The organism is Pseudomonas cedrina subsp. cedrina (assembly GCF_001983175.1).
Taxonomy (GTDB): domain Bacteria; phylum Pseudomonadota; class Gammaproteobacteria; order Pseudomonadales; family Pseudomonadaceae; genus Aquipseudomonas; species Aquipseudomonas cedrina.
The window spans coordinates 1-57,162 of sequence record NZ_MNPW01000001.1; the positions used below are offsets into that span (position 1 = coordinate 1).

At 61.7% G+C, this 57,162-nt stretch carries 50 protein-coding genes and 1 other RNA gene (1 of these 51 only partly in view); 26 read left to right on the forward strand and 25 right to left on the reverse strand.

Annotated features, from left to right (window positions below):
* Positions 1–171 precede the first annotated feature (171 nt).
* A complete protein-coding gene (locus BLL36_RS00005) occupies positions 172–864 on the reverse strand; it encodes an alpha/beta family hydrolase (RefSeq protein WP_076949451.1) in 693 nt (230 codons plus the stop codon).
* A gap of 79 nt (positions 865–943) precedes the next feature.
* Here BLL36_RS00005 and ccoN (BLL36_RS00010) point away from each other — a divergent pair, with 79 nt between their 5' ends.
* From ccoN (BLL36_RS00010) to hemN, 16 genes are all read left to right on the forward strand, one after another.
* Complete coding sequence (gene ccoN / locus BLL36_RS00010) at positions 944–2,368, forward strand: cytochrome-c oxidase, cbb3-type subunit I (RefSeq protein ID WP_076949452.1); 1,425 nt, start codon at positions 944–946, stop codon at positions 2,366–2,368.
* A 10-nt stretch (positions 2,369–2,378) separates the two neighbouring features.
* Positions 2,379–2,987 (forward strand): cytochrome-c oxidase, cbb3-type subunit II, encoded by a 609-nt coding sequence (ccoO, locus tag BLL36_RS00015; protein WP_076949453.1) that lies wholly within the window; start codon positions 2,379–2,381, stop codon positions 2,985–2,987.
* A gap of 3 nt (positions 2,988–2,990) precedes the next feature.
* The gene (locus BLL36_RS00020; protein WP_076949454.1) at positions 2,991–3,191 is read left to right on the forward strand and encodes a cbb3-type cytochrome oxidase subunit 3; all 201 of its coding nucleotides are present in this window, start codon (positions 2,991–2,993) and stop codon (positions 3,189–3,191) included.
* Positions 3,188–4,135, forward strand: a complete 948-nt coding sequence (gene ccoP / locus BLL36_RS00025; protein WP_076949455.1) for a cytochrome-c oxidase, cbb3-type subunit III — start codon at positions 3,188–3,190, stop codon at positions 4,133–4,135. The genes BLL36_RS00020 and ccoP (BLL36_RS00025) overlap by 4 nt, the downstream gene beginning before the upstream one ends.
* Before the next feature lie 459 nt (positions 4,136–4,594).
* Positions 4,595–6,037 (forward strand): cytochrome-c oxidase, cbb3-type subunit I, encoded by a 1,443-nt coding sequence (ccoN, locus tag BLL36_RS00030; protein WP_076949456.1) that lies wholly within the window; start codon positions 4,595–4,597, stop codon positions 6,035–6,037.
* Complete coding sequence (gene ccoO / locus BLL36_RS00035) at positions 6,037–6,645, forward strand: cytochrome-c oxidase, cbb3-type subunit II (protein ID WP_065881226.1); 609 nt, start codon at positions 6,037–6,039, stop codon at positions 6,643–6,645. The genes ccoN (BLL36_RS00030) and ccoO (BLL36_RS00035) overlap by 1 nt, the downstream gene beginning before the upstream one ends.
* A 3-nt stretch (positions 6,646–6,648) precedes the next feature.
* A complete protein-coding gene (locus BLL36_RS00040) occupies positions 6,649–6,834 on the forward strand; it encodes a CcoQ/FixQ family Cbb3-type cytochrome c oxidase assembly chaperone (RefSeq protein ID WP_003175465.1) in 186 nt (61 codons plus the stop codon).
* A complete protein-coding gene (gene ccoP / locus BLL36_RS00045) occupies positions 6,831–7,808 on the forward strand; it encodes a cytochrome-c oxidase, cbb3-type subunit III (RefSeq protein ID WP_076949457.1) in 978 nt (325 codons plus the stop codon). The genes BLL36_RS00040 and ccoP (BLL36_RS00045) overlap by 4 nt, the downstream gene beginning before the upstream one ends.
* 160 nt (positions 7,809–7,968) lie before the next feature.
* Complete coding sequence (locus BLL36_RS00050) at positions 7,969–8,223, forward strand: type II toxin-antitoxin system Phd/YefM family antitoxin (protein WP_076949458.1); 255 nt, start codon at positions 7,969–7,971, stop codon at positions 8,221–8,223.
* Positions 8,223–8,633 (forward strand): type II toxin-antitoxin system VapC family toxin, encoded by a 411-nt coding sequence (locus BLL36_RS00055; RefSeq protein WP_076949459.1) that lies wholly within the window; start codon positions 8,223–8,225, stop codon positions 8,631–8,633. Before BLL36_RS00050 ends, BLL36_RS00055 begins: the two co-directional genes overlap by 1 nt.
* Before the next feature lie 207 nt (positions 8,634–8,840).
* Entirely contained in the window at positions 8,841–10,244 is a 1,404-nt protein-coding gene (gene ccoG, locus BLL36_RS00060) for a cytochrome c oxidase accessory protein CcoG (protein ID WP_076949460.1), read from the forward strand.
* A 14-nt stretch (positions 10,245–10,258) separates the two neighbouring features.
* A complete protein-coding gene (locus tag BLL36_RS00065; RefSeq protein ID WP_076949461.1) occupies positions 10,259–10,798 on the forward strand; it encodes a FixH family protein in 540 nt (179 codons plus the stop codon).
* Between the two features lie 124 nt (positions 10,799–10,922).
* The gene (locus BLL36_RS00075; protein ID WP_076949462.1) at positions 10,923–13,373 is read left to right on the forward strand and encodes a heavy metal translocating P-type ATPase; all 2,451 of its coding nucleotides are present in this window, start codon (positions 10,923–10,925) and stop codon (positions 13,371–13,373) included.
* 22 nt (positions 13,374–13,395) lie between these two features.
* Positions 13,396–13,614: a cbb3-type cytochrome oxidase assembly protein CcoS gene (gene ccoS, locus BLL36_RS00080; RefSeq protein ID WP_076949463.1), complete on the forward strand. Its 219-nt coding sequence runs from the start codon at positions 13,396–13,398 to the stop codon at positions 13,612–13,614.
* Positions 13,607–14,290, forward strand: a complete 684-nt coding sequence (locus BLL36_RS00085) for a sulfite exporter TauE/SafE family protein (protein WP_076949464.1) — start codon at positions 13,607–13,609, stop codon at positions 14,288–14,290. Before ccoS ends, BLL36_RS00085 begins: the two co-directional genes overlap by 8 nt.
* Before the next feature lie 103 nt (positions 14,291–14,393).
* Positions 14,394–15,776, forward strand: coding sequence for an oxygen-independent coproporphyrinogen III oxidase (gene hemN, locus BLL36_RS00090; RefSeq protein WP_076949465.1), 1,383 nt, complete (start codon positions 14,394–14,396; stop codon positions 15,774–15,776).
* A 2-nt stretch (positions 15,777–15,778) separates the two neighbouring features.
* Here the strand turns inward: hemN and BLL36_RS00095 are convergent, their stop codons facing one another.
* Positions 15,779–16,246 carry a hypothetical protein gene (locus BLL36_RS00095; RefSeq protein WP_076949466.1) on the reverse strand — a complete coding sequence of 156 codons (468 nt, stop codon included), beginning with the start codon at positions 16,244–16,246 and terminating at the stop codon, positions 15,779–15,781.
* Positions 16,247–16,397: 151 nt separating this feature from the next.
* On the opposite strand from BLL36_RS00095, the gene fnr reads away from it, so the two are divergent.
* Together fnr and BLL36_RS00105 are read left to right on the forward strand one after the other, a co-directional pair.
* Positions 16,398–17,132: a fumarate/nitrate reduction transcriptional regulator Fnr gene (fnr, locus tag BLL36_RS00100; protein WP_076949467.1), complete on the forward strand. Its 735-nt coding sequence runs from the start codon at positions 16,398–16,400 to the stop codon at positions 17,130–17,132.
* Positions 17,133–17,211: 79 nt separating this feature from the next.
* The gene (locus BLL36_RS00105; RefSeq protein WP_076949468.1) at positions 17,212–17,760 is read left to right on the forward strand and encodes an adenine phosphoribosyltransferase; all 549 of its coding nucleotides are present in this window, start codon (positions 17,212–17,214) and stop codon (positions 17,758–17,760) included.
* 80 nt (positions 17,761–17,840) lie between these two features.
* Here BLL36_RS00105 and recR read toward each other — a convergent pair whose 3' ends face one another.
* From recR to BLL36_RS00130, 5 genes are all read right to left on the reverse strand, one after another.
* Positions 17,841–18,443 (reverse strand): recombination mediator RecR, encoded by a 603-nt coding sequence (recR, locus tag BLL36_RS00110; RefSeq protein ID WP_010208540.1) that lies wholly within the window; start codon positions 18,441–18,443, stop codon positions 17,841–17,843.
* A 66-nt stretch (positions 18,444–18,509) separates the two neighbouring features.
* The gene (locus BLL36_RS00115; protein WP_076949469.1) at positions 18,510–19,544 is read right to left on the reverse strand and encodes an NADP-dependent oxidoreductase; all 1,035 of its coding nucleotides are present in this window, start codon (positions 19,542–19,544) and stop codon (positions 18,510–18,512) included.
* 190 nt (positions 19,545–19,734) lie between these two features.
* Positions 19,735–20,073, reverse strand: a complete 339-nt coding sequence (locus BLL36_RS00120) for a YbaB/EbfC family nucleoid-associated protein (RefSeq protein ID WP_076949470.1) — start codon at positions 20,071–20,073, stop codon at positions 19,735–19,737.
* A 44-nt stretch (positions 20,074–20,117) separates the two neighbouring features.
* Complete coding sequence (dnaX, locus tag BLL36_RS00125) at positions 20,118–22,178, reverse strand: DNA polymerase III subunit gamma/tau (RefSeq protein ID WP_076949471.1); 2,061 nt, start codon at positions 22,176–22,178, stop codon at positions 20,118–20,120.
* Between the two features lie 133 nt (positions 22,179–22,311).
* Entirely contained in the window at positions 22,312–23,181 is an 870-nt protein-coding gene (locus BLL36_RS00130; protein WP_076949472.1) for a DMT family transporter, read from the reverse strand.
* Between the two features lie 102 nt (positions 23,182–23,283).
* Between BLL36_RS00130 and BLL36_RS00135 the strand changes: the two genes are divergently transcribed.
* Complete coding sequence (locus BLL36_RS00135) at positions 23,284–24,147, forward strand: LysR family transcriptional regulator (RefSeq protein ID WP_076949473.1); 864 nt, start codon at positions 23,284–23,286, stop codon at positions 24,145–24,147.
* A gap of 44 nt (positions 24,148–24,191) precedes the next feature.
* Here the strand turns inward: BLL36_RS00135 and BLL36_RS00140 are convergent, their stop codons facing one another.
* From BLL36_RS00140 to BLL36_RS00185, 10 genes are all read right to left on the reverse strand, one after another.
* Positions 24,192–24,782 carry a hypothetical protein gene (locus tag BLL36_RS00140; RefSeq protein ID WP_076949474.1) on the reverse strand — a complete coding sequence of 197 codons (591 nt, stop codon included), beginning with the start codon at positions 24,780–24,782 and terminating at the stop codon, positions 24,192–24,194.
* 1 nt (position 24,783) lies between these two features.
* Positions 24,784–25,830: an N-acetylmuramidase family protein gene (locus BLL36_RS00145; RefSeq protein WP_076949475.1), complete on the reverse strand. Its 1,047-nt coding sequence runs from the start codon at positions 25,828–25,830 to the stop codon at positions 24,784–24,786.
* Between the two features lie 156 nt (positions 25,831–25,986).
* Positions 25,987–27,948: an AAA family ATPase gene (locus tag BLL36_RS00150; RefSeq protein WP_076949476.1), complete on the reverse strand. Its 1,962-nt coding sequence runs from the start codon at positions 27,946–27,948 to the stop codon at positions 25,987–25,989.
* A 38-nt stretch (positions 27,949–27,986) separates the two neighbouring features.
* On the reverse strand, positions 27,987–28,454 hold the full coding sequence (locus BLL36_RS00155) for a hypothetical protein (RefSeq protein WP_231998923.1): 468 nt from the start codon (positions 28,452–28,454) through the stop codon (positions 27,987–27,989).
* Positions 28,455–28,538: 84 nt separating this feature from the next.
* An RNA gene (gene ffs / locus BLL36_RS00160) (signal recognition particle sRNA small type) lies at positions 28,539–28,635 on the reverse strand.
* Between the two features lie 273 nt (positions 28,636–28,908).
* On the reverse strand, positions 28,909–30,075 hold the full coding sequence (locus tag BLL36_RS00165; RefSeq protein WP_076949478.1) for a zinc-binding metallopeptidase family protein: 1,167 nt from the start codon (positions 30,073–30,075) through the stop codon (positions 28,909–28,911).
* A gap of 161 nt (positions 30,076–30,236) precedes the next feature.
* A complete protein-coding gene (gene ligA, locus BLL36_RS00170) occupies positions 30,237–32,603 on the reverse strand; it encodes an NAD-dependent DNA ligase LigA (RefSeq protein WP_076949479.1) in 2,367 nt (788 codons plus the stop codon).
* Between the two features lie 86 nt (positions 32,604–32,689).
* A complete protein-coding gene (gene zipA, locus BLL36_RS00175; RefSeq protein ID WP_076949480.1) occupies positions 32,690–33,553 on the reverse strand; it encodes a cell division protein ZipA in 864 nt (287 codons plus the stop codon).
* A 259-nt stretch (positions 33,554–33,812) separates the two neighbouring features.
* Positions 33,813–37,301 carry a chromosome segregation protein SMC gene (gene smc / locus BLL36_RS00180; protein WP_076949481.1) on the reverse strand — a complete coding sequence of 1,163 codons (3,489 nt, stop codon included), beginning with the start codon at positions 37,299–37,301 and terminating at the stop codon, positions 33,813–33,815.
* A gap of 2 nt (positions 37,302–37,303) precedes the next feature.
* Positions 37,304–37,963, reverse strand: coding sequence for a GntR family transcriptional regulator (locus tag BLL36_RS00185; protein ID WP_076949482.1), 660 nt, complete (start codon positions 37,961–37,963; stop codon positions 37,304–37,306).
* Positions 37,964–38,243: 280 nt separating this feature from the next.
* Here BLL36_RS00185 and xdhA point away from each other — a divergent pair, with 280 nt between their 5' ends.
* The 4 genes from xdhA to guaD all read left to right on the forward strand — a co-directional run bounded on the left by xdhA (position 38,244) and on the right by guaD (position 44,366).
* Positions 38,244–39,692, forward strand: coding sequence for a xanthine dehydrogenase small subunit (gene xdhA / locus BLL36_RS00190; protein ID WP_076949483.1), 1,449 nt, complete (start codon positions 38,244–38,246; stop codon positions 39,690–39,692).
* Entirely contained in the window at positions 39,685–42,078 is a 2,394-nt protein-coding gene (gene xdhB / locus BLL36_RS00195; RefSeq protein ID WP_076949484.1) for a xanthine dehydrogenase molybdopterin binding subunit, read from the forward strand. Before xdhA ends, xdhB begins: the two co-directional genes overlap by 8 nt.
* Positions 42,079–42,193: 115 nt before the next feature.
* Positions 42,194–43,051 (forward strand): xanthine dehydrogenase accessory protein XdhC, encoded by an 858-nt coding sequence (gene xdhC, locus BLL36_RS00200; RefSeq protein WP_076949485.1) that lies wholly within the window; start codon positions 42,194–42,196, stop codon positions 43,049–43,051.
* 7 nt (positions 43,052–43,058) lie between these two features.
* Entirely contained in the window at positions 43,059–44,366 is a 1,308-nt protein-coding gene (gene guaD / locus BLL36_RS00205) for a guanine deaminase (RefSeq protein WP_076949486.1), read from the forward strand.
* 157 nt (positions 44,367–44,523) lie between these two features.
* Here the strand turns inward: guaD and BLL36_RS00210 are convergent, their stop codons facing one another.
* Complete coding sequence (locus tag BLL36_RS00210) at positions 44,524–45,288, reverse strand: GntR family transcriptional regulator (protein ID WP_076949487.1); 765 nt, start codon at positions 45,286–45,288, stop codon at positions 44,524–44,526.
* A gap of 246 nt (positions 45,289–45,534) precedes the next feature.
* On the opposite strand from BLL36_RS00210, the gene BLL36_RS00215 reads away from it, so the two are divergent.
* Complete coding sequence (locus BLL36_RS00215) at positions 45,535–46,725, forward strand: benzoate/H(+) symporter BenE family transporter (protein WP_076949488.1); 1,191 nt, start codon at positions 45,535–45,537, stop codon at positions 46,723–46,725.
* Positions 46,726–46,765: 40 nt separating this feature from the next.
* Here BLL36_RS00215 and BLL36_RS00220 read toward each other — a convergent pair whose 3' ends face one another.
* On the reverse strand, positions 46,766–47,110 hold the full coding sequence (locus BLL36_RS00220; protein WP_010208515.1) for a YggL family protein: 345 nt from the start codon (positions 47,108–47,110) through the stop codon (positions 46,766–46,768).
* A 238-nt stretch (positions 47,111–47,348) separates the two neighbouring features.
* Between BLL36_RS00220 and dacB the strand changes: the two genes are divergently transcribed.
* Positions 47,349–48,809 (forward strand): D-alanyl-D-alanine carboxypeptidase/D-alanyl-D-alanine endopeptidase, encoded by a 1,461-nt coding sequence (gene dacB / locus BLL36_RS00225; protein WP_076949489.1) that lies wholly within the window; start codon positions 47,349–47,351, stop codon positions 48,807–48,809.
* Positions 48,810–49,154: 345 nt separating this feature from the next.
* Here dacB and BLL36_RS00230 read toward each other — a convergent pair whose 3' ends face one another.
* Both BLL36_RS00230 and rlmKL read right to left on the reverse strand, forming a co-directional pair.
* On the reverse strand, positions 49,155–51,581 hold the full coding sequence (locus BLL36_RS00230) for a sensor domain-containing diguanylate cyclase (protein ID WP_076949490.1): 2,427 nt from the start codon (positions 51,579–51,581) through the stop codon (positions 49,155–49,157).
* Between the two features lie 203 nt (positions 51,582–51,784).
* On the reverse strand, positions 51,785–54,049 hold the full coding sequence (rlmKL, locus tag BLL36_RS00235) for a bifunctional 23S rRNA (guanine(2069)-N(7))-methyltransferase RlmK/23S rRNA (guanine(2445)-N(2))-methyltransferase RlmL (protein WP_076949491.1): 2,265 nt from the start codon (positions 54,047–54,049) through the stop codon (positions 51,785–51,787).
* 542 nt (positions 54,050–54,591) lie between these two features.
* Between rlmKL and rmf the strand changes: the two genes are divergently transcribed.
* Positions 54,592–54,807, forward strand: a complete 216-nt coding sequence (gene rmf, locus BLL36_RS00245; protein ID WP_074702867.1) for a ribosome modulation factor — start codon at positions 54,592–54,594, stop codon at positions 54,805–54,807.
* Positions 54,808–54,953: 146 nt separating this feature from the next.
* On the opposite strand, the gene BLL36_RS00250 is transcribed toward rmf, so the two are convergent.
* The 4 genes from BLL36_RS00250 to BLL36_RS00265 form a co-directional block, all read right to left on the reverse strand.
* A complete protein-coding gene (locus tag BLL36_RS00250) occupies positions 54,954–55,973 on the reverse strand; it encodes a quinone-dependent dihydroorotate dehydrogenase (RefSeq protein ID WP_076949492.1) in 1,020 nt (339 codons plus the stop codon).
* 86 nt (positions 55,974–56,059) lie between these two features.
* Positions 56,060–56,491, reverse strand: a complete 432-nt coding sequence (locus BLL36_RS00255) for a transglycosylase SLT domain-containing protein (RefSeq protein ID WP_165448119.1) — start codon at positions 56,489–56,491, stop codon at positions 56,060–56,062.
* A 22-nt stretch (positions 56,492–56,513) separates the two neighbouring features.
* Positions 56,514–56,918: a winged helix-turn-helix domain-containing protein gene (locus BLL36_RS00260; protein WP_083735250.1), complete on the reverse strand. Its 405-nt coding sequence runs from the start codon at positions 56,916–56,918 to the stop codon at positions 56,514–56,516.
* Between the two features lie 155 nt (positions 56,919–57,073).
* Positions 57,074–57,162: the end of a FliM/FliN family flagellar motor switch protein gene (locus BLL36_RS00265; RefSeq protein WP_076949495.1), read on the reverse strand. The gene runs 136 nt beyond the window's last position; the window shows 89 of its 225 coding nt (coding positions 137–225); the start codon falls outside the window, past its right edge; it ends in the stop codon at positions 57,074–57,076.

Genomic DNA, 57,162 nt, shown 5'->3' on the forward strand with positions numbered 1-57,162 from the left:
CTGGATAGCAAAAGGTGGGCTGACCATACATTTGGTTACTTTCGCGCTTTTCGAAAGTGACCCGCCGTAAGGGCGGAACCCTAAGCCGCCGTTACCGCAGCAACGGATATGTACTCGGTCAAACCCACACACCGTCGAAAGTTGTGTAGATACCTATGCTGCGATGGGGCCCTAAAGGCTTTCAATAAACCCAGCCACTTTCACCGCCGCCGCCTCAAGATGCTGCTCATGACTGAACCCCGAAGCCTTCAACGGCTTCAAGTCATGATCCCCCGCCACCAGCCACATCACCTCGATGCTCGGCGACAACGCATACGCCTGCACCGTCGCGCGGTTGCCCAGCGCATCACGCTCGCCTTGCACAATCAACGTCGGCGTCTTCAGCCCGGCCAGGTGCTCGACCCGTGGTTTTTCCGGCTTGCCCACGGCATAGAACGGATACCCCAGGCACACCAGCCCATCGGCGTGTAATTCATCGGCCAGCAAACTGGCCATGCGCCCGCCCATGGACTTGCCGCCAACGGCCAATTTTCCCGCGACATGAGGTCGCACCTCGGCATACACCTCGCGCCACGCCTCCAACAGTTTTGGCGCCGGGTTGGGCGGGCGTTTACCCCCGTCCGTACGGCGTTGGGCCATGTAGGGAAACTCGAAGCGCAACACGTTCACGCCATGCCCGGCAAGGCGTGCAGCCATGTCATTCATGAACCCGGAGTCCATCGGTGCGCCGGCGCCGTGGGCCAGGATCAGCGTGACCGCTTCGCCCGCGCCCGTGCCCGACGCGACATCCCACAGCCAGCCGTGTTCCCGCGCACGTTGCGCCCATTGATCCCCGTCAATACTGGCCTTGTGCTCTTTGCCCATGCTTGCCTCGCTTTTTAGTCTGCCTATAACTCCAGCCCAAGTGCCGCATCTGCTTGGGTTGAACCGTGGATGGGGAACCATGAACACTACTTTAAGTACCGCCTATAACTACAAGGTGGTCCGCCAATTCGCCATTATGACGGTGGTGTGGGGCATCGTCGGCATGGGGCTCGGGGTTTTTCTCGCAGCCCAATTGGTCTGGCCTGCACTCAATTTCGATTTGCCCTGGACCAGCTTCGGGCGCCTGCGCCCGCTGCACACCAACGCGGTGATCTTCGCCTTCGGTGGCTGCGCGCTGTTCGCCAGCTCATTCTACTCGGTGCAACGCACCTGCCAGACCCAGCTGTTCGCGCCCAAACTGGCGGCGTTCTGCTTCTGGGGCTGGCAGCTGGTGATCCTGCTGGCGGCGATCAGCCTGCCGCTGGGCTACACCAGTTCCAAGGAATACGCGGAACTGGAATGGCCGATCGACATCCTGATCACCATCGTCTGGGTGGCCTATGCCATCGTGTTCTTCGGCACCGTGGCCAAGCGCAACACCAAGCACATCTATGTCGGCAACTGGTTCTTCGGCGGGTTCATCCTTACCGTGGCCATCCTGCATATCGTCAACAACCTGGAAATCCCGGTCAGCCTGACCAAGTCCTACTCCCTCTACGGCGGTGCGACGGATGCCATGGTGCAGTGGTGGTATGGGCACAACGCAGTGGGCTTTTTCCTCACCGCCGGTTTCCTCGGCATGATGTATTACTTCGTACCGAAACAGGCCGAGCGTCCGGTGTATTCCTATCGCTTGTCCATCGTGCATTTCTGGGCGCTGATCACCCTGTACATCTGGGCGGGCCCGCACCACCTGCATTACACCGCGCTGCCGGACTGGGCGCAGTCCCTGGGCATGGTGATGTCGCTGGTGCTGCTGGCACCGAGCTGGGGCGGCATGATCAACGGCATGATGACGCTGTCGGGCGCCTGGCATAAATTGCGCAGCGACCCGATCCTGCGCTTTCTGGTGGTATCGCTGGCGTTCTACGGCATGTCGACCTTCGAAGGCCCGATGATGGCGATCAAGACCGTCAACTCGCTGTCCCACTACACCGACTGGACCATCGGCCACGTACACGCCGGCGCCCTCGGTTGGGTGGCGATGATCTCCATCGGCGCCCTGTACCACATGATCCCCAAAGTCTTCGGCCGCGAGCAGATGCACAGCATCGGCCTGATCAACGCGCACTTCTGGCTGGCCACTATCGGCACCGTGCTCTACATCGCCTCGATGTGGGTCAACGGCATCGCCCAGGGCCTCATGTGGCGTGCAATCAACGAAGACGGCACCCTCACCTACTCGTTCGTCGAAACCCTGGTGGCCAGCCACCCAGGCTTCATCGTGCGGCTGGTGGGCGGTGCGATCTTCCTCAGCGGCATGTTCCTGATGGCTTACAACACCTGGCGTACCGTGCGTTCGGCGCAGCCTGTCGAAGCCGTCCCTGTCGCGCAGCTGGCCTGAGGAGTCTGTGATGAAACACGAAACGATTGAAAAAAACGTCGGCCTGCTGATGCTGCTGATGGTGCTCGCCGTGAGCATCGGCGGCCTGACCCAGATCGTCCCGCTGTTCTTCCAGGACGTGACCAACAAGCCGGTGGAAGGCATGAAGCCCTACACCGCGCTGCAACTGGAAGGCCGTGATATCTACATCCGCGAAGGCTGCGTGCAGTGCCACTCGCAGATGATCCGTCCGTTCCGCGCCGAAACCGAGCGCTATGGCCATTACTCGGTGGCCGGTGAAAGCGTGTGGGACCATCCCTTCCTGTGGGGCTCCAAGCGTACCGGGCCGGACCTGGCGCGCGTCGGCGCGCGTTATTCGGACGACTGGCACCGCGCGCACTTGTACAACCCGCGCAACGTGGTGCCCGAGTCGAAGATGCCGGCCTACCCCTGGCTGGTCACCGCCGCCGTCGACAGCAGCCACACCGAGACCAAGTTGAAAGTGATGCGCACCCTCGGCGTGCCCTACACCGACAACGACATCACGGCCGCCGTCGCCAGCCTCAAGGGCAAGACCGAGATGGACGCGCTGGTTGCGTACCTGCAAGTACTCGGCACTGCCATCAAGAGCAAGAGGTGAGCCATGGGATTTGAATTCGATGCGGGCACCATCCGCGGCCTCGGCACGCTGGTGGTCGCCATCGCCTTTATCGGCCTGTCGCTGTGGGTATTCAACAACCGGCGCAATGCGGAATTCGAGGAAGCGCGCCTGCTGCCCTTCGCCGACGAACCTGCGCCATCCGACGCTCACCAAGAGCCTGCAACAAGGAGCAATCGGCCATGACCACTTTCTGGAGTACATGGATCTGCGTACTGACCCTCGGCAGCCTGATCGGCCTGACCTGGCTTTTGATCGGCACCCGCAAGGGCGAGACCAAGGGCAGCGTCGACCAGACCATGGGCCACGCCTTCGACGGGATCGAGGAATACGACAACCCGCTGCCACAGTGGTGGTTCATGCTGTTCGCCGGCACCCTGGTGTTTGCGGTCGGCTACCTGATCCTCTACCCGGGCCTAGGCAACTGGAAGGGCGTGTTGCCGGGCTATGAAGACGGCTGGACCTCGGCCAAGGAGTGGGACAAGGAGATGGCCAAGGCCGACACCAGGTTCGGGCCGATCTTCGCCAAGTTCTCGGCCATGCCCGTGGAAGAAGTCGCCAAGGACCCACAAGCCTTGAAGATGGGCGGCCGCCTGTTTGCCTCCAACTGCTCGGTGTGCCACGGCTCGGACGCCAAGGGCGCGTTTGGCTTCCCGAACCTGGCGGACAACATCTGGCGCTGGGGCGGTTCGGCCGAAGCGATCAAGACCACCATCCTCAACGGCCGTCACGCGGCAATGCCGGCCTGGGGTGACATGCTCGGCGACGAGGGTGTGAAAAACGTTGCCGCCTATGTGCGTCACGACCTGGCCAAGCTGCCATTGCCGGCCGACAGCAGCGCCGACCTCGCGGCAGGCCAAGCGGCATTCAACACCACCTGCGTCGCGTGCCACGGCCCTGAAGGCCACGGCATGCAAGCCATGGGTGCGCCCGACTTGACCAAACCGGGCGGTTACATCTACGGCACCAGCCTGGCGCAGTTGCAGCAGACCATCCGGCACGGCCGCCAAGGCCAGATGCCCGCGCAGGAAGTGTTGCAAGGCAATGACAAGGTGCACCTGCTGGCGGCCTACGTTTACAGCCTCTCCCACAACGCTGATGGCGCAACGCCGGAAAGCCAAGCCCAATAACCTCCGACTGCCTCGCCTGATCAGGCGCGGCAACCGGCCTTTGCGTAGGAGCGAGCTTGCTCGCGAAGAACCTGAGGATGCCGCGCTCATCCAGAATGAACGCGGCGCTCTTGAGTTCTTCGCGAGCAAGCTCGCTCCTACAGTGGGTTGATACTGCGCGACCAAGTGTCGCACCCTTCCAAAGCACACCTTTCCCCCCGCGCTATTCGGGTCTACGCTTTCGTGCAAGCGCAGCGGTTGCGGCGTGCGCAACGAGCGCCGTTGCGACCCGAAAAAATTCCTGTCCACTCGATCAGCTTTCGATTTGGAAATTTGTCCTTACATCAAACATGGAAAGGGCGCAGAATCTGGCGTGGAACGCCTTGACGCAGGTCAGCGTTGCGTTGCATTGGCCTCTCGCTTTCTACATACTTGCGGCCGATTTTTACCTATAAAAAAACTAAACCGTGGAACCTTAGAATGAGCACAGCAATCAGTCCGACTGCTTATAACTATAAGGTAGTCCGCCAGTTCGCCATCATGACGGTGGTCTGGGGGATCCTTGGCATGGGGCTCGGGGTGTTCATCGCCTCGCAGCTGGTTTGGCCGGAATTGAATTTCGGCTTGCCATGGACGACCTTTGGCCGCCTGCGCCCGCTGCACACCAACCTGGTGATCTTCGCCTTCGGCGGATGTGCATTGTTTGCCACCTCCTACTATGTCGTGCAGCGAACCTGCCAGACGCGACTGATCTCCGACGGCCTTGCGGCCTTCACCTTCTGGGGCTGGCAAGCCGTCATCCTCGGCGCCATCGTCACCCTGCCGCTGGGTTACACCACCACCAAGGAATACGCCGAGCTCGAATGGCCCATCGCCATTTTGCTCGCCATTGTCTGGGTGACCTACGCCGTGGTGTTCTTCGGCACCATCGTCAAGCGCAAGACCAAGCACATCTATGTGGGCAACTGGTTCTACGGCGCGTTTATCCTGGTCACGGCGATGCTGCACATCGTCAACCACGCCTCGTTGCCGGTCAGCCTGTTCAAGTCCTACTCGGCCTACGCCGGGGCGACGGACGCGATGATCCAGTGGTGGTACGGGCATAACGCTGTAGGGTTTTTCCTGACCACCGGTTTCCTGGGGATGATGTACTACTTCGTGCCCAAACAGGCCGAACGTCCTATTTACTCGTATCGCCTGTCCATCGTGCACTTCTGGGCGCTGATCACCCTGTACATCTGGGCAGGCCCGCACCACTTGCACTACACCGCGCTGCCGGATTGGGCACAGTCCCTGGGCATGGCGATGTCGATCATCCTGCTGGCGCCAAGCTGGGGCGGCATGATCAACGGCATGATGACGCTGTCGGGCGCCTGGCATAAGCTGCGCACCGACCCGATCCTGCGCTTCCTCGTGGTCTCGCTGGCGTTCTACGGGATGTCGACCTTCGAAGGCCCGATGATGGCGATCAAGACCGTCAACTCGCTGTCCCACTACACCGACTGGACCATCGGCCACGTACACGCCGGCGCGCTCGGCTGGGTCGCCATGATCTCCATCGGCGCGCTGTACCACATGATCCCCAAGCTGTTCGGCCGCGCGCAGATGCACAGCGTCGGGCTGATCAACACGCACTTCTGGCTGGCCACCATCGGCACCGTGCTCTACATCGCTTCGATGTGGGTCAACGGCATCACCCAAGGCCTGATGTGGCGTGCGATCAACGATGACGGCACCCTCACCTACTCCTTCGTAGAAGCACTGCAAGCCAGCCACCCGGGCTTTATCGTCCGCGCCCTGGGCGGTGCGTTCTTTGCCACCGGCATGCTGTTCATGGCCTACAACGTCTGGCGCACCGTGCGTGCGTCCGACCCTGCGCAAGCTGAAGCCGCCGCCAAGATCGCCGTTGTGGGAGCCCACTGATGAAGCATGAAGTCGTCGAGAAGAATATCGGCCTGCTGGCCTTCTTCATGGTCATTGCCGTGAGTATCGGTGGCTTGACCCAGATCGTGCCGCTGTTTTTCCAGGACGTGACCAACAAGCCGGTCGAAGGCATGAAGCCGCGCAGCGCCCTGGAATTGGAAGGGCGCGACGTTTACATCGCCAACGGTTGCGTCGGCTGCCACTCGCAGATGATCCGCCCGTTCCGTGCCGAAACCGAACGCTACGGCCACTATTCGGTCGCCGGTGAAAGCGTCTGGGACCATCCGTTCCTGTGGGGCTCCAAACGCACCGGCCCGGACCTGGCCCGTGTCGGCGGTCGTTACTCCGATGACTGGCAGCGCGCGCATTTGTATAACCCGCGCAACGTGGTGCCTGAATCGAAAATGCCGGCGTACCCGTTCCTCGTGGAAAACAAGCTCGACGGCAAGGACACCGCCAAGAAGATGGAAGTGCTGCGCACCCTGGGCGTGCCCTATACCGACGAAGACATCGCCGGCGCGGCTGCCGCCGTGAAGGGCAAGACCGAAATGGACGCATTGGTGGCCTACCTGCAAGGCCTGGGCACCATCATCAAAAGCAAACGGTGATTCATGGATATCGGAATGATTCGTGGGCTGGGCACCGTTGTGGTGATGGTGGCCTTTATCGGCCTGGCGCTGTGGGTGTTCAGCCCCAAGCGCAAGTCGGAGTTTGAAGACGCGACCTTGCTGCCCTTTGCGGATGACCCCGAAGCCATCAAGCACGTCGAGCAAGCGTCTAGGAGTAACAAAGAATGACTACGTTCTGGAGTCTGTACGTCACAGTCCTCAGCCTGGGCACCATCTTCGCCCTGACCTGGCTGCTGCTGTCGACCCGCAAGGGCCAGCGCGCCGAGCAAACCGACGAGACTGTCGGCCACTCGTTCGACGGCATCGAGGAGTACGACAACCCACTGCCCAAGTGGTGGTTCATGCTGTTTGTCGGCACCATCATTTTCGCCCTCGGTTACCTGGTGCTGTACCCGGGCCTGGGCAACTGGAAGGGCCTGCTGCCAGGCTACAACTACCTCGACAACGATAAGCAAACCCCTTTCGCCAACGGCCAGACCGGCTGGACCGGCGTGCACGAATGGGAGAAGGAAATGGCCAGGTCGGAGGCCAAGTTCGGGCCGATCTTCGCCAAGTTCGCCTCGATGCCGATTGAAGAAGTCGCCAAGGACCCGCAAGCCCTGAAGATGGGGGGCCGCCTGTTCGCCTCCAACTGCTCGGTGTGCCATGGTTCCGACGCCAAGGGCGCCTATGGCTTCCCCAACCTGACCGACGCCGACTGGCGCTGGGGTGGCGAGCCGGCCACTATCAAGGAAACCATCATGAAGGGCCGCCATGCGGTGATGCCGGGCTGGCTGGATATCCTGAAGGAACAGGGCGTCAGCGACGTCGCCGCCTTCGTGTTGACCAACCTCGACGGCCGCAAACTGCCGGAAGGCGCAAAGGCTGACGTCGCCAATGGCGAAAAACTCTTCGCCGCCAACTGCGTGGCCTGCCACGGCCCGCAAGGCAAAGGCACCCCGGCCATGGGCGCGCCCGATCTGACTCACCCGGCGGCCTTCATCTACGGCTCGAGTTTCGCCCAACTGCAACAGACCATCCGCTGGGGCCGCCAGGGCCAGATGCCGGCCCAGGAACAGCTGCAGGGCAATGACAAGGTGCACTTGCTCGCGGCGTATGTGTACAGCTTGTCCCATGGGGAGAAGAAGGCTGAGGAAAAATAAGGCCTTGAGAACACCAAAGCCCCGCGCAGCATAACTGGCGGGGCTTTGTTGTTTCTGGCGTCGGACGTCGTAATGCGCTACCACTTGTAGCCTCGGACTTGCCGTGCGCAACCATCAAGTAGTAACGTAACTACATGCATTCCACGAAGGGGATCGCCCCATGACCATCACTACCATTTCCAGCCGCGAATTCAACCAAGACACAAGTGGTGCCAAAAAAGCCGCGCGCCAGGGCCCGGTTTTCATCACCGATCGCGGCAAGCCTGCCCATGTACTGCTAAGCATTGAGGACTACCAGAAATTGACAGGTCTTAATGCTGACATCGTTGACCTGCTGGTGATGCCAGAAGCGGCCGAAATCGACTTCGAAACCGAACGCGCCGTGATCACTCATCGACCCGTGGACTTCTCTTGATGTATCTACTCGACACCAACGTTATTTCCGAACTTCGTAAACCCCAGGCTGATGCAAATGTGGTCGCTTGGGCCAAAAGTGTCATGGCGCCGCGCATGTTCATATCAGCGATTACGCTCAAGGAATTGGAGACCGGAGTGTTGCGCATTGAACGCCGTGACCCGGCCCAGGGGAAAGTGTTGCGAACCTGGCTCAAGCGCCATGTGATGCCTGCCTTTGATGCCAGAATCCTGCCCGTGGATGCTGCGGTCGCATTGCGATGCGCACACCTGCATGTACCGGATCGAGTCAATGAAAGTGATTCGCTGATCGCTGCGACTGCTCTGGTTCATGGGCTCACCGTTGTTACGCGCAACGTCAGCGATTTCAGATCCAGCGGCGTTCCATTGATTAATCCATGGGACGAATGACCGGCCTGCCAGCAAAAACCGTCCATACTTGCAAAGTCAATTGATCCAGATCACTTACACCATCAATTGATTTCACCCAACGCGACTAAAGGTCGCACCCCTTGCGTACCTTCGGGGGCGTATCATTGGGCCACTGCAACACCCTTAATTTGACCCCGGTTGGCACGTACTGGCCGAGGCAAATCTCCACCGCCGTGGGATGCAATGATGAGCGACCAGATACCGGTACATAACGTTACCCCGCCTGCCAAAACCGTCGACCTCTACGCTTCGCGAGAGAAGATCTACACCCGCGCCTTTACCGGCCTGTTCCGCAATTTGCGCATGCTCGGTGGCGCCGCACTGTTCCTGCTCTACTTCGGCACCGTGTGGCTGAACTGGGGTGGCCACCAGGCCGTGTGGTGGAACCTGCCGGAGCGTAAGTTCTTCATTTTCGGCGCGACCTTCTGGCCCCAGGACTTCATCCTGCTCTCCGGCATTCTTATCGTCGCGGCCTTTGGCCTGTTCTTTATCACCGTATACGCCGGGCGCGTGTGGTGCGGCTATACCTGCCCGCAAAGCGTGTGGACGTGGATCTTCATGTGGTGCGAAAAAGTCACCGAGGGTGACCGCAACCAGCGTATCAAACTCGACAAGGCGCCGATGAGCGCCAACAAATTCCTGCGCAAATCCAGCAAGCACACGCTGTGGCTGTTGATCGGGTTTGTCACCGGGCTGACCTTTGTCGGCTACTTCTCGCCGATCCGTGAACTGGTGTTCGACTTCTTCACCGGCCAGGCCGATGGCTGGTCGTATTTCTGGGTCGGGTTCTTTACCCTCGCCACCTATGGCAACGCCGGCTGGCTGCGCGAGCAAGTGTGCATCTACATGTGCCCGTACGCGCGGTTCCAGAGCGTGATGTTCGACAAAGACACCCTGATCGTCTCCTACGACCCTCGCCGTGGCGAAGTGCGTGGCCCACGTAAAAAAGGCGTCGACTACCAGGCCCAGGGCCTGGGCGATTGCATCGATTGCACGATGTGCGTGCAGGTGTGCCCGACCGGTATCGACATCCGCGACGGCCTGCAAATCGAGTGCATCGGCTGCGCCGCCTGTATCGATGCCTGCGACACCATCATGGACAAGATGGACTACCCGCGCGGCCTGATCAGCTACACCACCGAACACAACCTCTCCGGGCAGAAAACCCATAAGCTGCGCCCGCGCCTGATCGGCTATGCCTTGGTGTTGCTGGCAATGATCGGCCTGTTGGTGGCGGCATTTTTCATGCGCTCGCTGGTGGGTTTCGACGTGAGCAAGGACCGTGTGCTGTACCGCGAAAACGCCGAAGGCCGTATCGAAAACGTCTACAGCCTGAAGATCATGAACAAGGACCAGCGCGACCACACCTATGTGCTCGATGCCGCTGGCCTGCCGGACCTCAAGCTGCAGGGCCGGCGCGAAATCAAAGTGGCCGCCGGCGACATCGTCAGCCTGCCGGTGGAACTCTCGAGTGCGCCGGAGCAATTGCCGTCGAGCACCAACGAGGTGACATTCATCCTCAAGGATGCCGATGACACCAGCGTCCAGATTGAAGCCAAGAGCCGATTCATCGGCCCACACGTTCGTTGAACAGGAACCCGAGCATGTCCGCACCCACCGCCGCAAGCCCTTGGTACAAGCACCTCTGGCCCTGGATCATCATCGGCATCCTGGCCTGCTCGGTGACCTTGACCTTGTCCATGGTGACCATCGCGGTGAATAACCCGGACAACCTGGTCAACGACAACTACTACGAGGCCGGCAAAGGCATCAACCGCGCCCTGGACCGCGAGCGCCTGGCCCAGACCCTGCAACTGCGCGCCAGGCTGCACCTGGATGAGCTGACCGGCGAAGTCGAGCTGAACCTCACCGGCTACAGCAACCCGAACACCCTGGAATTGAATCTGATCTCCCCGACCCAGCCGGAGAAGGACCGCAAGATCAACCTGGCGCGCAGCGACAGTGAACCGGGCCGCTACATCGGCCAGGTCACCGACAAGGTCGAGGGCCGCCGCTTCGTGGAGCTATTGGGCGTGGAAGGCGACAAGACCTGGCGCCTGTTCGAGGAGGAAGAGGTCAGCCACGACAAGGACCTGCTGCTGGGCGATGAGCCGTTGCAGGGCGCCGAAGATCTGAAGAAGTAATTTGATCGTTCCCACGCTCCGCGTGGGAATGCAGCCCGTGACGCTGCGCGTCACAAAAGCGGACGCGGAGCGTCCAGCGAGGCGTTCCCACGCAGAGCGTGGGAACGATCTGCGGAACTAAGCCATGACCAGCCCAACCCCCTGCTACCACTGCGCCCTGCCCGTCCCGCCGGGCAGCCGCTTCACCGCGGTGATCCTCGGCGAACGCCGGGAACTCTGCTGCCCAGGTTGCCAGGCGGTGGCCGAAGCAATTGTGGCCGGCGGCCTGGAGAGCTACTACCAGCACCGCAGCGAAGCCTCGGCCAACCCTGAAGCGCTGCCGGTGCAACTGGTGGATGAGCTGGCGCTGTACGACCGCGCCGATGTGCAAAAACCCTTTGTGCGCCACGACGGCGAACTCGCCGAAGCCACCTTGCTGATGGAAGGCATCAGTTGCGCCGCCTGTGGCTGGCTGATCGAGAAGCACCTGCGCAGCCTGCCCGCCGTGGCCGAGGCGCGGCTCAACCTGTCCAACCATCGTTTGCATGTGCGCTGGGCTGACGGGCAACTGCCGTTGAGCCAAGTGTTGAGCGAACTGCGGCATATCGGTTACTCCGCCCACCCTTACCAGGCTGACCGCGCCGCCGAGCAACTGGCCAGCGAAAATCGCCTGGCCCTGCGTCAATTGGGCGTGGCCGGGCTGCTGTGGTTCCAGGCCATGATGGCAACCATGGCGACCTGGCCGGAATTCAATGTCGACCTGAGCCCGGAACTGCATGTGATCCTGCGCTGGGTGGCGATGTTTCTGACAACACCCATCGTGTTCTACAGCTGCGCACCGTTTTTCAAGGGTGCCCTGCGCGACCTGCGCACACGCCACCTGACCATGGATGTATCGGTTTCACTGGCCATCGGCGGCGCGTATCTGGCGGGGATCTGGACCGCGATCACCGGCACCGGTGAGTTGTACTTCGACGCGGTGGGCATGTTTGCGCTGTTCCTGCTGGCCGGGCGTTACCTCGAGCGCCGTGCCCGCGAGCGTACGGCTGCGGCGACCGCGCAACTGGTCAACCTGCTGCCCGCCTCGTGCCTGCGGCTCAAGGCCGATGGCCAGAGCGAACGCATCCTGCTCCCGGAGCTGGCCTTGGGCGATCGCGTGCTGGTGCACCCTGGCGCCGTGCTGCCGGCGGATGGCCTGATCCTCGACGGCCAGTCCAGTATCGATGAGTCGCTGCTTACCGGTGAGTACCTGCCGCAACCCCGGCAAGTCGGGGATGCGGTCACGGCGGGCACGCTCAATGTCGAGGGAGCATTGATTGTGGAAGTACGCGCCTTGGGCCATGACACCCGCCTGTCCGCCATCGTGCGCCTGCTGGAAAGGGCCCAGGCCGAGAAACCGCGCCTGGCCCGGATCGCCGATCACGCCGCACAGTGGTTCCTGCTGTGCTCGCTGATCGCAGCCGTCCTGATCGGGTTGTTATGGTGGCAGCTGGATTCGTCGCGAGCATTCTGGATTGTGCTGGCGATGCTGGTGGCAACCTGCCCCTGCGCGTTGTCCCTGGCCACGCCCACCGCCCTCACCGCCGCCACCGGCACCTTGCACACACTCGGCCTGCTGCTGACCCGCGGCCATGTGCTGGAAGGACTGAACCAGATCGATACGGTGATTTTCGACAAGACCGGCACCCTGACCGAAGGACGCCTGGTATTGAGTGCCATCCGGCCACTGGGCAACTTGAGCACGGACCTGTGCCTGAGCCTCGCCGCCGCCCTGGAAGACCGTTCCGAACACCCGATTGCCCGCGCCTTCGGACGCGCGACGCTGGCCGCCGACGAAGTCGTCAGTTCGCCCGGGCTTGGCCTTGAAGGCCGCGTGGGCGCGCGCCAACTGCGCATCGGCCAACCGGGCTTTGTCTGTGAACTCAGTGGTTGCCCGATCCCGGCCGCGCCGCAGGATGGCGGCCAATGGCTGCTGCTGGGCGACCGCGAAGGCGCACTGGCCTGGTTCGTGCTCGACGATCGCCTGCGCAGTGACGCGCCTGCGCTGCTGGCGGCCTGCAAGGCGCGCGGCTGGCGCACGTTGCTGCTGTCCGGAGACAGCTCACCAATGGTCGCAAGCGTCGCGTTGGAGCTGGGTATCGACGAAGCCCATGGCGGCCTGCGCCCCGATGACAAGCTGCACGTGCTGCAACGGCTGCACCAGGAAGGCCGCAAGGTGCTGATGCTCGGCGACGGCGTCAACGATGTGCCGGTGCTCGCCGCTGCGGATATCAGCGTGGCCATGGGCACTGCCACCGACCTGGCCAAGACCAGCGCCGACGCCGTGTTGCTCTCCAACCGCCTGGACGCTCTGGTACACGCCTTTACCCTGGCACGGCGCACCCGTCGGGTGATTGTTGAAAACCTGCTGTGGGCAGGCCTATACAATGGCCTCATGCTGCCGTTTGCCGCCCTGGGTTGGATCACACCCATCTGGGCCGCGGTCGGCATGTCCCTCAGTTCGTTGACCGTGGTGCTCAATGCCCTGCGCCTGACTCGCCTGCCGAGCGCGCCGGTGGCACGAGCCCCCTCAGTAACCCGTCCGCTGCCGGCTTGAGCCGCGCGGGCATGGAGTGCAGATGCCAGCTTTATACGTCATGATTCCGGCGGCGCTGCTGTTAGTGGGCGTGGCCATCTACATCTTCTTCTGGGCGGTGGACAGCGGCCAGTACGACGACCTCGACGGCCCGGCCCACAGCGTCTTGTTCGACGACCAGGACCCGAACCACCTCGCCGCCGTCGACGAAGCCAACGGCCCCGAGCAACCGTCCGCGCCCAAAGACCCGCCCCATGCTTGAATTGGCGCCGCTGCTGGTTTCCGCGCTGATCCTCGGCCTGCTGGGCGGCGGCCATTGCCTGGGCATGTGCGGCGGGTTGATGGGCGCGCTGACCCTGGCGATCCCCAGGGAGCAGCGCGGCCGCAGGTTTCGACTGTTGCTGGCATACAATTTGGGCAGGGTGCTCAGCTATGCCGTCGCCGGCGTATTGATTGGCCTGGCCGGTTGGGCAGTGGCGAACAGCCCGGCGGCGATGTTCATGCGTGTGCTTGCCGGGCTGTTGTTGATCAGCATGGGCCTGTACCTGGCTGGCTGGTGGAGCGGCCTCACCCGCATCGAAAGCCTCGGTCGCGGCCTGTGGCGCTTTATCCAGCCCGTCGCCAACCGCCTGCTGCCGGTGTCGAGCCTGCCGCGCGCGTTGCTGCTGGGCGCGCTGTGGGGCTGGTTGCCGTGCGGGTTGGTCTATAGCACCCTGCTATGGGCCGCGAGCCAGGGGAATGCGCTGGACAGCGGGTTGCTGATGCTGGCGTTCGGCCTGGGTACCTGGCCGGTGCTGTTGGCCACCGGGCTTGCGGCCGAGCGTGTCACCGCGCTGCTGCGCAAACGCAGCGTGCGCAGGGCGGGTGGCGTGCTGGTGATCCTGTTTGGCCTATGGACATTGCCTGGGCCCCACCAGCACTGGCTGATGGGACACTGATTGACGATGTGGCATAGCGCCGCTCCCTGTTGATGCAAATCAAGGTGGCCGCGCCAGCCAGCCCCTAGACTCGGCCCACCAGCCAATCCGGGGGACCGCCCGCATGCTCGACGCCATTCGTTGGGACGTCAATCTGATTCACCGCTACGACCTGGCGGGACCGCGCTACACGTCCTACCCCACCGCCGTACAATTCGACAGCCAGGTCGGTACATTCGACCTGCTCCACGCCCTGCGCGACAGCCGCAAGGCCGCGCGCCCCTTGTCGCTGTACCTGCATGTGCCGTTCTGCGCGAACATCTGCTACTACTGCGCCTGCAACAAGGTCATCACTAAGGACCGTGGTCGCGCCCAGGCCTACCTGCAACGCCTGGAGCAGGAAATCCAGCTGGTGGCCTGCCACCTCGATCCCAAACAACCGGTGGAGCAACTGCATTTCGGCGGCGGCACCCCGACGTTTCTCAGTCACGATGAACTGCGCCAGGTCATGACGTGCCTGCGCCGGCACTTCAACCTGCTGGACGATGATTCCGGCGACTACGGCATCGAGATCGACCCTCGCGAAGCCGACTGGGCCACCATGGGCCTGCTGCGTGAACTGGGCTTCAACCGCGTCAGCATCGGCCTGCAGGACCTCGACCCCGAGGTGCAACGCGCGGTCAATCGCCTGCAAAGCCTGGAAGAAACCCGTGCGGTGATCGAGGCAGCGCGCACCCTGCAATTTCGCTCGATCAATATCGACCTGATCTACGGCTTGCCCAAGCAAACGCCGATCAACTTCGCGCGCACCGTGGAAGAAGTGATCAAGCTGCAACCCGATCGTCTGTCGGTGTTCAACTACGCCCACCTGCCGGAACGTTTCATGCCGCAGCGGCGCATCAATACCGACGACCTGCCCTCCCCGGCGGAAAAACTGCTGATGCTGCAAACCACCATCGAGCAACTGACCCAGGCCGGCTACCGCTACATCGGCATGGACCACTTCGCCCTGCCCGACGATGAGCTGGCCATCGCCCAGGAAGAAGGCACCTTGCAACGCAACTTCCAAGGCTACACCACCCACGGCCATTGCGACTTGATCGGGCTCGGGGTGTCGGCGATCAGCCAGATCGGCGACCTGTACTGCCAGAACAGCAGTGACCTCAACGGTTACCAGAACACCTTGGCCGGCGCGCAACTGGCCACCAGCCGTGGGCTGGTGTGCACCACGGATGATCGGTTGCGGCGGGAGGTGATCCAGCAGTTGATCTGTAATTTCAGCCTGGCGTTCGAGGGGATCGAACAGGCCTTCAATCTGGATTTTCGCGGGTACTTCGACGACATCTGGCCGCAACTTGAGGCCATGGCCGCAGATGGCCTGATCGAACTCGACGCCCAGGGCATTCGTGTATTGCCTGCCGGGCGCCTGCTGGTGCGCTCGGTGTGCATGGTGTTCGATGCCTATCTGGAACACCAGAACAGGCAACGATTTTCACGGGTGATCTGAGCTTACATCGACAGTGAGGCGGCCTTCATCGAGTCCTCGGCACTCATGCCTTTCATCGACTTGGCCAGTGAAGTCTGGGCCGACATCAGGCCAGCCTGCAGGGAACTGATCTCGCTCTGCAAGGCGCTGGTCCTGGCACGTGCCTCCTCAGGTGACAGGTTATTGGCCGCCGCCACCGCCGCCAGTTCGGCCTGCTTTTCGGCGATCTGCTGTTTCAACTGGCGAATCATTTTCAGCACCTGCTTGACGTTGTCATCCAGGCCGCTGTCATCAATATCCGCATTGGAACTCTTGGCCGCACCCGCGGCCTTGAAGGCTTCGCCGGAAATAGTCACCTTCACTCCCTCAACCACCTTGGGCGCCGCAGTGGTTTCATCGGTGGGTGCCTGTTCCTTGAGCTCGGTAATCGGGTTTGCGTTCGGTACCGTCGGAATACGGATGGAAGGGTTGTAGGCCGCGATAACAGACATGATCCAGCTCCGACTAATAGATGTGCCTGCTGTATCGGCCCCGATACAAAAATCTTTATACCGACGTGGTTTTTTTGTACACGCTGGCCTCAGCGCCCCCCAGTAAGTTACCCTTACGTCTTATGTGTGTTTTCCCACAAGGATTTAAGAAATGTCCGAGCCAGTCAAACTGCGCGCTCACGGCCAGGCCCACTGCAAGGATTGCAGCCTGGCTCCCCTCTGCTTGCCACTTTCGTTGAATTTGGAAGACATGGATGCGTTGGACGAGATCGTTAAACGCGGTCGCCCGCTGAAAAAAGGCGAGTTTCTGTTTCGCCAGGGCGACAAGTTCGACTCCGTCTATGCAGTGCGTTCGGGCGCATTGAAGACCTTCAGCCTGAGCGACGGCGGCGAAGAGCAGATCACCGGTTTCCACCTGCCCAGCGAGCTGGTGGGGTTGTCGGGCATGGACACCGAGATGCACCCCGTGTCGGCCCAGGCGCTGGAGACGACGTCGGTGTGCGAAATCCCCTTCGAGCGCCTGGACGAACTGGCCCTGCAGTTGCCGCAACTGCGCCGTCAATTGATGCGCGTGATGAGCCGCGAGATTCGTGACGACCAGCAAATGATGCTGCTGTTGTCGAAGAAGACCGCCGACGAGCGCATCGCTACTTTCCTGGTCAACCTGTCGGCACGCTTCCGTGCCCGTGGCTTCTCGGCCAACCAGTTCCGCCTGAGCATGTCGCGCAATGAAATCGGCAACTACCTGGGCCTGGCGGTGGAGACCGTGTCCCGTGTATTCACCCGTTTCCAGCAGAACGAACTGCTTGCCGCCGAGGGCAAGGAAGTGCATATCCTCGACCCGATCCAACTGTGCGCACTGGCGGGTGGCTCGCTGGAGGGCTGACGCAGACACGCGCGGCCGCGCCAATCGGCGAGGCCGCAGGTATACTCGGCGTCCGTTTCCAGCCCAGGACTCTTCGACGATGACCTTTGATTCGTTCGACATCAAATCCCTGATCCGCCCCGTCATCGACTTCCCCAAGCCTGGGGTGATCTTTCGTGACATTACCCCCCTGTTCCAATCGCCCCGCGCCCTGCGCCTGGTGGCGGACAGTTTTGCCCACCGTTATGTCGAAGCCGAGTTCACCCATATCGGCGCGATGGATGCGCGCGGTTTCCTGATCGGTTCGATCATTGCCTATCAACTGAACAAGCCGCTGGTGCTGTTCCGCAAGCAAGGCAAGCTGCCAGCGGACGTGCTGGCCGAGGGTTACCAGACCGAGTACGGCGAGGCCTTTTTGGAGGTGCACGCGGACAGCCTGTGCGAGGGCGACTCGGTGTTGATATTCGATGACTTGATCGCCACGGGCGGTACATTGATTGCGGCGGCGAACCTGGTACGGCGCATGGGCGCGAAGATTTTCGAAGCGGCGGCGATTATCGATTTGCCGGAGCTGGGTGGGTCGCAGCGCTTGGAAGATATGGGGATTCCCACTTTTTGCCTGACGCAGTTTGCGTTGACCGAGCGTTAACGGCTAACCGAACCGACGTCATCGCGGGCAAGCCCGGCTCCCACAGGGGAATGCATTCCACTGTGGGATTGTTCAGTTCTTTAGAGCGCGATCGGCTTGCGGCCGGCAAACGAATGCGCCAACGTCCCGCCATCCACCAACTCCAGCTCGCCGCCCAACGGCACGCCATGGGCGATACGCGAGGTGATCAGGCCTTTGTTGGTCAGCAATTGGGCGATGTAGTGCGCGGTCGCCTCGCCTTCCACCGTCGGGTTGGTGGCCAGGATCACTTCAGTAAAGGTGCCCTGCGCTTCGATGCGCGCCACCAGTTGCGGGATACCGATGGCTTCCGGGCCCAGGCCGTCCAACGGCGACAGATGGCCCTTGAGCACGAAGTAACGCCCGCGATAGCCGGTCTGTTCCACCGCGTACACATCCATCGGCCCTTCCACGACGCACAGCAGCGTATCGTCGCGGCGCGGGTCGGCGCATTGCGGGCAGAGTTCTTCTTCGGTAAGCGTGCGGCACTGGCGGCAGTGGCCTACTCCGGTCATGGCCTGGCTCAGGGCCTGGGCCAACCGGGTGCCGCCGCTGCGATCGCGCTCAAGCAGTTGCAGCGCCATGCGCTGGGCGGTTTTCTGGCCCACGCCCGGCAAAGTGCGCAGGGCGTCGATCAGTTGGCGAATCAGGGGGCTGAAGCTCATGGGCGAAGGGTCCGACAAAACAACGAGACGCGGTTTATACCCGCGCCTCGGATTAGCGTCAAATGCTCAATCCTGAGCGACCCGCACCACCAGCTTGCCGAAGTTGCGCCCTTCCAGCAAACCGATGAAGGCTTCGGGCGCCTGTTCCAAGCCGTCGACCACATCCTCGCGGAACTTGATCTTGCCGTCGCGCACCCACGGCGCCATGGCGCTGAGGAACTCAGGCTGGCGATCACCGTAGTCATCGAACACGATAAAGCCCTGGATACGCACGCGCTTGGTCAGCAAGGTCCGCTGCAGCGCCGGCAGGCGGTCAGGACCAGTGGGTGCTTCATGGGCGTTGTAGCCGGCGATCAGTCCGCACAGCGGGATGCGCGCCTTGGGGTTGAGCAAGGGCACCACGGCGTCGAACACCTTGCCGCCGACGTTTTCGAAATAGATGTCTATACCGCTGAAGCACGCCTGGGCCAACTCATCGGCAAACTCGGCGCTCTTGTGGTCGATACAGGCATCAAAACCCAATTCGTCCACCACGTAGCGGCACTTGTCGGCGCCACCCGCGATACCGACCACCCGCAGGCCCTTGAGCTTGGCCACTTGCCCCACCACCGAGCCCACTGCACCCGACGCAGCCGCCACCACCAGGGTTTCGCCGGCCTTGGGCTGGCCGATGTCCATCAGGCCCATGTAGGCGGTCATGCCCGGCATGCCCAGCACGCCCAAGGCCATCGACGGACTGGCCAAGCCCTTGGGCACCGGCATCAAGTTGCGCCCGTCGGAAATGCTGTGGCTCTGCCACCCTGTGGAGCCGACCACCAGGTCGCCCACTTCGAATTTCGGATTACGCGACTGCTCGATACGGCTGACAGCGCCACCGGTCATCACTTCATCGATTTCCACCGGAGCTGCGTAGGACGGTGCGTCGCTCATGCGTCCGCGCATATAGGGGTCGAGGGACAGGTAGAGCGTCTTGAGCAGGACCTGGCCGTCGGCCAACTCCGGCAGATTCACACGCTCCAGGCGGAAGTTTTCCGGGGTCGGTGCGCCTTGGGGGCGTGAGACCAGGACGATGCGCTGGTTCAGTGTGGGTTCTTGAGACATGAGGAACTCCTTTAGCGAATGCAGCGGTATAGGGTGCAGACCCTCAGCATGCGGTTGGGGTTCAGATCGATAGCGTGGGAACGATCAACACCGAGTTGTCCGCATCGCAGGCAAGCCAGCTCCCAGAGTTGCTCTGCCACGCAAAAAAAATGCCAGGCATCGAGCCTGGCATTTGAGTTCAGCTAGCCGATCAGAACGGCAGCTTCATGCCTGGCGGCAGTTGCATGCCGGCGGTCACGCCGCCCATTTTTTCCTGGCTGCTGGCTTCGATCTTGCGCACGGCGTCGTTGACCGCGGCGGCGAACAAGTCTTCCAGCACTTCGCGGTCGTCATCGCTGACGCCTTCGAGCAGGCTTGGATCGATGCTCACACGCTTGATGTCGTGACGACCGGTCATCACTACACTGACCATATCGCCACCGGCTTTACCGGTGACTTCGGCGTTGGCCAGTTCTTCCTGCATCTTGGCCATCTTTTCCTGCATCTGCTGCGCCTGCTTCATCAGGCCGGCCATGCCACCTTTCATCATGGGAATCACCTCAAAAGTACGTGGATCAGTTTAGTAGCCCGGTTTCATGATGCTTGGGGCACCGGGACGTCGACAGGTTCAATAGTATCGTGACGGACGACCGCACCGAACTGTTGCATCATTTGCTGGATGAGCGGATCACCCTGGATCGAATCCTCGGCCTCGCGCTGGCGATTGATACGCCGGCGCGTCGCGGCCTGGGCCGGGGTTTCCTGTTCGGGCTTGATCAGCTCGATGGTGATGGTCAGCGTGCGCCCATGGTACTGGTTCAGCGCATCGTTCAAGCGGCGTTGCTGGGTGGCGTTGAACAGCGCACTGTGGGCCGGGTCCAGGTGCAGCAGCCAGTGATCGCCCTCGATGGAGATCAAGGTGCAGTTGGCGGCGATGCTGCCGGTCATGCCGGAAATCGGCAGTTTCGGGAACAATTCCAACCATTGCAGGGCCAGGCCGGTGGCCGGGGCCGCCGCCGGTTCCGCCTCGGGCTCGGGGGCCGGCTCGGCGGTGTGTTCGCTGGCCAGTTCGTCCAGGTAACTGTAGGCCGAGTCCATGTCCGGCTCGATGTAGTCTTCGTCCAGCGGCGGTTCGTCGTCGAGGTCGATGCCCGGGGTGGCGGCCTCCACCTGGGCCACGGTGGGCTCCGGGATAGGCGCAGAGGTCCACTCGGGGGCATCGGGCACCACGCTGTCCGGAGTCGGCGTAGGCATCGGCGTCAGCTCGGGCTGCTCGCCGCTGGTTTCCAGCACCGGCTCCACGGCAGGCGCCTGCTCGACGTCGGCCTGGGTGTCTTGCGGAGCATTCCACGGCAGGTCAACGACCGGCTCAGGTTCCTTGACCGGTTCGGGCTCGACCACGGGCGCTGCGACCACGGGCTCCGGCACCGGTGCGGGCGGCTCAGGCTCACGAGACGGCGCAGCGACCACTGGCGCAGTCACCGCCGCGCCAGCCACTGGTTTGGCGGAATCAACTGTGGCCTGGCTGATCCCCACTGGCTTTAGCGGCTGTCTCGGCGCGTCGGCCGAATCGGCGGGCCGGAAGGCCAGCATCCGCAGCAGCACCATTTCAAAACCGCCGCGCGGGTCCGGGGCCAGGGGCAGGTCGCGGCGACCGATCAGGCCCATCTGGTAGTAGAACTGCACATCTTCGGCCGGCAACGCCTGGGCCAGCGCCAACACACGGTCACGGTCGCCATGGCCATTGTCGACACCCTCGGGCAAGGCCTGGGCGATGGCGACGCGGTGCAGCACATTGAGGATTTCCGAGAGCACGCCGTTCCAGTCCGGGCCCTGCTCCGACAGGTGGCGCACCGCTTCGAGCAACGCCCTGGCGTCACCTTCGATCAGCGCATGCAGCACGTCGAACACCTGGCCGTGGTCCAGGGTACCGAGCATGGCGCGCACGTCGGCAGCCATGACCTTGCCTTCACCAAAGGCAATGGCCTGGTCGGTAAGGCTCATGGCGTCACGCATCGAACCATCGGCGGCGCGGCCGAGCAGCCAGAGTGCATCGTCTTCGAACGGTACGTTCTCGACGCCCAACACGTGGGTCAAATGCTCGACCACCCGCTCGGGGGTCATGTTTTTCAAGGAGAACTGCAGGCACCGCGACAGAATCGTTGCAGGGAGTTTCTGCGGGTCGGTAGTGGCCAGGATGAATTTGACGTAGGGCGGCGGCTCTTCCAGGGTTTTCAACAGCGCGTTGAAGGAATGGCTGGACAGCATGTGCACTTCGTCGATCAGGTAGACCTTGAAGCGACCACGGCTGGGCGCGTATTGCACGTTGTCGAGCAGCTCGCGGGTGTCTTCGACCTTGGTGCGGCTCGCGGCGTCGATCTCGATCAGGTCGACGAAACGCCCTTCGTCAATTTCCTTGCACACCGAGCAGGTACCGCACGGCGTTGACGTGATGCCGGTTTCACAGTTCAGGCATTTGGCGATGATGCGTGCAATGGTGGTCTTGCCCACCCCCCGCGTACCGGTAAACAGGTAGGCGTGGTGCAGCCGTTGGCTGTCCAAGGCATTGATCAGAGCCTTGAGCACATGGGTCTGGCCGACCATTTCGCGGAACGAGCGCGGGCGCCATTTACGTGCAAGAACCTGATAACTCATCGAAAACCGTCGCAACTGGGAAGCGGAAGCCGGTAATGCTAGCGGAGCAAGGGGGAAATTGCATCCGGCACGCTCGCCTAATCTGATCAAGCGCTGCTGATTGGCGCTGAAAAGCCGGGCAAGATCAGCCAGATCAACGCCTCTCCAGGCTGATCGCCGCCACGCTGGCCAGCACAATCCCACCGCCCAGCACCACCTGCAGAGCGATATGCTCACCCAGCAGCCTCGCCGCCAGGGCCATGGCCACCGGCGGGATCAGGTACATCGCCACCGACGCGCGGCTGACCTCGACATGCTTCAACACATAGCCCCACGCCAGGTACGCCAAGGCACTGGGGAAAATGCCGAGCACCAGCATCGCCAGGTTGTCCGCCCACGGTGCCTGCGCCACCGCAGCGGGCAAGCCTGGCAGGTTCACGCAGAGCATCAAGGTGCCCGCCCACACCATGTAGCAGGCCATCGTCAGCGGGCTATAACGATGGGCATAGTGTTTCTGGATGGCGAAGTAAAGGCTCCACGACACCGCCGCCAGCAGGATCAGCAAGCCACGCGGGTCGATATCGCCCACGCCCTGGTCGCCCCAGATCACCACCATCACGCCAAGCAAACCGAGCAGCACGCAGCTCCAGCGCCAGAAGCTGACCCGCTCCTTCAAGCAGAAAAACGCGATCAACACACTGAACAACGGCGCCGATTGTGCCAGTACGCTGGACGCCGCCGCCGTCACGAACTGTTGCCCGTAGTTAAGGCTGGTGTGGTGCAGGAAAACCCCGAAAAAACTCAACACCATTAGCCATGGGATATCCCCAAGGCGCGGCCGGCCAATGCCCGTCACCAGCGCCACAGCGGCCATGAACAGCGAGGCAATCAGGAACCGCAGCAGCGCGAGGTGGCCGGGGCTGTAGCTGCGCAGCCCCATGTGCACGCCAATCGGCGAATAGGCCCAGCAGAGGATGACGCTGGCGATGACTAGCGTAAGCTTCAGGGGTGACGGAGTATTCATCGAAGGCATCCGGATACTGAGAAAGGATGCCGTCAGTCTTGGCCGGCCCGAGGCGTAGGACAATTAAGCGTTTCTGACTTCTGAAATCATTGGAACTGAGCAATGGAACTGGCCCAACTGAACATGGTGCGAGCCGTGGCGCAAACCGGCAGCGTGGCCCAGGCCGCCCTGCGGTTGCACTGTGTGCCGTCCAACATCACCACGCGGATCAAGCAACTGGAAGCCGAGTTGGGCACGCCCTTGTTTATCCGCGCCGGGCGTGGGCTGGCGATCAGCGCGGCGGGCGAGATATTCCTGGAGTATTGCGAACGCATCCTGGCCCTGGTGGAAGAGTCCAAACGCGCCGTCGACGCTGACGCCATTCCCCGGGGCACCCTGCGCATCGGAGCGGTGGAGTCCAGCGCCAGCGGCCGTCTGCCGCCACTGTTGGCGGAATATCACCGGCGTTACCCGGATGTCAGCCTGGAACTGGTGACCGGCGCCTGGAGCGAACTGCTCGACGACCTGCAACACCACCGCCTGGATGTGGCGCTGGTGGCCGCCGGCAACAAACGCGCAAAGCTCGAACACAGCGTGGTCTACAGCGAACGCCTGGTGCTGATCGCAAGTGCAAGCAGCGAGCCAATCCGCAGCGCTGCCGACCTCGCCGGCCGCACGTTGCTGGTATGGCCACCCGGTTGTCCTTACCGTGCGGCGCTGGAGAACTGGCTCAAGCCCCATGCTTTCCAGCCGGCCGTGGCCAGCTATGCCAGTTGGGGCACGATCATCGGTTGCGTCAGCGCGGGCATTGGTGTGGCGCTGGCGCCGGAAGGCATCCTGGGCCGCTATGAACAGGCCGACCAACTGGCGTCGTACCGGTTTGACGAACTGCAGGCGGTGGACAACCTGCTGTTCTGGCACAAAGACACCCAGCGGCATCTGGCGCGGGATGCGTTTGCCGGGTTGTTGCGCGAGACCTTCGGCTGAACACTGATCAAAAAGTGGGAGCTGGCTTGCGTCGTTATCGAAAATCAGCTTTTGGGCGCAGACAAACGGCTGTACTGATCCTGGCTGATCCAGCCGGTAAACGAACGGTCCTCGGCATTGATGAACTCGACCTGGGCCCAGCCGTCCTTGAAGGCCAGCACACCGACGACGTCATCCTTGACGATATACGGGCGCTTGGTGGCCTTGGCGCTGGGATTCTTCAGCAGGTAAGCCTTGTCGGCGGACACTTTCACCAGGCCGATCCACGGCTTGCTGGCCGTCTGGGTCAGGTCCAGGCCGGTGGCGATCTCCGGCATCAATACATTGAGGCAACCGGGATGCTGGCGACCCTGTTCCACCGTCAGGGTTACGCCGTCCGACGAAGGTGCCACGCTGCCGGGGTAGGTTTCGTCTTGCCAGGTGGTCAGCGCGTCGGGTTTGCCTTGCAGGTAGAACGTGCAACCGCGCGTCACGCCCTCGCCCATGGCTTCGGCGTAATAGCCTTCGACCTGATGCTGCGGTGTCACCGCCAGCTTCAGCCCTTCGTATTGGCCTGAGCGCAGCTCGGGCGAACCGGCAAAGGCAGACGCCACGGCGCTTAACGACAACACACCCATCGCTAGAAAACGCATCATCTTATTTTTTCCCTTCAAGTTTCTCGTAGGCTTTTTGCATAAGGACGTCATAGTTGCCGTAGTCCTTGCCGTTGTAATTGAATGCCATGGAAGTGAAGTCCTTGGCTTTCATGGCCGTCATCAACGCCGGGTTCTTGCTGCAAAAGCCGAGGAATGCCTTTAGTTGACTGCCGGCATTCACTTTCAAGGCCGCGACCAACTCGAACACCGTCTTGTAACCGCATGAACCGTAGTTGAACCCCATGACCTGGAACATGCCCCAGGACGCCGACATCAGCGCAGCTTCCTGGTCCAAGGCAAAGGCAGTAGCCATGGTTTCCCAGGCCTTGATCTGGTCCTTGTTATTGATCTGCCACTGCGGCCCGGCCTTTTTCTTGTAGGGGTAAGACAGCAGCGGGTGCGCCTGGTCGTAGATGTTCTTGGTGTACTTGCGAAACACGTGCCCTTCAAACGCAATCACCGGCAGCCTGGCCGGTCCGAAGCCCGAACGGCCGCCGGATTCCACGGTGGCGAAGGCCTTGATGATATTCACTGAAATACCGCCTCCCAACTGAGTGGCAGCATTTTGAAAGTCCGTCTCGCTGAGGGTCATGCCCCCATCGCACGTGGCCTGGAGTATCAGTTGGCGATTGCGGCGCTCGGCCTCGATCATTGCGCGCATGCGGTCCAGGTACACATTGACCGTGGCCTGCACCGCATCCCCAGAATTGTTGCCGAACGCATTCAGAAAGCTCGGGATGCGCATGCTCGGGAAAGCCTTGACCGGCACCTTCACCGCCTCTTCAATCAGGCTGTTGAAGGTGCGGCCCGTGGGGTCAATCACCCCATCGGGATGGGCGTATTTGAGATGACGGAACTGGTACTGGCTGATGCACTGCACCAACTGGCCGTCGCATTTACCGTTTTCGGCCAGCGGAAAACCCAGCTTGGGGATGATCAGATTGAATAAATACTGGATGCACTGCACATCGGCGGGCAAGTTGCGGGCTTTACCAGGCGCGCCTACCGAAGCACTGATAAGACGCGGCAACCCTTGCAGGCTTTTCATCACAGACATCCTTGTTAGTTAATAAAGTGATAGCACTTAGATATCAACTTGCTGCCCTTGTTACACTCTGAAACAAGCGGCTGGCGGAAACTATCAAGGTGGATTCAGGTTGTCCATGGCGACCTGTGAAAGATGTGAAACAGGCAGGTTATTTGCTCAGTAACCGTGAAATTCCCGGGTCTTCTGGGACTTGTGGAAATCGATCCACTCCACCACGTCGTAAGGCAGGTAAAGCTGTACCCTGGCGCGGGAAATGGCGATATACACCGCGCAAAGCCGCTGATCGAACGCGTAGGCATCCTTGAACTTCACGTTGGTCAGCAGCTCAGGCGTGAGCAGCACCCGATCGAATTCCATGCCACCCGCCTCTTGCGCCTGCATCAGCAGGCAGCGTTTGCCGGGGACACCGCTCAGACGGTTCAAACGCGTGATGTCCGCGACGTTGAAGCCTTTTTCGAGCTCACTTTCAACCCATAGGAACGACTCGTCGAACTGGTTGGCATCGCGCACCTGCTGCCAGTCGTCCATGTCGCTGAAATACGGATGTGGCCCGTTTGCGTTGTGCTCGTTGCTGTAGAACTGCGGCTTGAACAAGGCGATGACGCTAGTCATGAAGCGCTGCAGATCCTGCTGCGCCGTGCTGTCGGGAAAACCGAACGGGCAGTTGGCCTGCTGCAACTGGATGGCCCATTTCATGGTGTCCCAATGCGACGCGGTCAACACCACGCAGCCTTCCGGCGGCACGAAGCCCCGGGGGTAATGTTCGATGCCGACGTCGGCATCCCGGGCGCCTTCGAACGGCGTCTTGCACTTTTGCGAGTGCACGCTGATCAGCGGGTTGACCAGGCGCTCGACGTTGCGCCCTGAGCGCACGGAATAACTGATATCGGTGTGCCGGACTTCGCGCTTTCTCCTGACCATCACCCCACTGGCCAACTGGTACTCGTCACCGAGGGTGATCAACACCTGGCGGCCGCGCTCGATGATCTGCAACAAAGACGGCGGGATGTCCTGGCTTTCATCGATCAATACATGGGTGTACCGGGGCGGCACCACGCAGCCTTCGAGGCTCGCGCGCTTGATCAGCAGCAGCGCCGCGAAGGCCGTCTGACCGGCCCAATGCGGATTGGCCTCCAGGTAAGTCCACATGCGGCTGGAGTACTCCAGCAACACTTGGGCCTCCACGTTCGATAGCGGTTGCTTGAAATGCGGCAAATGCCTGGCCGACAAGCTGTGATGGTTGGAGTGACAATAATGCTCGAGCACTTTCAGGCAGATAGCCAGCGTCGCCGGGCCATCGTGAGTTCGCCAGCCGTGGATATCCAGGGCCTGCGCCACCTCATTCTTGCCCGGCATTCGGGCCGGCGCGTGTGGCGCGGGTTGGCGTGGCCCTTGCAGCAGCGCCTTGGCGAAGGCCGCAAAGGTGGAGCCGGCCTTGCTGTCTTGCGCCAAGCCCATGCGTTCACGCAGGGTCGCCAGCTTGGCTCCGGTGCGGGCCAGCACCAGGGTCTGGGCGGGCCGCAGGCACTCCATCAAGGCGCCCAGCAGATGGCTCTTGCCGATGCCGGCATAGCCTTGCACATGCAGGTCTTCGTTGAGGTTGGCGCGGAAGGTGCGCACCAACTTGTCCTGGGCCGGGCTGAGCCAGCGTTCGCGGTGCCGGGGGGTGACCATCTGCTGACTGAACGGGTCATTGCTGCGCAGGTGGCGAACCTTATAGCCGATGTCCCATTTGCCTGTAGGCAGCAGGTAATCGCGCGCCGCGACTTCTTCGGCCGACAGCAGGCGCAGGTTCACATTTTTGAGTGCATTGAAACCGAAGTACAACTTGCGCGGATCAAACAGCCGCTGGGCTTCGGACAGCAACGTCGCGGCACCTGACGGCGCGGTGTCCACCGCCCAACCGATCAGCTTGGCCAGGACGCGCTCGGCGCCAGCGCAGGTCAGGTCCTTTTCCGCGGCCTGGGCCAGGTTCTGAATGACCAGTACCGCGGCCAGTTCCGGATCCGTCAGGCCGACAAGGGCCTTGGCGCCGTCCTCGCCGAGCAGGGCCGTGCAGGTTTCATCCGTGACAGGCAGGAAGACGGGGCTGGCTAAATCAAAATGTTCCGGTTGCATAGTTCCTCGCAGCCAGGGGCCGACGTATGTTGCGGGAGTCAGGCATTATCGCGGCTGTTCAGCTCGAATCGATATTCGCCCAACGAGCCCGACATACCGCCGCGACTCGCTTGAGCCCCAGGCGCCATCGCATTGATCTGTTGCTGGAGTTCGAAGACGGCCATGTCGAGCAGCCTGCGCAAGTCTTCGACACTCTGCGCCGCCACATTCAATTGCAGCGTGCAGGCGCCCGTGAGCGGTGGCGCCGCCTGCTCGGCGCCTGGCGCGGGGTCATCGTTCACGTCAGCCGCGCGGATCATCTCAGCCTGGCTGAGGATCTCGGCGTGCTCGTCGTCCATGAGGTCCAGCACCCTCGACAACTCCAGGGTCTGTTCGGGGTGCGATTGGATACGGTCCTTGATCTCCAGGCGCCGCATCTGCCACTCGCGCAGTTTTTCGCGGGTGAGGTCGTCCACTTTTTCCACGGGTACTGTCTCCGAATGCCGGGCACTGGAGTATGCCGCCATGGACCGCTCGATGGCAGATGGCGTGAAAACATTTTTGAATTGAATTTGAAGGAGGTGTTGCAAGGAAGAGCGTTATGGAGGCAACCCCACCAGCCACACCCCGGCACACAATGTTCCCGCTGTGGCTGCTGCCTTCCGGCTCTGACCAGGTTCACGGGTAATCGTTGCGGGGGGACCGATGGGGTCACCATAACGACGCCTGCCTCTCGGCAAGCGGGGCCATTGTACCGATCTCATCGGAAGTTACAACCGTTGGCGCTGGATTAAAAATATGAGGGGGCTCAAGCACTTGTTGAGGCTCTGTAGTGAGCGGGCTTGCCCCGCGCCGGGGGGCGAAGCCGCCCCAATAAAGACACCTCGGTGCTCCAGTTAAAACCGAGTCGCCTGGGTTGGGGCGGCTTCGCCACCCAGCGCGGGGCAAGCCCGCTCACTACAGTCGATCACCGGGTACTGGTCACTGCGCTTGTATCACCTCATCCGCGCGGCCGCCCTCCTCCTGAATCACCAAGTGAATGAAGTGCAACTTGGCGACGACCGCCGGTGGCAGCACGAAGGGGTAAAAGTCCGGTTGGCCCATGCTGCGCGACAGTTCGTTGAGCATGCCGGCCAGTTCGATCCAGGCGTTGACGAACGACAGGAACGCGGCACCGCCGGGGTGTTCGGGGTCGTAGAGCGTGCCGAGCGGGAATGGCGGGTAGTCCAGGTCCATCGAGCGGGCGCTCATGCCGAAGCCCAGGGCCGTGTCGACGGCGTCCATCATGTGCAGGTAATGGGCCCAGGTTTCGGCCCAGTCTTCCCAGGGGTGCATGGTGGCGTAGGCGCTGACGCAGGTTTGCTGCCAGTCGGGTCGCGGGCCGTTCTGGTAGTGCTGGTCGAGGGCGTCGGCGTACCTGGCGCGTTCGTCGCCGAACAGGTTGCGAAACGGTTCGAGCCAGTGGGTATTGGCGATCAGGCGGTCCCAGTAGTAGTGGCCGACTTCATGGCGGAAATGCCCGAGCAGGGTGCGATAGGGTTCGCGCATCTGTACGCGCACCTTCTCGCGGTGAGCGTCGTCAGCTTCCTTGATGTCGAGGGTGATCAGGCCATTGGCGTGGCCGGTCATGGGGGCGTTGCCTTCCAGATCGATACCGACGAAGTCGAAGGCCAGGCCGTTGTTCTCGTCGACGCTCTTGGGCACCACGTTCAGGCCCAGGGCGACCAGCTGCGCGACCAGGCGGCGCTTGGCGGTCTCGACCTTGCGCCAGCGCTCGTGGTTTTCCGGGATCGACAGATCGGGAATGGTGCGGTTCAGGCTGCATGCGACGCACAGCGGTGCCGTGCTGTGGGCCGGGACCAGCCAGTTGCAGGCGGCCGGGGTATCAAGGTTGGCGCAGCGGCGGAAGGCGCCGGCGTCGAGGTTGTCGTCCTGCAGCCAAGTACCTTCGACCGGGCCGGGCTGCAGGGAGGACAGGCGGCTTTGTTGCGGCAGGTAGCCCAGCAACGCCTGGCAGGCCAGGCACTGGCTGTTGCGAAAGAACAGGGACTGCCCGCAACGACATTGCCATACCTTGCTGTCGCGAGAGGTGCCGGCGACGAAAGGTGCAGCGATGCGCGAACTGAGTTGCTCGAAGTAGCGGAACATGGCGATCTCTCCCTGGGTGACTGAGACTAGATCATTTCGCTCTCAAGATCGTTCCCACGCTCCGCGTGGGCATGCATCCGATGACGCTCTGCGTCATGCCTTTCAAGAGCAGACGCGGAGCGTCCAGGGCGGCATTCCCACGCGGAGCGTGGGAACGATCGTCAGACCGGGATGTTGTGCCTGGCCAGGAAGGCCACGAAGGCCTCTTCGTCCAGCACCTTCACGCCCAACTCGCTGGCCTTGGCCAGTTTCGAACCCGCTCCCGGCCCGGCCACCACGCAGTGGGTTTTCGCCGACACGGAGCCGGCCACCTTGGCCCCCAGGCTTTCGAGCTTGTCCTTGGCCACGTCGCGGCTCATCAGTTCCAGGGAGCCGGTGAGGACCCAGGTGTGCCCCGCCTCGGGCAAGCCTTCGACCACCTTTTTCTCGCTCAACCAATGCATGCCGAAGTCCTTGAGCTGTTGCTCGATGGCCAGGGCACGGCTGGCGTTGTCTTGGTTATCGAAGAAGTCGCGCACGGCCTTGGCCTGTTTTTCGGACAGCGCCTGGCGCATATCCAGCCAGTCGGCCGCTATCACGCCTTCAAGGGTGACGAATTTGTCCGCCAGTTTCTGCGCAGCGCCCGGGCCGACGCTCGGTACATGCAATTTATCGAGCAGGCCGCCCAAGGTGGTGCTGGCGGCGAATTCCGCGCTCAGGTCGCCCTGCTCCTGCAATTGCAGGCCACATTCCTGCGGCGACAGCAACGCGCCGATCACGTCCTGGTTATGGCTGTCTTCAAAGAAACTGTGGATCTCGTGCGCCACTTCCAGGCCCACGTCCGGCAAGTAGGTCAGCACTTCCGGCAAAGCCTTCTGCACCCGCTCCAGGGAAGCCAGGGAGCGCGCCAGCACCTTGGCGGTCTCCTCGCCCACGTCGGGGATGCCCAGCGCGTAGATAAAGCGCGCCAGGGTGGGCGTCTTGCTGTTGTCGATGGCGGCGATCAATTTTTTGCTGGAGATATCGGCAAAGCCTTCCAGGTCGATGATCTGCTCATACTTGAGTTTGTAGAGATCGGCCGGCGAACCGATGAGTTTTTCATCCACCAGTTGCTCAATGGTCTTGTCGCCCAGGCCGTCGATGTCCATGGCGCGGCGCGAGACAAAATGGATGATCGCCTGCTTGAGCTGGGCACCACAGGCCAGGCGGCCGACGCAGCGGTACACCGCGCCTTCGCTGACGGTTTCCTTGCCCTTGCTGCGCTTGACCAGCTGCGTGCGTTCCACTTGGGAACCGCACACCGGGCAACGCTCGGGGACCTGCACCGCACGGGCGTTTTCCGGGCGGCGCTCGGGCACCACGGCGACCACTTGCGGGATCACATCACCGGCACGGCGAATGATCACGGTATCGCCGATCATCAAGCCCAGGCGCGCCACTTCATCCATATTGTGCAAGGTGGCGTTGGCAACCGTCACACCCGCGACCTTGACCGGCTTGAGGCGCGCCACCGGAGTGACGGCGCCGGTGCGGCCGACCTGGAATTCCACGTCGAGCAGCTCGGTCAGCTCTTCCATCGCCGGGAATTTATGCGCAATGGCCCAGCGCGGTTCGCGCGCACGAAAGCCCAGTTCACGCTGCGAGGCAATGCTGTTGACCTTGAACACCACGCCGTCGATTTCATAGCCCAGGCTGTTACGCCGCTCGCCGATATCGCGGTAGTAATCCAGGCATTCCTGAATGCCCTTGGCCAGCCTCAGTTCATGGCTGATGGGCATGCCCCACTGCTGCAACTGCTTCAGGTTGCCGATGTGGGTGTCGCTGATATCCGCCGTCACCTGGCCGATGCCATAGCAGCAGAATTCCAGCGGGCGGCTGGCGGTGATCTTCGAGTCCAACTGGCGCAGGCTGCCGGCGGCGGCGTTGCGCGGGTTGGCGAAGGTCTTGCCGCCGACTTCCAGTTGCGAGGCATTGAGCCGTTCGAAACCGGCCTTGGACATGAACACTTCGCCGCGCACTTCGAGCGTCGCCGGCCAGCCGCTGCCGTGCAGCTTCAGCGGAATATTGCGCACGGTGCGCACGTTGACGCTGATGTCTTCGCCGGTGGTACCGTCGCCACGGGTGGCGCCGCGTACCAGCTCGCCGTCCTGATACAGCAGGCTGACCGCCAGGCCGTCCAGCTTCGGTTCGCAGCTGTACTCCACCGCCGCGCCCCTCCCAAACAGGTCGCCCACCGGCAGGTCGAGGCCTTCGGTGACCCGGCGGTCAAACTCAAGCATGGTGGTCTCATCAAACGCGTTGCCCAAGCTGAGCATGGGGATTTCGTGCCTGACTTGCGTGAACGCAGACAACGCCGCGCTGCCGACCCGCTGCGTCGGCGAATCGCGCGTGACCAGTTCCGGGTGCTCGGCCTCCAGGGCCTTGAGCTCGTGGAACAGCCGGTCGTACTCGGCGTCCGGAATGCTCGGCTCGTCGAGGACGTGGTAACGGTAGTTGTGCTGATCCAGTTCAGCGCGCAGTTCGAGGATGCGGGTGTGGGCGGCGGTCATGGTGTTCTCTCAAAAAGCAAAAGAGCAGCCGAAGCTGCTCAAATGGTAGTGCGCTTATTCTATCCGACAACGCCGAGTTGCAATCCTCAGCGTTTTTGTGTCAGGGCGCGACGCTCGAACTCGACGATGCGCTGACGGTAGTGTTCGATGGTCTGGGCAGTGAGGACGCTGCGCTGATCGTCCTTGAGCTCGCCATTGAGTTCCTGGGACAGCTTGCGCGCCGCGGCCACCATCACGTCGAATGCTTGCTTGGGGTGACGCGGGCCGGGCAGACCCAGGAAGAAACTCACCGCCGGCGTGCTGAACAGGTCGATATCGTCCAGGTCGAAGGTGCCCGGCTTGACCGCGTTGGCCATGGAAAACAGCACTTCGCCATTACCGGCCATGCTTTCGTGACGGTGGAAAATATCCATCTCGCCAAAACGCAGGCCGCTTTCCAGAATGTTCTGCAACAGAGCCGGGCCCTTGAACCCGGCGGCGTCGCGGCAGATCACGCTGATCACCAGCACTTCCTCGGCGGCAGGCTGATCGTTGACCGATTGGCGCGGCGCGTTCTTGCCGGCGTTTTCATCCGGGAAATCATCGTCGCGGCTGCTGAAGCTCGGGCCTTCATCGACGTCGAGGTTCAGGTCGCCCTGATGCGGCTCGGCGCCAGCGGTGCTGCCACGCTTGCCACGCTTGGACGACGGCTCGCGGGCTTCACGCAGCGGCGCGCTCATGGACGGCAAGTCATGCTCGTCCAGCTGCGGCTCCTTATGGGTGTCCAGCACACGGGGCGGCCCCAGCAGCTCGGCGCTGCCGTCGTCGTCGGGCAAGTTGGACAGGTTGCGGTCCAGACGGAATTTGAGCTTGCCCTTGCCACCGCGCATGCGGCGCCAGCCATCAAAAAGAATACCGGCAATGACAATAATGCCGATGACGATCAGCCACTCGCGCAGACCGATTTCCATGTAATCCCGTGCCTCTAATAAAAAATGCTGAAAAATAAGGGGTTTAGCTCTGTGCAAACCGCTTTAAAACGTGGCGCCAACTCTATGTTCTGACTGACGTTTTGCCCACGCATACGAAAATTTGACATTAAACTAGCACGACCAAAGATAACTTTACACCGTCTGTCAAAAAGCCTTGAGCAAATATGTCCATTTGCCACTTTCACCAGGGTGGTAAAGCGTCTTACCGCACGCTATGAAAATTCGCTGCGGGCAGGGTTCAAGACTCCACCATCGCCATCGCTTCTTCCACATCCACCGCCACCAAACGCGAACAGCCCGGTTCATGCATCGTGACCCCCATCAACTGATCAGCCATTTCCATGGCGATCTTGTTGTGGGTGATATAGATGAACTGCACGGTCTGGGACATCTCCTTGACCAGGCGCGCATAGCGTCCAACGTTAGCGTCATCCAGCGGGGCGTCAACTTCATCGAGCATGCAGAACGGCGCCGGGTTCAGCTTGAAGATGGCAAATACCAAGGCCAATGCGGTCAGGGCTTTTTCACCGCCGGACAACAAATGGATGGTGCTGTTCTTCTTGCCCGGCGGCCGCGCCATGATCGTCACCCCTGTATCGAGTAGATCTTCGCCCGTCAGTTCCAAGTAAGCGCTGCCACCGCCGAAAACTTTTGGGAATAAGGCCTGTAAACCGCCATTAATCTGATCAAAGGTATCCTTGAAGCGGTTGCGGGTTTCCTTGTCGATCTTGCGGATCACGTTTTCCAGGGTGTCCAGGGCTTCAACCAGGTCGGCGTTCTGGGCATCCAGGTAACGTTTGCGTTCCGATTGCTGCTGGTATTCGTCGATGGCCGCCAAGTTGATCGCGCCAAGCCGCTGGATACGTGCGGCAATGCGTTCGAGTTCTTCTTCGGCGTCTTTTTCATTGGCCTCGGCGGTCAAGGTATTGAGCACGCCGTGCAGGTCGTAGCCATCTTCCAGCAACTGGTCCTGCAGGGTTTTGCGGCGCACGGTCAGGGCTTGCCATTCCATGCGTTGTTGCTCGAGCTGGCCGCGAATCAATTGGGATTGCTGCTCGGCCTGGGTCCGGCGTTTTTCGGCGTCACGCAATTCGCGGTCGGCGTCTTCCAGGGCGATCTGCGCGGTTTTGAGTTCTTCGTCGACGGTCATGCGCTTGTCGAGCAACTCTTCGAGCTTGAGGCGCAGCTCTTCCAGCGGCGCTTCGCCCTCTTCCAGGTTGAGGCTCAGTTGCTCGCGCTTTTCAGTGAGGCGTTCGGATTGCATCTCCAGGCGCTCAAGGGCCTGGGCCGTGGAGCTGTGCTGGGCACGCAGGGAGCCGAGGCGCACCGCCAACTGGTGCGCATGGTCCTTGTGCTGGCGGGCTTCCTGGCGCACGCGGTCGAGGCGTTCGCGCAGGCTGTCGCGCTGGGCCAACAGCAGTTCGCGCTGCTCGGTGTCGAGGGCCATGCTGTCGAGGGCTTCCTGCAGTTGCAGGCGCGCCTCGCCGATCTGTTCGTGTTCCAGCGCGCGCTGCTCGCCCATTTCGGCGACTTCTTCGTCGAGACGGGTGCGGCGCAGGGTCAATTGTTCGGCCTTGGCTTTGCTCGCCGAGAGCTGAGCCTTCAATTCGCCTTGCTGACGCGCTTCGTCCTGCAACAGGCGGCGCAGGTGTTCGCGGCCGGTCTCTTGTTGGCGCTGGGTGGCGCGCAGGGTTTGCAGTTCGGTTTCCAGGCTTTCGAGGGTTGCCTCGCGCTCTTCACGTTCGGCGCTGAGGTTGACGATTTCCTGGCCACGGGCCAATACACCGCTTTCGGCTTCACTGGCGCGGCGAACGCGCAGGAAGTGGCGGCCGACCCAGAAGCCGTCGCGGCTGATCAGGCTCTCACCGGCGCCCAGTTGACCGCGCTGGGCCAAGGCCTGCTCAAGTGACTCGACCGGCTTGATCTGGCCCAGCCACGGCGCCAGGTCAATCGCCGCCTCCACCTTGTCCAGCAGGCTGCCCGGCACACGCGCGCCATCGGCTGCGGGGCTGAGCAAACGCAAGTCGCCCTGGGCAAAACCGGCCAGGTCGAAGCCGCCAAAATCGTCCACCAGCACCGCTTGCAGGTCGGCGCCGAGGACGGTTTCGACCGCCAGTTCCCAGCCGGCTTCCACCTTCAAGCCTTCGGCCAAACGCGGGCGCTCAGCCAAGTGCTGATCGCGCAGCCATTCGGCCGTGCCGGTGCCGGGGTCGAGCGCGGCTTGCTGCAACGCTTCAAGGGAGGCCAGGCGACCATTGAGCCGCTGCAAATCGCCCTGGGCCTGCTGCTGCGCCTGGGTCGCCTGTTGCAGTTGCTGACGCAATTGCTCCAGGCGCTCCACTTGCTGTTCTTCGCTGGCTTCCAGTTCTTCGAGCGTCATTTCGCTCTCGGCCAGTTGCTCGCTCAGTTCCAGGATCGCCGCGTCTTCCGGGTCGGCGGCGAGCAACACGCGCTCTTCCTGCAGACGGCGCTGGCGCTCGGCCAGGCGCTCCATGCTGGTTTCCAACTGCTGGATACGCGACTGCTGCACCTCCGCCTGGCGACGTGGCTCGGCGGATTGCAGGTTGAAGGTGTCCCACTGCTCCTGCCACGCGTGCATGGTGGTTTCGGCTTCTTCCAGGGCGGCGGCGGCCTCTTCGGCGGCGGCGCTGGTGATTTCCTGCTCGGGAGTGAGCATGTCCAGCTCTTCGCCGAGGGTCAGCAGCAAGGTGCGGTCATGGCCCAGGTGCGATTCGGTTTCCAGGCGCGCGCGTTCGGCTTCCTTCAAGTCATCCTGCAACTGGCGCAGGCGCTGCTGGCCGTGCTGGATGCTCTGTTCCACGCGGGCGATATCGCCGCCCACCGAATAGAACCGGCCCTGCACCAGATTGAAGCGCTCTGACAAGTCATGGTGCCCGTCACGCAGGCGCTCGATGCTGGCGTCGGCGTTGCGCTGTTCGGCCACCAGCGCTTCAAAGCTGATTTCCTGGGTGCCGATGATCGCTTCGCGCTGGCCGACCTGATCATTCAGCGCCTGCCAGCGCAGGGCCGACAGTTGCGCCTTGAGCTGGCGCTCTTCGCCCTTGTATTCCTGATACTTCTCGGCGGCCTGGGCCTGGCGGTGCAGGCGCTCCAACTGGCGCTCCAGCTCTTCGCGCAGGTCGGTCAGGCGGGCGAGGTTCTCGTGGGTGCGGCGGATGCGGTTTTCGGTCTCACGACGGCGCTCCTTGTACTTGGAGATGCCGGCGGCTTCTTCGATAAAGTTGCGCAGGTCTTCGGGCTTGGCTTCGATCAGCTTGGAGATCATGCCCTGCTCGATGATCGAATAGCTGCGCGGGCCCAGGCCTGTGCCGAGGAAAATATCGGTGATGTCGCGACGCCGGCACTTGGTGCCGTTGAGGAAGTAACTGTTCTGGCTGTCGCGCGTGACTTTGCGGCGGATGGAGATTTCCGCGTAGGCGGCGTATTCGCCGACCAGGGTGCCGTCAGAGTTGTCGAACACCAGTTCGATGCTGGCCTGGCTGACCGGCTTGCGGCTGGTGGAGCCGTTGAAGATGACGTCGGTCATCGACTCGCCGCGCAGGTTTTTTGCCGAGCTCTCGCCCATCACCCAACGGACGGCGTCGATGATATTCGACTTGCCGCAGCCATTGGGCCCGACCACCGCCGCCATGTTACTGGGGAAGTTCACCGTGGTCGGGTCGACGAAGGATTTGAACCCCGCCAGTTTGATGCACTTGAGCCGCACGTTTAGGCGTCCGCCAACGCGGCGATGACCAGCGAGCTGCTGCGCTGGCAGTAGGCCGACAGCACCTGGCGAATCTGTACCAGGTCACGGGCCAATACGGCGGCGAGCAGTTGTTCGAACAGCGCCAGGTATTCGCTCATCGACGCCTTGCGTTGATCCAGGGCCAGGTAATAGGCGCGGTTCATCGCCGGCTGCAGGTTCTCGACGGTCTCCTGCAGATACGGGTTGTTGGCGAAGGGGTACGCGGCGCGCATCACGTTGAAGCTTTCTTCAACGAAGGCGCGGATGTCTTCGCGCTCATAGCTGACCTGCAGGCGCTGCTGGATCTGCAGGAACGGCGCCATGTCCGCCTGGCTCTGCCAGCCTTCGGCGACCGCATTGCCGAGCAGGATGTACATTTCGCCCATCAAGGTGCACAGGCTCTGCACTTTGTGCGCCGTCAGCTCGGTAACGTGGGCGCCACGGCGCGGCAGGATCGCGATCAGGTGGCGACGTTCGAGGATCAACAGGGCTTCGCGCACGGAACCACGGCTGACATTGAGTGCCAGCGTGACCTTTTGCTCCTGGATCCGCTCCCCAGGCTTGAGATCGCCGCGAATGATGCGTTCGGCGAGGTGGTGAGCGATTTGCTCGGCGAGACTGTCCGGCGCCTTGAACGTCATGTTTTCCCTTCAAAATCTTCTATCGGTACAAGCGCGGCAGTGTAGCGCATTGGCCCGCTGATGGCGCTACGCCCACGGCGGCGAATTTGGCACGGAATAAGCAGCGCTTGCCGTGTATCAGCCTGCAAAATCACCGGTTTCAGAAGACTGGACCATAATTGAAAGTGTTGTAACTGCAATTTCTTGACCTTCTGGTCAGAAAATCGTTGACCGAAAAGTCAGACATGACTAGATTCGGCGCAAAGCGGTTAACAACAATAATGAGTCTGCGAGGCCTTCCGTGATCCAGTTTTTACTCAACCAGGAACTCCGTAGCGAGCACGCCCTGGACCCCAACCTGACCGTGCTCAATTATCTGCGCGAACACTTGGGCAAACCCGGTACCAAAGAAGGCTGCGCCAGCGGCGACTGCGGTGCGTGCACCGTGGTAGTCGGCGAGCTGCACACTAATGACCAGGGCGCCGAGCAGATCCGTTATCGCAGCCTCAATTCGTGCCTGGCCTTTGTCTCGTCGTTGCACGGCAAGCAACTGATCAGCGTCGAAGACCTCAAGCATCAGGGCCAACTGCACAGCGTGCAACAGGCCATGGTCGAGTGCCACGGCTCGCAATGCGGCTTTTGCACCCCAGGCTTTGTGATGTCGCTGTTCGCCCTGCAGAAGAACAGCGACGCTCCCGACAGTCAGAAAGCCCATGAAGCCCTGGCCGGCAACCTGTGCCGTTGCACCGGTTATCGTCCGATCCTCGCCGCCGCCGAGCAGGCCTGCTGCAACAAGCCGCAAGACCAGTTCGACAGCCGCCAGGCCGACACCATCGCCCGCCTCAAAGCCATCGCGCCGACGCAAACCGGCGAACTCAACAGCGGCGACAAACGCTGCCTGGTGCCCCTGACCGTGGCCGACCTGGCCGACCTCTACGACGCCTACCCCCAAGCCCGGCTGCTGGCGGGCGGCACCGACCTGGCGCTGGAAGTCACCCAGTTCCACCGCACGCTGCCGGTGATGATCTATGTTGGCAACATCGCGGACATGAAGCGCATCGACGATTTCGACGATCGCCTGGAAATCGGCGCCGCCACCGCACTCTCCGACTGCTACACCGCGCTGCACCAGGCCTACCCGGACTTCGGCGAGCTGCTGCAGCGCTTCGCCTCCCTGCAGATCCGCAACCAGGGCACGCTCGGCGGCAATATCGGCAACGCCTCGCCGATCGGCGATTCGCCGCCGCTGCTGATCGCCCTCGGTGCGCAGATCGTGCTGTGCAAGGGCGAAACCCGCCGTACCCTGGCCCTGGAGGACTACTTCATCGACTACCGCGTCACCGCGCGCCAGGACAGCGAGTTCATCGAGAAGATCATCGTGCCGAAGGGCCACGCGCTGTTTCGCGCCTACAAGGTGTCCAAGCGCCTGGACGACGATATTTCCGCCGTTTGCGCCGCCTTTAACTTGAAACTCGACAACGGAGTGATCCGTGACGCGCGCGTTGCCTTCGGCGGCATGGCCGCCACGCCAAAACGCGCCAAACACTGCGAAACGCTATTGATCGGCGCCACCTGGAATGCCGCCACCGTCGAGCAAGCCTGCGCCGCGCTGGCCGAGGATTTCACCCCGCTTTCGGACTTCCGCGCCAGCAAGGAGTACCGCCTGCTCAGCGCGCAGAACCTGCTGCGCAAATACTTCATCGAACTGCAAACGCCGCATATCGAGACTCGGGTGACCGCTTATGTCTAACCATCACGCCGTGGTAAAAACCCAGGCCGAACTGGCCGAGCTGTTCGCCCAGGACCTGACCTCCGGGGTCGGCCGCAGCGTCAAGCATGACAGCGCCGCCAAGCACGTCAGCGGTGAGGCGCAGTACATCGACGACCGCCTCGAATTCCCCAACCAGCTGCACCTGTATGCGCGCCTGTCCGACCGCGCCCACGCGAAAATCCTCAGCATCGACACCGCGCCCTGCTACGCCTTCGACGGCGTGCGCATCGTGATTACCCACGAAGACGTTCCGGGTTTGAAAGACATCGGTCCGCTGCTGCCCGGCGATCCGTTGCTGGCCATCGACACCGTGCAGTTCGTCGGCCAAGTGGTGCTGGCGGTGGCTGCCCGCGACCTGGAAACCGCGCGCAAGGCAGCGATGGCGGCGGTGATCGAATATGAAGACCTGGAACCGGTGCTCGATGTGGTCCAGGCCTACCGCAACAAGCATTTCGTGCTCGACAGCCACACCCACCAGCGCGGTGATTCGGCCGGTGCGTTGGCCACGGCAAAAAATCGCATCCAGGGCACGCTGCACATCGGCGGCCAGGAACACTTCTACCTGGAAACCCAGATCTCCTCGGTGATGCCCACCGAAGACGGCGGCATGATCGTCTACTGCTCCACGCAGAACCCCACCGAAATACAAAAACTGGTGGCCGAAGTGCTCGACGTGTCGATGAACAAGATCGTCGTGGACATGCGCCGCATGGGCGGCGGTTTCGGCGGCAAGGAAACCCAGGCCGCAAGTCCCGCGTGCCTGTGCGCCGTGGTCGCGCGCCTCACCGGCCAGCCGACCAAGATGCGCCTGCCGCGTGTGGAAGACATGCTGATGACCGGCAAGCGCCACCCCTTCTATATCGAATACGACGTGGGTTTCGACGACAGCGGGCGCCTGCACGGGATCAATCTGGAACTGGCGGGTAACTGCGGCTGTTCGCCGGACCTGTCCAATTCGATTGTCGACCGCGCGATGTTCCACGCCGACAATTCGTATTACCTGGGCGATGCGACGGTGAACGGCCATCGCTGCAAGACCAACACCGCGTCCAACACGGCCTATCGCGGCTTCGGCGGCCCGCAAGGCATGGTCGCCATCGAGGAAGTGATGGACGCCATCGCCCGCCACCTGGCGCTGGACCCGCTGGCCGTGCGCAAGGCCAACTACTATGGCAAAACCGAGCGCAACGTTACCCATTACTACCAGACCGTCGAGCACAACCTGCTCGAAGAGATGACCGCCGAACTGGAAGCCAGCAGCCAATACGCCGAGCGCCGCGAAGCGATTCGCCTGTACAACGCCCACAGTCCGATCCTGAAAAAAGGCCTGGCGCTGACGCCGGTCAAATTCGGCATTTCGTTTACCGCCAGCTTTCTCAACCAGGCCGGTGCGCTGATCCACATTTATACCGACGGCAGCATCCACTTGAACCACGGCGGTACCGAGATGGGCCAGGGTTTGAACACCAAGGTGGCGCAAGTGGTGGCCGAAGTGTTCCAGGTGGACATCGACCGTGTACAGATCACGGCGACCAACACCGATAAAGTCCCGAACACTTCGCCGACCGCCGCCTCCAGCGGTGCCGACCTGAACGGCAAGGCCGCGCAGAACGCCGCCGAAACCATCAAGCAGCGCCTGGTGGAATTCGCCGCGCGCAAGTACGAAGTGAGTGAAGCCGATGTGCAGTTCCGCAACGGCCATGTGCGCGTGCGTGAGCAGATCCTGACCTTTGAGGCGCTGATCCAGCAGGCGTATTTCGCCCAGGTCTCGCTGTCGAGCACCGGGTTCTACAAGACCCCGAAGATCTTCTACGACCGCAGCCAGTCGCGCGGAAGGCCGTTCTATTACTTCGCGTTCGGCGCGGCCTGCTGCGAAGTGATCGTCGACACCCTGACCGGCGAATACAAGATGCTGCGCACCGACATCCTCCACGATGTAGGCGCCTCGCTGAACCCGGCCATCGACATCGGCCAGGTGGAAGGCGGGTTTATCCAGGGCATGGGCTGGCTGACCATGGAAGAGTTGGTGTGGAATGACAAAGGCAAGCTGATGACCAGCGGCCCGGCCAGTTACAAGATCCCGGCCGTGGCCGACATGCCGCTGGACCTGCGGGTGAAGCTGGTGGAGAACCGCAAGAACCCGGAAGACACGGTGTTCCATTCCAAGGCTGTGGGCGAGCCGCCGTTCATGCTCGGGATTGCGTCGTGGTGCGCGATCAAGGATGCGGTGGCGAGTTTGGGTGACTATCGTCATCAGCCCAGGATCGATGCGCCGGCGACGCCGGAGCGGGTGTTGTGGGGGTGTGAGCAGATGCGCAAGTTGCAGACGGTGAAGGCGGCTGAAACCGAGATGGCTTCGCTCTAGACCGAGGCGCTGCCTTCGCAGGCAAGCCAGCTCCCACAGGGGAACGCATTCCAAGTGTGGGAGCTGGCTTGCCTGCGATAGCGGCCGAACTGACAACAGAGATGTTGAGGTAAACATGAACAACTGGATCAGTGCCCTAGCCCAGCTGCAAGACAGCGGCGAACCCTGCGTACTCGTCACCATTATCGAAGAACTCGGCTCCACGCCGCGCAACGCCGGTTCCAAGATGGTAATCAGCGCCGCGCAGGCCTTCGACACCATCGGCGGCGGCCACCTGGAATACAAGGCGATGCAGATCGCCCGCGAGATGCTCGCCCGTGGCCAGCGCAACACCCATCTGGAGCGCTTCAGCCTCGGCGCCAGCCTGGGCCAGTGCTGCGGTGGCGTGACCGTATTGCTGTTCGAACCCATGGGTCAGGTGCAGGCGCAGATCGCGGTGTTTGGCGCCGGCCATGTCGGCCGCGCGCTGGTGCCGTTGCTGGCAAGCCTGCCATGCCGGGTGCGCTGGATCGATTCGCGCGAACAGGAGTTTCCGGAACATATCCCACAGGGCGTGCGTAAAATCGTCAGCGAAGAGCCGGTCGACGAAATTGCCGACCTGCCGGCGGGCAGTTACTGCATCGTGATGACCCACAATCACGCGCTGGACCTGGAACTCAGCGCTGCCCTGCTCAAGCGCAATGACTTCGCCTACTTCGGCCTGATCGGCTCGAAGACCAAACGGGTCAAGTTCGAACATCGCCTGCGGGATCGCGGCTTCGATGCCGCGCAATTGCAACGCATGCGCTGCCCCATGGGCCTGGGCGAGGTGAAGGGCAAATTGCCAGTGGAAATCGCCATCTCCATCGCCGGCGAAATCATCGCCACCTATAACGCCCATTTCGGCCAGCACACCGTGGGCGCCGAGCCTATTGCCAAACTGCTGCCGGCTTCGCGTCGCAGCCAAGCCCTTACTTCTGTTGCCAAGCATTGAGAAAACCATGCCTTTGACTCGCAAAGCCTACCGTGCCGCCATTTTGCACAGCATCGCCGACCCCGCTGAAGTGGGTATCGAAGCGTCCTATGAGTATTTCGCAGATGGTTTGCTGGTGATCGAGAACGGCCAGATCAGCGCTGTCGGCCATGCCGGGGATTTGCTGCCGACCCTGCCTGCCGATATCGACATCACCCATTACCAGGACGCGCTGATCACGCCCGGCCTGATCGATACCCACATTCACCTGCCGCAGACCGGCATGGTCGGCGCGTATGGCGAGCAGTTGCTGGACTGGCTCAATACCTACACCTTCCCCTGCGAGAGCCAGTTCGCCGACAAGGCCCACGCCGAGGAAGTCGTGGATATTTTCATCAAGGAACTGCTGCGCAACGGCACCACCACCGCACTGGTGTTCGGCAGTGTGCATCCGCAGTCGGTCAACGCGTTTTTTGAAGCGGCCGAGAAGCTCGACCTGCGCATGATCGCCGGCAAAGTGATGATGGACCGCAACGCGCCGGACTACCTGACCGACACCGCCGAATCCGGCTACCAGCAGAGCAAGGCGCTGATCGAGCGCTGGCACGGCAAGGGCCGCCTGCACTACGCGGTCACGCCACGCTTTGCGCCGACCAGCACGCCGGAGCAATTGGCGCTGGCCGGGCAACTGCTCGGCGAATATCCGGATTTGTACCTGCAGACCCACATCAGCGAGAACAAGCAGGAAATCGAGTGGGTAAAAGCGCTGTTTCCGGAGCGCAACGGTTACCTGGATGTGTACGACCATTACCAGTTGCTGGGCGAGCGCTCGGTGTTTGCCCACGGCGTGCACCTGTGTGATGAAGAGTGCGCGCGGCTGGCAGAGACGGGTTCGGCGGTCGCGTTCTGCCCCACCTCAAACCTGTTCCTGGGCAGCGGTTTGTTCAACCTGCCGATGGCCGAGAAGCACAAACTGAATGTAGGCCTGGGCACCGACGTCGGCGGCGGCACCAGTTTCTCGCTGCTGCAAACCTTGAACGAAGCCTACAAGGTCATGCAATTACAGGGCGCGCGGTTGAGCCCATTCAAGTCGCTGTACCTGGCGACACTGGGTGGCGCGCGGGCGCTACGACTGGAGGACAAGATCGGCACGTTGCAGCCGGGGACGGAGGCGGACTTTTTGGTGCTGGACTACAACGCCACGCCGCTGCTGAACTATCGCTTGAAGCAGGCCAAGGATATTGCCGAGACGTTGTTTGTGTTGATGACGCTGGGGGATGATCGGACGGTGTTGCAGACGTATGCGGCGGGCAATCTGGTGCACCAGCGTCAATAGTAGTCACAACACAAAACCAAATGTGGAAAGCTGGGCTTGTGTGGGAGCCGGGCTTGCCCGCGATGCAGGCACTGAGGTGTGTATCAGTGATACCGCAGTGATGCTATCGCAGGCAAGCCAGCTCCCACACAAGCCCTCTCCCACATTTTGATCGGGTTTACAACTTGACGGAGGAGCGCCCTGGCTTCTTGGTCTGCAACAAATGTGAGAACACCGCATGCAAATCGTCCGACGCGCTCTCTTCATCGAGGTTGAGCTTGCTGTCGATATGATCCATGTGATGCATCATCAAATTCACCGCCAGAGTCGCGTCCCGCGCTTCGATCGCATCGATCAACTGGGTGTGTTCATCGTAGGAACAGTGCGAGCGGTTGCCGCTTTCGTACTGGGCGATGATCAATGAGGTCTGGGACACCAGGCTGCGCTGGAAGCTGATCAGCGGCGCGTTCTTTGCCGCTTCGGCCAGCTTGAGGTGGAATTCGCCGGAGAGGCGGATGCCGGCACCGCGATCGCCACGGGAAAAACTGTCGCGTTCGTCGTTGACCATCTGGCGCAGTTCGGCCAGTTGCTCGGCCGTCGCATGTTGCACCGCCAGCTCGGTAATCGCCCGCTCCACCAGACGCCGCGCAAGGAACACTTGGCGTGCTTCCTCGACACTCGGGCTGGCCACCACCGCGCCGCGATTGGGCCGCAGCAGCACCACACCTTCATGGGCCAGGCGCGACAGCGCGCGGCGAATGATGGTGCGGCTGACGCCGAAAATTTCGCCCAGCGCCTCTTCACTCAATTTGGTACCGGGCGCCAGGCGTTGTTCGAGAATCGCCTCGAAGATATGCGCGTAGACGATATCGTCCTGGGTTCCGCTGCGAGCGGCCTTGCCGGCTCGCGGTTGTTTCTTGAGAGGTTGCAACTGTTCGTTCATGGGCACTCGGGTTTGGAGAACGGCGGCGAATTAACGGTAATACAGTGACTTTACGGTAATACGGCAACAGCGGGTCGCTGGCAAGTATCACCTGAAAACACGGCACATTGTACACAACCGCATGCGCCAACACACTGTACGGCTGTTTGAGCCGACGGCTGTATTGCAATGAGTCGTCAGGTTTGAGTTTAGGCTTGAATCCGCGCCGTCACCGGCTAACACCCAGGTAAAAAGGAACACCTCTGCATGACCGATTCCCCCCAAGCGCCTTTACGTCCGCTGGCCGATACTTCGTTTGCGGCCGTCGTCGCCGGTTTTATCGCCATGATGACCGGCTACACCAGCTCCCTGGTGCTGATGTTCCAGGCAGGCCAGGCGGCGGGGTTGACCACGGCGCAGATTTCTTCGTGGATCTGGGCCCTGTCCATTGGCATGGCGGTGTGCAGCATTGGCTTGTCCCTGCGCTATCGCACGCCGATTACCATTGCCTGGTCGACGCCGGGCGCAGCGCTGCTGATCACCAGCCTTGGCGGTGTGAGTTATGGCGAGGCCATCGGGGCCTACATCACCTGTGCGGTGCTGGTGACGATTTGCGGGTTGACCGGCAGCTTTGAAAAACTCGTCAAGCGCATCCCCGCATCACTGGCCGCCGCCTTGCTCGCCGGGATCCTGTTCAAGATCGGCAGCGAGATCTTCGTCGCCGCGCAACACCGTACCGGCCTGGTGCTGGGCATGTTCTTCACCTACCTGATCATCAAACGGTTGTCGCCGCGTTATGCGGTGCTGGCTGCGCTGGTGATCGGCACCGCACTGTCCGGGTTGATGGGGCTGCTGGACTTCAGCGGTTTTCACCTGGAAGTGGCGACGCCGGTCTGGACCACGCCGCATTTCTCGTTGGCGGCAACCATCAGCATCGGCATTCCGTTGTTTGTCGTGGCGATGACCTCGCAGAACATGCCCGGCGTCGCGGTCCTGCGGGCCGACGGCTACAGCGTGCCCGCCTCGCCCCTGATCACCGCCACCGGCCTGGCGTCGCTGGTGCTGTCGCCGTTTGGCTCCCACGGGATCAACCTGGCCGCGATCAGCGCGGCGATCTGCACCGGGCCCCATGCCCATGAGGACCGCAACAAGCGCTACACCGCCGCCGTGTGGTGCGGGGTGTTCTACGGGATTGCCGGGGTATTCGGCGCGACATTGGCGGCCTTGTTCGCAGCCTTGCCCAAGGAACTGGTGCTGTCGATTGCAGCCCTGGCGCTGTTTGGCTCGATCATCAATGGCCTGAGCATCGCCATGAATGAACCGAAGGAACGGGAAGCGGCGCTGATCACCTTCATGGTCACCGCGTCTGGCTTGACGCTGTTTTCCATCGGGTCGGCGTTCTGGGGGATTGTGGCGGGGGTGTTGACGCTGCTGATTCTGAATGGACGCAAGGCATAAAAAAACGGCGACCCTGTTCAGGTCGCCGTTTTTTTCAGTATCACTTGGCCGCGTTGATCGGCTTTTCCGGATACCACACGTCCAGCAACGGGCTGACTTCAGCCTTGGTCAGCTCGGAACGGGTTTTCAGCCAGGCTTCAACAGCCGCGCGCTGCTCTTCGGAGACCGAGCCACGCTTCTGCAGGCAAACCAGACCGTAGTCATCGCCGCCGACGTAGCCCAGGCCGTTGGCTTCCATGGCTTCTTTGATGAATGCTTCGAGGAAAGCGTCGATAGCTTCTTCACTCAGGCCTTCTTTGAAGTCCAGGTTCAGTTCGAAACCCAGCTCTTGAAATTCATCAACGCACAGTTTTTTGCGCAGACGCTGGGAACGGTTAGTCGCCATTGGAACAATCCTCATAAGTAATAACGGGCGGCACTTTAGCAGTTTAAGACGGCGATTGCCCGACTCTCTGGGACAGGCGGCACCATGCCGGTAAAAAAAACGCCGATTACCCGCTATGGTTCAGCTACAAGTGGCGCCACCTTGGGGCATAATGCCGACACTTTCATGACCATTGAGGGATTTTTCTTCTTTACCCCTCACTTTTTTCACCCTCCTCAGCAGTAGGGTTTTACCTCTTATGATCAAATCTTTGCGTTCCGTATTTTTCGCCGGTCTTATTCTGCCCTTGGCCTTTTCCGCCACCGCTGCCCCCGTCAATACCACCTTGCCGCCGAATGTGCAGCAGGCACTCACTAAAGCCAAACTGCAAAACACTGCGCTGTCCCTGGTGATGATCCCGTTGAACGGCCCGGGTACGCCTACCGTATTCAATGCCGACGTCTCGGTGAACCCGGCGTCCACCATGAAGCTGGTCACCACCTACGCGGCGCTGGAAATGCTCGGCCCCAACCACCAGTGGAAAACCGAGTTCTACACCGACGGCACCCTCAGCGGTGGCGTGTTGCACGGCAACCTGTACCTCAAGGGCGGCGGCGACCCCAAGCTGAACATGGAAAAACTCTGGCTGCTGATGCGCGACCTGCGGGCCAACGGTGTGCAGCAAGTCACCGGCGACCTGGTGCTCGACCGTGGCTTCTTCATGCAACCGCAACTGCCCGAATTCAATGACGATGGCAACGACGAGAACAAGCCGTTCCTGGTCAAGCCGGACGCGCTGCTGGTCAACCTCAAGGCCCTGCGTTTCGTGACCCGCAATGATTCGGGCCGGGTGTTGGTGTCGGTTGAGCCGCCGATTGCCAGCATCCGCATCGACAACCAGGTCAAGGTCTCCAACGCCAAGCAGTGCACCGGTGACGTGCGCTACAACCCGGTCACTGCCGCCGATGGCAGCGTGACGGTAACGGTCAGTGGCCAATTGGCCGAAGGCTGCAGTTCGCAGACCTACCTGTCGTTGCTGGACCATGCCACCTATACCGCCGGTGCGGTCCGGGCGATCTGGCAGGAGCTGGGCGGTACCATCCAGGGCCGTAACCTGCAGGCGCCTGTGCCAAAAGATGCGAAGGTGCTGGCCCGGGCGTTCTCGCCGGACCTGGCGGAGATCATCCGCGACATCAACAAATACAGTAACAACACCATGGCCCAGCAGCTGTTCCTGAGCCTGGGCGCGCAGTTTCGCAACGATGCCGACGGCGACGATGCCAAGGCGGCGCAACGCGTGGTGCGCCAGTGGCTGGCGAAGAAAGGCATCACCGCGCCGCATTTGGTGATGGAGAACGGCTCGGGCTTGTCACGCGCCGAACGCGTCAGCGCCCGCGAGATGGCCGCGATGCTGCAAGCCGCCTGGCATAGCCCCTACGCCGCCGAATATATCAGCTCGATGCCGATCGCCGGCACCGACGGCACCATGCGCAAACGCCTGAAAACCACCGCCATGCGCGGCGAAGCCCACGTCAAGACCGGTACCTTGAACACCGTGCGCGCCATCGCCGGGTTCAGTCGCGACAACAACGGCAACACCTGGGCGGTGGTGGCGATCCTCAACGATCCGAAGCCATGGGGCGCTTCGTCGGTGCTGGATCAGGTGCTGCTGGACCTGTATCGCCAGCCGAAGTTGGCGGCGGTTGCGCCGGTGCTCTGAAAGGTCTTCACCCCTGCACGAGTGGGCTTGTGTGGGAGCGGGCTTGCCCTCGAAGACGGTGCGCCAGTGAATAGCTCTGGTGACTGTCACACCGCTTTCGCAGGCAAGCCAGCTCCCACAGGGATTGATGGTGTTCGCCAGTCCGGTGCCTGGCACCGAAAAAACTGTGGGAGCGGGCTTGCTCGCGAAGGCGGTGCGTCAGTGGATAAATCTTGTGACTGACACACCGCTTTCGCAGGCAAGCCAGCTCCCACAGGGGATTGATGGTGTTCGCCAGTCCCGTGCCTGGCACCGAAAAAACTGTGGGAGCGGGCTTGCCCGCGAAGGCGGAGTATCAGCAGCCAATCAATGGGCGGGCGGACCGTCATCGCGGGCGAGCCCGCTCCCACAGATTTCAACCCGGTCCCTGCCCGCCTGCTTGGCCACGTACACCGCTGAGTCGGCGCGCAGCAGCAACCCATCGACACCTTCGTCCACTCGCCGGCTGGCCACGCCAAAGCTGGCGGTAACAATGCCGACCGGCTCCATCGGTGCATTGCGCAGCGACGACCACAATTCCATCGCCAGAATGTAGGCCTGCGCGCCATCAGTTTGCGGGCACAGCACCATGAATTCCTCGCCGCCCAGGCGGCAGAACACATCGCTGCGGCGCAGGCGCTGGCTGATGCGTTTGCACAATTCCTGCAGGACCCCATCGCCGACGGCATGCCCATGCCTGTCGTTGATGCGCTTGAAGTGATCGATATCCAGCATGATCACCGACAAGGCCCCCGACGTGCGGTTGAGCCTGACCATTTCGATCTTGAGCCGATCCTGGAAATAGCGGCGATTGTGAATCCCGGTCAGGGAGTCGGTGATGGAGAGCGCGCGCAGCTCTTCTTCCACCCGCTTGAGATCGGAAATATCCGACACATAGCCATGCCACAACGTACCGCCAGTGGGTAACTCTTCCGGAGTCGCTTCGCCGCGAATCCAGCGCAGGCCCCGTTGCGGCAACAGCACCCGGTACTCTTCGCGCCAGTGGCTCAACTGCAGCGCCGACAAGCGGATCGACGCACGCACCCGATCCGCATCCAGCGGATGAATACGCTCGAAAACCTTCTTCGCATCCTGCTGCAATACGCCGGGATCGATTTCATAAATGTCACGCATGCCGTCGCTGGCATAGATGAACTTCCAGTTGTCCCTGGGCTCCAGGGTGAACTGGGAGATGCCGCCGGGCACATGGGCGCTGAGCTTTTTGAGCAAGCGGTCCCTGGCAGCCAAGGCCTCGTAGGCACGCTTTTGCTCGGTAATGTCCAGGTAGATCGCCAGATGGCCGACCCACAACCCATGGTCGTCGAGCAATACCGTGGCCAGCATGTTCACGGTCAGCTGGCTGCCGTCCTGGCGGATCAGGCTCCATTCGCGGGCTTCGTGCAGGTTGTCCGGGCTTTCCACCAGCATCGCCTGGCTGGCGGGAATCCGCTTGCCCAAGGCTACACTCAAGCTGGTGGAGCGTGCTTCCAGTTCCGACGCCAGGTGCAGGCTTTCCAGGGTGTGGGCGCCCACCACTTGCTCGGCCTTGAAGCCCAGCATCTGTTCGGCGCCGGCGTTGAACGTGTTGATGACACCGCGCAAGTCGGTGGCAATGATGGCGACCTGGGTGGCCGCGTTGAGCACGCTACGCAATTGACCATGGGCGCCACGCAATTCCTGCTCGCGCAGACGCAGTTGCGCGGTACGCTGCTCCACCAGCTTCAACGCGCGCTGGCGTTGACTCACAAGCACATAGAGCAAGGCGGCGAGCAGCAGGCTGAGCAGGCCGCCCATGGTCAGGATGGTGCTCAGCGAGGAATGGTTAGCCTGGTCGAACACTTGGCTCGGGCGCAAGTTAAGGGCGTACACATGGTCGCCCAAGGTCAGGCGGCGCGCGCCGACCAGATCATGGTCGGACGCGACCGTACCGGACTCGAACAGCACACGCTTTTGCACGTCGGAGGTATCGATCAGTTGCATGACCAGGTTATCCCGATCCGGCTTGGGCAGCCCTTCGGCCACCAGTTGGCGCATGCTGATCACCGCCATTACGTAACCGTAGGGCTCGCTCCGGGAGTGTTCGGGCGTGGGCGCGTGGCTCACCGGCGCGACCAGTAAAACCCCGGCGGCATAGGCCGGCTCCACCCCGACCAATTGCATGGGCTGAGACACCGCCAGCTCGCCGGTTGCGCGCGCACGTTCAAGGACCGAACGTCGCAGCGGCTGGGCCAGCAGGTCAAAGCCGAGCGGTGTGCCCAGCAGGCTTTGGGTCTGGGTGTACACCACCGGGACATATTCATCGCGCTCGAGCGCCGGGACCAGTTGACCTGCCGAATTCAACTCGCGGATAACAAAGGGCGTGCCGCGCTGGATGGACACCTGCCGTTCAAACTGGCTGCGCTGCCCGCGGTACACCCGAGGTGCCCACGAGTAAGCGCGGGCGCGTAACAACAAGGGCTCGGCGAACCCGTCGAATTCCTCGCGGGACACTTCATCGGAATTGACGAAAAAACGCCGCAGGCTGTTCAGCCGCTGTTCCTGGTCTTCGAAGCGTTCCTGCAGGCGGGTATAGCGCTCATTGACCAGCAGTTGGAAACGTTGACGCACCTGTTGCTGATAGAGGTCGGTGGCCGCCCAGGCAACGATCGCCGTCAACGCGAAACCGGCCAGCAACACCACCAATGCCACCAGCCAAGCCGACGCCTGCTCACTGATAAAGCCTAGGATCTTCGGGCGAACAGCTTGTAACGGCATAGGCAACACTCAAGACGCCAGCCTGCGGGGGTGTCACTTTGGCCAGGCCTTAAGTTATAGCCATCGACCCAAGGTTTGACCAGCGCAAAACTACTGTAGGAGCGAGCTTGCTCGCGAAAACTCAGGAGCGCCACGTTTCTTCGGGATAAACGCGGCGCTCTCGGGGTTTTCGCGAGCAAGCTCGCTCCTACAAGGTGCGGTAATCAGCGAGCCATGATTTTCCACGCCCGATGGATCTTCGCGTTACGCGCGAAATCCGGGTCAATGGTCTTGTCGCTGATTTCCTCGACCGCATAGCGTTCGCTGAGGTTGTCCTCCAGCGCGAACTTGCGGAAGTTGTTCGAGAAGTACAGCACGCCACCCGGTGCCAGGCGCGCCATGGCCAGGTCGAGCAGTTGCACGTGGTCGCGTTGTACGTCGAAGATGCCTTCCATGCGCTTGGAGTTGGAGAAGGTCGGCGGGTCGATGAAAATCATGTCGAATTCATCGCGGCTGGCCTCCAGCCAGGCCATCACGTCACCCTGCTCCAGGCGGTTCTTGTCGGAGAAACCGTTGAGAGAGAAGTTGCGACGCGCCCAGTCCAGGTAGGTCTTGGACAAGTCGACGCTGGTGGTGCTGCGCGCGCCGCCCTTGGCCGCGTGCACGCTGGCCGTGGCGGTGTAGCAATACAGGTTGAGGAAGCGCTTGCCGGCCGCTTCTTTCTGGATACGCATGCGCATCGGCCGGTGGTCGAGGAACAGGCCGGTGTCCAGGTAATCGGTGAGGTTGACCAGCAGCTTGACGCCGCCTTCGCTGACTTCGGTGAACTTGCCCTGGGCGCTCTGGCGCTCGTACTGCTTGGTGCCGCTCTGACGCTCGCGACGCTTGACCACCACGCGGCTCTTGTCGATGTTCAAGGCCTGGGGAATCGCTGCCAGGGCATCGAACATGCGTGCGGAGGCTTTTTCCGGGTCAATGGACTTGGGCGCGACGTATTCCTGCACGTGGACCCAGTCGTGGTACAGGTCGATGGCCATCGAGTATTCCGGCATGTCGGCGTCGTACACGCGGTAGCAATCCACGCCTTCACGCTTGGCCCATTTGCCCAGCAACTTGAGGTTCTTCTGCAGGCGGTTGGCGAACATCTGCCCGCCTTCACTCAGGCGCGCCTGCTCGACCACCGGGGCTGGAGCGGGTTTGATCGGGTTGCCGTTCTTGTTGTACTGGCGTTCCTGCGGCTCGGCCGGCGCCTGATCGTAAGCGGCTTGCTCGCGTTCGGCCTGGCGCTGCTCCGGGGTGCGGCGCTCGCCGGTGACGAACTGATCCGGGTTGACCTTGATCAGCAGCAACTTGCACGGCAACGCGCCGTTCCAGAACGAATACTGCTTGTGGCTGCGGATGCCCATGCGCTTGCCCAGGTCCGGCGCGCCGGTGAACACCGCCGCTTCCCAGCCCATGCACGCCTGGCGCAGACGCTCACCGAGGTTCTGGTAGAGGTACAACAGGCTGGCTTCGTCACCCAGGCGCTCGCCGTACGGCGGGTTGCAGATGACCAGGCCTTTCTGGTTCTGGTCCGGGCGCGGCTCGAAGGTGCCGACTTCGCCCTGGTACACCTTGATCCAATGGCTCAGGCCGGCGCGCTCGATGTTGTTGCGCGCGGGCTGGATCAGGCGGGGATCGGCTTCGTAGCCGCGAACCCACAGCGGCGGCTTGTTCATGCCAATGGCGGCGCGTTCGGTGGCTTCGGCGTGCAGTTTCTTCCACAGGGCCGGGACGTGACCGAGCCAAGTGGTGAAACCCCACAGTTCGCGGTTCAGGTTGGGCGCCATGTCGGCGGCGATCATCGCGCCTTCGACCAGGAAGGTGCCCACGCCACACATCGGGTCGCTCAGCGCGCCGCCCTCAGCGGCAATACGCGGCCAGCCGGCACGGATCAGGATCGCGGCGGCGAGGTTTTCCTTCAGCGGCGCCGCGCCCTGCTGCAGGCGGTAACCGCGCTGGTGCAGGCTGTGGCCGGAGAGGTCGAGGGACAGGATGGCTTCGCCACGGTCCAGGCGCAGGTGAATGCGCAGGTCCGGGTTGATCTTGTCGATGGAGGGGCGTTCGCCGGTCGGGGTGCGCAGCTTGTCGACAATCGCATCCTTGACCTTCAGCGCGCCGAAGTGGGTGTTGTCGATGCCCGAGCCGTGGCCGCTGAATTCAACCGCCAGGCTGCCGTCGCTGACCATGTGGTCGGCCCATTCGATATCCAGTACGCCGTGGTAGAGGTCTTCGGCGTCCTTCATCGGGAAGCGCTTGAGCACCAACAGCACGCGGTTGGCCAGGCGCGACCAGAGGCACAGGCGGTAGGCGGTTTCCATGTCGGCCATGCCGCGCACGGCCGAGGTGTGCTCGCGGGCTTCCTCAAGGCCAAGCCCGACGGCTTCCTCGATCAGCAGGCCTTCAAGGCCCTTGGGGCAAGTGAGGAAGAGTTCAAAACGGTCCGACATGGGGCATTCCAGGCTTTTCAGCAATAAATGAACGGGCGACGCATCGCCGGCTCGGTTTTCAATCAAGCACTTTTCTTGAAGAGTGCTCGCGTGGCACGAATGTGCCGTCCCACCCCGTCCGCCAGGCACTTGGGCCTTTATTGACGGGGCAGAAAGAACTTTTAACAACTAAACCCGCAACAAAAAGAAATATTGCGACCCTTCGTCGAATAATAACCGACTGCAACGGGCGGGCATTCTCACCAAAGGATTAAACCCAACCGCTGTGCAGGCTGCATCATAGCTGGCTTTGCCAGATAAAGGGGGTTCAACGCCATCCCGGCTTATGGCCATAGCATCATTATCGTTACGTGCTTATGACAAAACGATCATTGAATCCATGTGACCTATTGGTTAGAACTCAACACAGGTCGGCGCCGTTACGGTGTCGACACATAGGCTCGCCACGCCGGCAGCGAGCCCACCAACGGCAGAAAAACTCTGCCCGGCCCCACACGGGGCCGAAGGATATCAAGACAGTCAACAAGTGAGGGAAACACCCTATGAGAAGACTTAAGCGTGATCCGTTGGAAAGAGCATTTTTACGCGGATATCAATATGGCGTTCATGGCAAATCCCGTGAGCTTTGCCCATTTACTCTACCGTCGGTACGCCAAGCCTGGATCAACGGCTGGCGAGAAGGACGCGGCGACAACTGGGACGGTATGACTGGCACTGCGGGAATCCACAGACTCAACGAACTTCGCGCCGTCGGCTAATCAAGGGCAATCAATTCCGACATCACCACCTTTGAATATGTAACGACTTACCATGCACGCCCCATCCGGGCGGCGGGCTTCGGCCCAGGGGCTCCTTCAAGGAGCCCTTTTTATTGGCTGGAGCAAAAGAGCCCTTTGTGGGAGCATCAGCGCAAGGCAGCGATCGCATCCACCGACTGGCGAATCAGCGCCGGCCCCTTGTAGATAAAGCCGGAATACAACTGCACCAGGCTGGCGCCGGCGGCGATTTTTTCCGCCGCATGCTTGCCTTCGGTGATGCCGCCCACGGCGATGATTGGCAAACGCCCGGCCAACTCGGCCGCCAGCACCTTGACGATATGGGTGCTTTGCTCGCGCACCGGCGCACCCGACAGACCGCCCGCCTCGTCACCATGGGCCAGGCCTTCGACACCCACGCGGCTGAGCGTGGTGTTGGTGGCGATCACCGCATCCATTCCCGAATCCATCAGGGCCTGGGCGACCAGCACGGTTTCTTCGTCGCTCATGTCCGGGGCAATCTTGATCGCCAAGGGCACGCGTTTGCCATGGCGCACCGCCAAGTCTTCCTGACGCTGGCGCAAGGCTTCGAGCAGTTGCTTGAGGGAATCGCCGAACTGCAGGCTGCGCAGGCCCGGCGTATTGGGCGAGCTGACGTTGACGGTGACGTAGCTGGCATGGGCATAGACCTTGTCCAGGCAGATCAGGTAGTCATCCACCGCACGCTCAACCGGCGTGTCGAAGTTCTTGCCGATATTGATGCCCAGGATGCCCTTGTATTTCGCTGCCTGGACCCGCGATAACAAATGATCAACCCCCAGGTTATTGAAGCCCATGCGGTTGATGATCGCCCAGGCTTCGGGCAGACGGAAGATGCGCGGCTTGGGGTTGCCCGGTTGTGGCCGCGGGGTCACGGTGCCGATTTCGACAAAACCGAATCCCAGCTGTGCAAAACCGTCGATGGCTGCCCCGTTCTTGTCCAGGCCGGCCGCCAGGCCAACCGGGTTGGGGAAGTCGAGTCCCATGACGGACACCGGCATTTTCGCCGGCGCCTTGCATACCAGGCCATTGAGCCCCAGGCGGCCACCCGCGCCGATCAGGTCCAGGGACAGATCGTGTGAGGTTTCCGGGGAGAGTTTGAACAACAGCTGGCGGGCCAAGGTATACATGGGCAGGCTAGACTCGGATGGCGGCGAAAGGTGGCGGCGATTATAGCCGGGGTGACCGGGAGCGCGCGAGGCGTGAACCTCAATCGTCAGTAGCGATGCGCAACCAACTGCTCATAAACCGCCCAGATTTTCTGCGCATATTGCATGCGCAGTTCCTCACGCTCGGGCCCGGCGCCCGTCCCCACGTTGTAGGAACCTACCGCTGTCCAGTTATAGCCGAAGCGCTGGATGAACTCGGCGAGAATCGAAGCAGCCACCTCAACCGACAGGCATGGCTCGTTGATCAACCGTTCCTCGGTGATGCCTTGCTTGATCAGGCGTGGCAGGTGAATGCTGTTGATCTGCATCAGACCGATGTCGTGGGTGCCGTTACGGTTGGCGTGATTCATCGCTTGCGCCTGAAAACCCGACTCCACGGCGGCAATCGCTTGCAGCAACTCAGGCTCGATGTCGAAGCGACTCGCGGCGCTCTCCCAGCAATAGGCCAGCGCCTGGTTACTGGCCAACAGCACACTCATCACCAGGCCCTTGCTCCAGAACCTAGCCACAGTTCACTGAGCCCTGGCTGACTTGCCCGCAGACCGAACACACATATTCCCGGAGGCCGGAGGCATGGACGACTGTATTGACCGTGCATGTGAAGCGGTACCCCTGGCCGTAGATCGTCTTGATAAATCCCTTGTCGACGCCAAGGTACTTGCGCAACGAGTAGATACAGCGCGTCAGTGATTCTTCGGCGACCTCCCCCTGTGGCCAGGCAAGCTCCAGCAAGCGATCCTTGGTCATCAACGCCCCACCGGAAACCAGCAGCAGACGCAACACCTGCCACTCCTTGGGCGGTAGCTGGACGTCCGAACCCTCGCCCGTCAGGCGGCCGTGGTCATGCAGGGTCCAGCGTCCAAAAACCAGGGAAGTCGTCGTCCCTCCATCATCCATGACGGCCATCATTACCTCGGCATCCGACTACTGACATTGAAGTCCTCGTTTCCATCACTGGCTTATGTGCCCACGTCACCACTATAAAAAACTGCCGCACGGCTCACGTTAGGAAAAAACCCATACATGCGGCGGCTTGCGGAGCCACGCCGTAAGACGTTTCGCTATTCACCTCCCCCAGGCAGCCACGCCTGATACACCTCATGTAACTCAACCCCCAGCCGGTCCTCCAACTGCACCAGTTCGCCCAAGG

Coding starts and splice junctions, on each gene's coding strand:
- BLL36_RS00005 (WP_076949451.1), bottom strand. CDS start 864: ATGGGCAAAGAGCACAAGGCCAGTATTGACGGGGATCAATGGGCGCAA.
- ccoN (WP_076949452.1), top strand. CDS start 944: ATGAACACTACTTTAAGTACCGCCTATAACTACAAGGTGGTCCGCCAA.
- ccoO (WP_076949453.1), top strand. CDS start 2,379: ATGAAACACGAAACGATTGAAAAAAACGTCGGCCTGCTGATGCTGCTG.
- BLL36_RS00020 (WP_076949454.1), top strand. CDS start 2,991: ATGGGATTTGAATTCGATGCGGGCACCATCCGCGGCCTCGGCACGCTG.
- ccoP (WP_076949455.1), top strand. CDS start 3,188: ATGACCACTTTCTGGAGTACATGGATCTGCGTACTGACCCTCGGCAGC.
- ccoN (WP_076949456.1), top strand. CDS start 4,595: ATGAGCACAGCAATCAGTCCGACTGCTTATAACTATAAGGTAGTCCGC.
- ccoO (WP_065881226.1), top strand. CDS start 6,037: ATGAAGCATGAAGTCGTCGAGAAGAATATCGGCCTGCTGGCCTTCTTC.
- BLL36_RS00040 (WP_003175465.1), top strand. CDS start 6,649: ATGGATATCGGAATGATTCGTGGGCTGGGCACCGTTGTGGTGATGGTG.
- ccoP (WP_076949457.1), top strand. CDS start 6,831: ATGACTACGTTCTGGAGTCTGTACGTCACAGTCCTCAGCCTGGGCACC.
- BLL36_RS00050 (WP_076949458.1), top strand. CDS start 7,969: ATGACCATCACTACCATTTCCAGCCGCGAATTCAACCAAGACACAAGT.
- BLL36_RS00055 (WP_076949459.1), top strand. CDS start 8,223: ATGTATCTACTCGACACCAACGTTATTTCCGAACTTCGTAAACCCCAG.
- ccoG (WP_076949460.1), top strand. CDS start 8,841: ATGAGCGACCAGATACCGGTACATAACGTTACCCCGCCTGCCAAAACC.
- BLL36_RS00065 (WP_076949461.1), top strand. CDS start 10,259: ATGTCCGCACCCACCGCCGCAAGCCCTTGGTACAAGCACCTCTGGCCC.
- BLL36_RS00075 (WP_076949462.1), top strand. CDS start 10,923: ATGACCAGCCCAACCCCCTGCTACCACTGCGCCCTGCCCGTCCCGCCG.
- ccoS (WP_076949463.1), top strand. CDS start 13,396: ATGCCAGCTTTATACGTCATGATTCCGGCGGCGCTGCTGTTAGTGGGC.
- BLL36_RS00085 (WP_076949464.1), top strand. CDS start 13,607: ATGCTTGAATTGGCGCCGCTGCTGGTTTCCGCGCTGATCCTCGGCCTG.
- hemN (WP_076949465.1), top strand. CDS start 14,394: ATGCTCGACGCCATTCGTTGGGACGTCAATCTGATTCACCGCTACGAC.
- BLL36_RS00095 (WP_076949466.1), bottom strand. CDS start 16,246: ATGTCTGTTATCGCGGCCTACAACCCTTCCATCCGTATTCCGACGGTA.
- fnr (WP_076949467.1), top strand. CDS start 16,398: ATGTCCGAGCCAGTCAAACTGCGCGCTCACGGCCAGGCCCACTGCAAG.
- BLL36_RS00105 (WP_076949468.1), top strand. CDS start 17,212: ATGACCTTTGATTCGTTCGACATCAAATCCCTGATCCGCCCCGTCATC.
- recR (WP_010208540.1), bottom strand. CDS start 18,443: ATGAGCTTCAGCCCCCTGATTCGCCAACTGATCGACGCCCTGCGCACT.
- BLL36_RS00115 (WP_076949469.1), bottom strand. CDS start 19,544: ATGTCTCAAGAACCCACACTGAACCAGCGCATCGTCCTGGTCTCACGC.
- BLL36_RS00120 (WP_076949470.1), bottom strand. CDS start 20,073: ATGATGAAAGGTGGCATGGCCGGCCTGATGAAGCAGGCGCAGCAGATG.
- dnaX (WP_076949471.1), bottom strand. CDS start 22,178: ATGAGTTATCAGGTTCTTGCACGTAAATGGCGCCCGCGCTCGTTCCGC.
- BLL36_RS00130 (WP_076949472.1), bottom strand. CDS start 23,181: ATGAATACTCCGTCACCCCTGAAGCTTACGCTAGTCATCGCCAGCGTC.
- BLL36_RS00135 (WP_076949473.1), top strand. CDS start 23,284: ATGGAACTGGCCCAACTGAACATGGTGCGAGCCGTGGCGCAAACCGGC.
- BLL36_RS00140 (WP_076949474.1), bottom strand. CDS start 24,782: ATGATGCGTTTTCTAGCGATGGGTGTGTTGTCGTTAAGCGCCGTGGCG.
- BLL36_RS00145 (WP_076949475.1), bottom strand. CDS start 25,830: ATGAAAAGCCTGCAAGGGTTGCCGCGTCTTATCAGTGCTTCGGTAGGC.
- BLL36_RS00150 (WP_076949476.1), bottom strand. CDS start 27,948: ATGCAACCGGAACATTTTGATTTAGCCAGCCCCGTCTTCCTGCCTGTC.
- BLL36_RS00155 (WP_231998923.1), bottom strand. CDS start 28,454: ATGGCGGCATACTCCAGTGCCCGGCATTCGGAGACAGTACCCGTGGAA.
- BLL36_RS00165 (WP_076949478.1), bottom strand. CDS start 30,075: ATGTTCCGCTACTTCGAGCAACTCAGTTCGCGCATCGCTGCACCTTTC.
- ligA (WP_076949479.1), bottom strand. CDS start 32,603: ATGACCGCCGCCCACACCCGCATCCTCGAACTGCGCGCTGAACTGGAT.
- zipA (WP_076949480.1), bottom strand. CDS start 33,553: ATGGAAATCGGTCTGCGCGAGTGGCTGATCGTCATCGGCATTATTGTC.
- BLL36_RS00185 (WP_076949482.1), bottom strand. CDS start 37,963: ATGACGTTCAAGGCGCCGGACAGTCTCGCCGAGCAAATCGCTCACCAC.
- xdhB (WP_076949484.1), top strand. CDS start 39,685: ATGTCTAACCATCACGCCGTGGTAAAAACCCAGGCCGAACTGGCCGAG.
- xdhC (WP_076949485.1), top strand. CDS start 42,194: ATGAACAACTGGATCAGTGCCCTAGCCCAGCTGCAAGACAGCGGCGAA.
- guaD (WP_076949486.1), top strand. CDS start 43,059: ATGCCTTTGACTCGCAAAGCCTACCGTGCCGCCATTTTGCACAGCATC.
- BLL36_RS00210 (WP_076949487.1), bottom strand. CDS start 45,288: ATGAACGAACAGTTGCAACCTCTCAAGAAACAACCGCGAGCCGGCAAG.
- BLL36_RS00215 (WP_076949488.1), top strand. CDS start 45,535: ATGACCGATTCCCCCCAAGCGCCTTTACGTCCGCTGGCCGATACTTCG.
- BLL36_RS00220 (WP_010208515.1), bottom strand. CDS start 47,110: ATGGCGACTAACCGTTCCCAGCGTCTGCGCAAAAAACTGTGCGTTGAT.
- dacB (WP_076949489.1), top strand. CDS start 47,349: ATGATCAAATCTTTGCGTTCCGTATTTTTCGCCGGTCTTATTCTGCCC.
- BLL36_RS00230 (WP_076949490.1), bottom strand. CDS start 51,581: ATGCCGTTACAAGCTGTTCGCCCGAAGATCCTAGGCTTTATCAGTGAG.
- rlmKL (WP_076949491.1), bottom strand. CDS start 54,049: ATGTCGGACCGTTTTGAACTCTTCCTCACTTGCCCCAAGGGCCTTGAA.
- rmf (WP_074702867.1), top strand. CDS start 54,592: ATGAGAAGACTTAAGCGTGATCCGTTGGAAAGAGCATTTTTACGCGGA.
- BLL36_RS00250 (WP_076949492.1), bottom strand. CDS start 55,973: ATGTATACCTTGGCCCGCCAGCTGTTGTTCAAACTCTCCCCGGAAACC.
- BLL36_RS00255 (WP_165448119.1), bottom strand. CDS start 56,491: ATGAGTGTGCTGTTGGCCAGTAACCAGGCGCTGGCCTATTGCTGGGAG.
- BLL36_RS00260 (WP_083735250.1), bottom strand. CDS start 56,918: ATGGCCGTCATGGATGATGGAGGGACGACGACTTCCCTGGTTTTTGGA.